Annotated in this window: 46 protein-coding genes, 1 tRNA gene and 1 riboswitch (2 of these 48 running past the window's edge); of the genes, 35 read left to right on the forward strand and 12 right to left on the reverse strand. The window is 71.0% G+C overall.

Features of this window, described 5'->3' with window-relative positions; all coding sequences use genetic code 11:
* The 3 genes from ACY34M_RS26180 to def form a co-directional block, all read left to right on the forward strand.
* Window positions 1-245 carry the final stretch of an LCP family protein gene (locus ACY34M_RS26180; protein ID WP_462720962.1) on the forward strand. It extends 754 nt beyond the left edge of the window, so 245 of the gene's 999 nt are visible here — the last part of the coding sequence; its start codon lies off the left edge, out of view; the stop codon is at window positions 243-245.
* Window positions 246-367: 122 nt separating this feature from the next.
* Window positions 368-1,273, forward strand: coding sequence for a cellulose-binding protein (locus tag ACY34M_RS26185; protein ID WP_462720963.1), 906 nt, complete (start codon window positions 368-370; stop codon window positions 1,271-1,273).
* A gap of 159 nt (window positions 1,274-1,432) precedes the next feature.
* A complete protein-coding gene (def, locus tag ACY34M_RS26190; RefSeq protein ID WP_462720964.1) occupies window positions 1,433-2,020 on the forward strand; it encodes a peptide deformylase in 588 nt (195 codons plus the stop codon).
* A gap of 15 nt (window positions 2,021-2,035) precedes the next feature.
* On the opposite strand, the gene ACY34M_RS26195 is transcribed toward def, so the two are convergent.
* The 3 genes from ACY34M_RS26195 to ACY34M_RS26205 form a co-directional block, all read right to left on the reverse strand.
* Window positions 2,036-3,673, reverse strand: coding sequence for a sodium/solute symporter (locus ACY34M_RS26195; RefSeq protein ID WP_462720965.1), 1,638 nt, complete (start codon window positions 3,671-3,673; stop codon window positions 2,036-2,038).
* On the reverse strand, window positions 3,670-4,011 hold the full coding sequence (locus ACY34M_RS26200) for a DUF485 domain-containing protein (protein ID WP_462720966.1): 342 nt from the start codon (window positions 4,009-4,011) through the stop codon (window positions 3,670-3,672). Before ACY34M_RS26200 ends, ACY34M_RS26195 begins: the two co-directional genes overlap by 4 nt.
* Before the next feature lie 116 nt (window positions 4,012-4,127).
* On the reverse strand, window positions 4,128-5,690 hold the full coding sequence (locus tag ACY34M_RS26205; protein WP_462720967.1) for an MDR family MFS transporter: 1,563 nt from the start codon (window positions 5,688-5,690) through the stop codon (window positions 4,128-4,130).
* Window positions 5,691-5,984: 294 nt separating this feature from the next.
* Between ACY34M_RS26205 and ACY34M_RS26210 the strand changes: the two genes are divergently transcribed.
* The 8 genes from ACY34M_RS26210 to ACY34M_RS26245 all read left to right on the forward strand — a co-directional run bounded on the left by ACY34M_RS26210 (window position 5,985) and on the right by ACY34M_RS26245 (window position 19,832).
* Entirely contained in the window at window positions 5,985-6,773 is a 789-nt protein-coding gene (locus ACY34M_RS26210) for an ABC transporter ATP-binding protein (protein ID WP_462720968.1), read from the forward strand.
* On the forward strand, window positions 6,770-9,355 hold the full coding sequence (locus ACY34M_RS26215; protein ID WP_462720969.1) for an ABC transporter permease: 2,586 nt from the start codon (window positions 6,770-6,772) through the stop codon (window positions 9,353-9,355). The genes ACY34M_RS26210 and ACY34M_RS26215 overlap by 4 nt, the downstream gene beginning before the upstream one ends.
* Before the next feature lie 568 nt (window positions 9,356-9,923).
* Entirely contained in the window at window positions 9,924-10,808 is an 885-nt protein-coding gene (locus ACY34M_RS26220; protein ID WP_462720970.1) for a 2-dehydropantoate 2-reductase N-terminal domain-containing protein, read from the forward strand.
* 25 nt (window positions 10,809-10,833) lie between these two features.
* A complete protein-coding gene (locus ACY34M_RS26225; protein WP_462720971.1) occupies window positions 10,834-12,093 on the forward strand; it encodes a glycosyltransferase in 1,260 nt (419 codons plus the stop codon).
* 536 nt (window positions 12,094-12,629) lie between these two features.
* Entirely contained in the window at window positions 12,630-14,393 is a 1,764-nt protein-coding gene (locus ACY34M_RS26230) for a right-handed parallel beta-helix repeat-containing protein (RefSeq protein ID WP_462720972.1), read from the forward strand.
* A 15-nt stretch (window positions 14,394-14,408) separates the two neighbouring features.
* Complete coding sequence (locus tag ACY34M_RS26235; RefSeq protein ID WP_462720973.1) at window positions 14,409-15,299, forward strand: polysaccharide lyase; 891 nt, start codon at window positions 14,409-14,411, stop codon at window positions 15,297-15,299.
* A 150-nt stretch (window positions 15,300-15,449) separates the two neighbouring features.
* Window positions 15,450-18,992, forward strand: coding sequence for a transcription-repair coupling factor (gene mfd, locus ACY34M_RS26240; protein ID WP_462720974.1), 3,543 nt, complete (start codon window positions 15,450-15,452; stop codon window positions 18,990-18,992).
* Window positions 18,993-19,061: 69 nt separating this feature from the next.
* Window positions 19,062-19,832 carry an N-acetyltransferase gene (locus ACY34M_RS26245; protein WP_462720975.1) on the forward strand — a complete coding sequence of 257 codons (771 nt, stop codon included), beginning with the start codon at window positions 19,062-19,064 and terminating at the stop codon, window positions 19,830-19,832.
* Between the two features lie 94 nt (window positions 19,833-19,926).
* Here the strand turns inward: ACY34M_RS26245 and ACY34M_RS26250 are convergent, their stop codons facing one another.
* Window positions 19,927-20,760, reverse strand: a complete 834-nt coding sequence (locus ACY34M_RS26250; protein ID WP_462720976.1) for a DUF4190 domain-containing protein — start codon at window positions 20,758-20,760, stop codon at window positions 19,927-19,929.
* A 196-nt stretch (window positions 20,761-20,956) separates the two neighbouring features.
* Between ACY34M_RS26250 and ACY34M_RS26255 the strand changes: the two genes are divergently transcribed.
* The 14 genes from ACY34M_RS26255 (at window position 20,957) to ACY34M_RS26320 (ending at window position 38,493) form a co-directional block, all read left to right on the forward strand.
* A complete protein-coding gene (locus ACY34M_RS26255; RefSeq protein WP_462720977.1) occupies window positions 20,957-23,026 on the forward strand; it encodes an N-6 DNA methylase in 2,070 nt (689 codons plus the stop codon).
* Window positions 23,027-23,317: 291 nt separating this feature from the next.
* A complete protein-coding gene (locus ACY34M_RS26260; RefSeq protein WP_462720978.1) occupies window positions 23,318-23,923 on the forward strand; it encodes a hypothetical protein in 606 nt (201 codons plus the stop codon).
* Window positions 23,920-25,455: a serine/threonine-protein kinase gene (locus ACY34M_RS26265; RefSeq protein ID WP_462720979.1), complete on the forward strand. Its 1,536-nt coding sequence runs from the start codon at window positions 23,920-23,922 to the stop codon at window positions 25,453-25,455. Before ACY34M_RS26260 ends, ACY34M_RS26265 begins: the two co-directional genes overlap by 4 nt.
* A 194-nt stretch (window positions 25,456-25,649) precedes the next feature.
* Window positions 25,650-26,321 (forward strand): SurA N-terminal domain-containing protein, encoded by a 672-nt coding sequence (locus ACY34M_RS26270; RefSeq protein WP_462720980.1) that lies wholly within the window; start codon window positions 25,650-25,652, stop codon window positions 26,319-26,321.
* A 46-nt stretch (window positions 26,322-26,367) separates the two neighbouring features.
* Complete coding sequence (locus ACY34M_RS26275; RefSeq protein WP_462720981.1) at window positions 26,368-27,375, forward strand: nucleoside triphosphate pyrophosphohydrolase; 1,008 nt, start codon at window positions 26,368-26,370, stop codon at window positions 27,373-27,375.
* Window positions 27,376-27,438: 63 nt separating this feature from the next.
* Window positions 27,439-28,734 carry a cytochrome P450 family protein gene (locus ACY34M_RS26280; protein ID WP_462720982.1) on the forward strand — a complete coding sequence of 432 codons (1,296 nt, stop codon included), beginning with the start codon at window positions 27,439-27,441 and terminating at the stop codon, window positions 28,732-28,734.
* Between the two features lie 480 nt (window positions 28,735-29,214).
* Complete coding sequence (locus tag ACY34M_RS26285) at window positions 29,215-30,222, forward strand: LysM peptidoglycan-binding domain-containing protein (RefSeq protein ID WP_462720983.1); 1,008 nt, start codon at window positions 29,215-29,217, stop codon at window positions 30,220-30,222.
* Between the two features lie 180 nt (window positions 30,223-30,402).
* A riboswitch (cyclic di-AMP (ydaO/yuaA leader) is annotated at window positions 30,403-30,560 on the forward strand.
* Between the two features lie 4 nt (window positions 30,561-30,564).
* A complete protein-coding gene (locus tag ACY34M_RS26290) occupies window positions 30,565-31,284 on the forward strand; it encodes a transglycosylase family protein (RefSeq protein ID WP_462720984.1) in 720 nt (239 codons plus the stop codon).
* Between the two features lie 320 nt (window positions 31,285-31,604).
* Complete coding sequence (gene eno, locus ACY34M_RS26295; protein ID WP_399237548.1) at window positions 31,605-32,885, forward strand: phosphopyruvate hydratase; 1,281 nt, start codon at window positions 31,605-31,607, stop codon at window positions 32,883-32,885.
* Between the two features lie 113 nt (window positions 32,886-32,998).
* Complete coding sequence (locus tag ACY34M_RS26300; protein WP_462721070.1) at window positions 32,999-33,490, forward strand: FtsB family cell division protein; 492 nt, start codon at window positions 32,999-33,001, stop codon at window positions 33,488-33,490.
* A 26-nt stretch (window positions 33,491-33,516) separates the two neighbouring features.
* The gene (locus ACY34M_RS26305; RefSeq protein ID WP_462720985.1) at window positions 33,517-34,050 is read left to right on the forward strand and encodes a DUF501 domain-containing protein; all 534 of its coding nucleotides are present in this window, start codon (window positions 33,517-33,519) and stop codon (window positions 34,048-34,050) included.
* Complete coding sequence (locus ACY34M_RS26310; RefSeq protein ID WP_462720986.1) at window positions 34,047-34,991, forward strand: Ppx/GppA phosphatase family protein; 945 nt, start codon at window positions 34,047-34,049, stop codon at window positions 34,989-34,991. The genes ACY34M_RS26305 and ACY34M_RS26310 overlap by 4 nt, the downstream gene beginning before the upstream one ends.
* Window positions 34,992-35,519: 528 nt before the next feature.
* The gene (locus ACY34M_RS26315; RefSeq protein WP_462720987.1) at window positions 35,520-36,932 is read left to right on the forward strand and encodes an NAD(P)/FAD-dependent oxidoreductase; all 1,413 of its coding nucleotides are present in this window, start codon (window positions 35,520-35,522) and stop codon (window positions 36,930-36,932) included.
* Window positions 36,933-37,188: 256 nt separating this feature from the next.
* Window positions 37,189-38,493 carry a class I SAM-dependent methyltransferase gene (locus ACY34M_RS26320; protein WP_462720988.1) on the forward strand — a complete coding sequence of 435 codons (1,305 nt, stop codon included), beginning with the start codon at window positions 37,189-37,191 and terminating at the stop codon, window positions 38,491-38,493.
* 72 nt (window positions 38,494-38,565) lie between these two features.
* Here ACY34M_RS26320 and ACY34M_RS26325 read toward each other — a convergent pair whose 3' ends face one another.
* Both ACY34M_RS26325 and ACY34M_RS26330 read right to left on the reverse strand, forming a co-directional pair.
* Window positions 38,566-41,100, reverse strand: a complete 2,535-nt coding sequence (locus ACY34M_RS26325; protein ID WP_462720989.1) for an ABC transporter permease — start codon at window positions 41,098-41,100, stop codon at window positions 38,566-38,568.
* A 91-nt stretch (window positions 41,101-41,191) separates the two neighbouring features.
* Window positions 41,192-41,962, reverse strand: a complete 771-nt coding sequence (locus tag ACY34M_RS26330) for an ABC transporter ATP-binding protein (protein ID WP_462720990.1) — start codon at window positions 41,960-41,962, stop codon at window positions 41,192-41,194.
* 382 nt (window positions 41,963-42,344) lie between these two features.
* On the opposite strand from ACY34M_RS26330, the gene ACY34M_RS26335 reads away from it, so the two are divergent.
* The 3 genes from ACY34M_RS26335 to ACY34M_RS26345 all read left to right on the forward strand — a co-directional run bounded on the left by ACY34M_RS26335 (window position 42,345) and on the right by ACY34M_RS26345 (window position 44,891).
* Window positions 42,345-42,427 (forward strand) — tRNA-Leu (locus ACY34M_RS26335).
* Between the two features lie 236 nt (window positions 42,428-42,663).
* Entirely contained in the window at window positions 42,664-43,839 is a 1,176-nt protein-coding gene (locus ACY34M_RS26340) for a 4-hydroxybenzoate 3-monooxygenase (RefSeq protein WP_462720991.1), read from the forward strand.
* A 146-nt stretch (window positions 43,840-43,985) separates the two neighbouring features.
* Entirely contained in the window at window positions 43,986-44,891 is a 906-nt protein-coding gene (locus tag ACY34M_RS26345) for a Bax inhibitor-1/YccA family protein (protein ID WP_462720992.1), read from the forward strand.
* A gap of 77 nt (window positions 44,892-44,968) precedes the next feature.
* Here the strand turns inward: ACY34M_RS26345 and ACY34M_RS26350 are convergent, their stop codons facing one another.
* Window positions 44,969-45,199 (reverse strand): DUF4287 domain-containing protein, encoded by a 231-nt coding sequence (locus ACY34M_RS26350; RefSeq protein WP_462720993.1) that lies wholly within the window; start codon window positions 45,197-45,199, stop codon window positions 44,969-44,971.
* 87 nt (window positions 45,200-45,286) lie between these two features.
* On the opposite strand from ACY34M_RS26350, the gene ACY34M_RS26355 reads away from it, so the two are divergent.
* On the forward strand, window positions 45,287-45,598 hold the full coding sequence (locus ACY34M_RS26355; protein ID WP_462720994.1) for a hypothetical protein: 312 nt from the start codon (window positions 45,287-45,289) through the stop codon (window positions 45,596-45,598).
* Between the two features lie 166 nt (window positions 45,599-45,764).
* Here the strand turns inward: ACY34M_RS26355 and ACY34M_RS26360 are convergent, their stop codons facing one another.
* The 3 genes from ACY34M_RS26360 to ACY34M_RS26370 all read right to left on the reverse strand — a co-directional run bounded on the left by ACY34M_RS26360 (window position 45,765) and on the right by ACY34M_RS26370 (window position 49,271).
* Window positions 45,765-46,580 (reverse strand): hypothetical protein, encoded by an 816-nt coding sequence (locus ACY34M_RS26360; RefSeq protein ID WP_462720995.1) that lies wholly within the window; start codon window positions 46,578-46,580, stop codon window positions 45,765-45,767.
* A gap of 243 nt (window positions 46,581-46,823) precedes the next feature.
* Window positions 46,824-48,044, reverse strand: a complete 1,221-nt coding sequence (locus ACY34M_RS26365) for an acetyl-CoA C-acetyltransferase (RefSeq protein ID WP_462720996.1) — start codon at window positions 48,042-48,044, stop codon at window positions 46,824-46,826.
* Between the two features lie 192 nt (window positions 48,045-48,236).
* On the reverse strand, window positions 48,237-49,271 hold the full coding sequence (locus ACY34M_RS26370; protein WP_462720997.1) for an SGNH/GDSL hydrolase family protein: 1,035 nt from the start codon (window positions 49,269-49,271) through the stop codon (window positions 48,237-48,239).
* 158 nt (window positions 49,272-49,429) lie between these two features.
* Between ACY34M_RS26370 and ACY34M_RS26375 the strand changes: the two genes are divergently transcribed.
* Entirely contained in the window at window positions 49,430-50,821 is a 1,392-nt protein-coding gene (locus ACY34M_RS26375; RefSeq protein ID WP_462720998.1) for a cystathionine beta-synthase, read from the forward strand.
* Between the two features lie 292 nt (window positions 50,822-51,113).
* On the opposite strand, the gene ACY34M_RS26380 is transcribed toward ACY34M_RS26375, so the two are convergent.
* Together ACY34M_RS26380 and ACY34M_RS26385 are read right to left on the reverse strand one after the other, a co-directional pair.
* A complete protein-coding gene (locus ACY34M_RS26380; protein WP_462720999.1) occupies window positions 51,114-51,983 on the reverse strand; it encodes a MurR/RpiR family transcriptional regulator in 870 nt (289 codons plus the stop codon).
* A 74-nt stretch (window positions 51,984-52,057) separates the two neighbouring features.
* Window positions 52,058-53,521: an aromatic amino acid ammonia-lyase gene (locus ACY34M_RS26385; protein WP_462721000.1), complete on the reverse strand. Its 1,464-nt coding sequence runs from the start codon at window positions 53,519-53,521 to the stop codon at window positions 52,058-52,060.
* A gap of 179 nt (window positions 53,522-53,700) precedes the next feature.
* On the opposite strand from ACY34M_RS26385, the gene ACY34M_RS26390 reads away from it, so the two are divergent.
* The 5 genes in view from ACY34M_RS26390 to ACY34M_RS26410 are tightly spaced (at most 20 nt apart) and all read left to right on the forward strand, a layout consistent with a single transcriptional unit that may run on beyond the window.
* Window positions 53,701-54,822, forward strand: a complete 1,122-nt coding sequence (locus ACY34M_RS26390) for an ABC transporter ATP-binding protein (protein WP_462721001.1) — start codon at window positions 53,701-53,703, stop codon at window positions 54,820-54,822.
* On the forward strand, window positions 54,819-55,475 hold the full coding sequence (locus tag ACY34M_RS26395) for an ABC transporter permease (RefSeq protein ID WP_462721002.1): 657 nt from the start codon (window positions 54,819-54,821) through the stop codon (window positions 55,473-55,475). The genes ACY34M_RS26390 and ACY34M_RS26395 overlap by 4 nt, the downstream gene beginning before the upstream one ends.
* 7 nt (window positions 55,476-55,482) lie before the next feature.
* Complete coding sequence (locus ACY34M_RS26400) at window positions 55,483-56,160, forward strand: ABC transporter permease (protein WP_462721003.1); 678 nt, start codon at window positions 55,483-55,485, stop codon at window positions 56,158-56,160.
* Window positions 56,161-56,180: 20 nt separating this feature from the next.
* Entirely contained in the window at window positions 56,181-57,116 is a 936-nt protein-coding gene (locus ACY34M_RS26405; RefSeq protein ID WP_462721071.1) for an ABC transporter substrate-binding protein, read from the forward strand.
* A gap of 12 nt (window positions 57,117-57,128) precedes the next feature.
* Window positions 57,129-57,671: the 5' portion of a purine-cytosine permease family protein gene (locus ACY34M_RS26410; RefSeq protein ID WP_462721004.1), read on the forward strand. Its footprint extends 870 nt past the window's final position; only the first 543 of its 1,413 coding nucleotides appear in the window; the start codon lies at window positions 57,129-57,131; its stop codon lies beyond the right edge, outside the window.

Below are 57,671 nucleotides of genomic sequence, written 5' to 3' on the forward strand. Positions count from 1 at the left end.
AGCTCGTCCCGTTCCTGAGCGCCTCGCTCGACGCGCTGACCGTCGACCGGGACACCGGGGTCGCCGCGCTGGCCACCATGGGTGTGAAAATGTCCGACCCGGCCTCCACGACGACGGTTCCCGTCGGCAGCGAGCCCAACGTTTCGGGGGCCGGGGACGTGGTGATGTGGAACGAGAACGAGGCCGAACAGCTCTTCTCCGCTCTGCGCGAGGACAAGGCGATTCCGACTTTCGACGGCAATTGACGCATCCTGGACTGAGTGGGTCGACCTGAGTGCCACGTGTGTCGGAATGTGGACACCTCGGGTTGTTCCATCAAGATGTGCGCCAATCGCGCAAAATGTCCTTGCCGAAGAGGGGAATCCAGATGAGCGCTGCGGGTGGAGCGGAGTCGTCCCAGTACGGCTTCGTCGTCGTACGGGGCCGGGGCTACCGCCCCGAGCAGGTGGAGGCGGCCGCCGAGGCGCTCTTCGGGGAACGGGACGAGGCCTGGGAGCGGGCCGCGCGCCTGACCGTCCTCGCCAAGGAGATGGAGGAGGAGGCCGAGCGGCTGCGCGAGGTCGTCGCGAACCTCGCCCCGCAGACCTACGAGTCGCTCGGCAAGCGCGCCCAGTACCTCCTGGAGCTGGCCGAGGAGGAGAGCACCGCCGTGCGCGGCGCCGGTCTCGCCGACGCGCAGGCCGAGGCCGACGCCGCGCGGGCCGCGGGCGACGAGGCGCGCGACGACGCGCGGGCCCACTCCGACGAGGTGCGCGGCAAGGCCGAGGAGTACGCCCAGCGGCGCATCGCGGCCGGGCAGGCCGAGGCCGACGACATCCGGGTGTCCGCGCGGCGCGACGTGAAGGAGACGCGGGGCGAGGCCCTCACGGCGCTCCGCGAGATGCGCGAGCGCACGGACGCGAACCTCGCCGACCAGGCCAAGGAGCACGCCGACCGGCTCGAGGAGTGCGACCGGGAGGCGGCCGACCAGGTGGCCGCGTCCGAGGCGTGGGAGGCGGGCGCCGTCGCCGAGGCCGAGGAGCGCCTGTCGGAGGCGAAGCGGACGCTCGGCGAGGCCGAGGAGGAGGCGCGGCACGGCCAGGAGGACGCGGACGCCGCGGCGGCGGAGCTGCTCGCGCAGGCACGCGCGCGTGCGGAGCGGATCGAGCGGGAGACGGAGTCGATCCTCGAGGGGCACGAGGAGGAGCGCGAGGAGATGCGCACCCACATGGAACATGTCCGCGCCTCCCTCGCGGGGCTCACGGGGAAGGCCGCCGCGGCCGACGCGGAGTGACGCCCGACCGGTCCTACGCCACGGGGCTCAGCCCCGGACCCCGCCCCTCAATCGCCGGCGGGGCTTGAAATGACGCACCTCGAGCCCCGCGACGTAAGGTTGGCGCTCGTCAATGCGTGTGCGGACGTGAGGGGTTGAGTCGGGATGGGGGAGCGGCGGATGTTGGCCGAGGTGGAGCGTGGGGCGGTGCGGCGCATCACGGTCGTGGGTGAGGACGTGCTGCGGCGCCGCTGCGAGCCGGTCACCGACGCGCTCTTCGGCACCCCCGAACTCGACCGTCTGATCGACGACATGTTCGCGACGAACCACGTGGCACACGGCGCGGCCATCGCCGCCAACCAGGTCGACGTCGATCTCCAGCTGTTCGTCTACGACATGGAGGACGACTGGGGCGTGCGGCACACCGGTCACATCGCCAATCCGGTGCTCGACGAGCAGCCGCCGGCCGAGCGCAGGCTCGTCGACGGGATGGAGGGCTGCCTCTCGGTGCCGGGCCCCTACAAGTCGGTGTCGCGCGCCGACCACGCCGTCGTACGCGGCCACGACAAGGACGGCAGGCCGGTCGTCGTCGAGGGCCGCGGCTACTTCGCCCGCTGCCTTCAGCACGAGACGGACCATCTGTACGGCCGCCTCTACCTCGACCGCCTCGCCAAGCGCGATCGGCGGGACGCGCTGCGGGAGATGGAGGAGCTGAAGGACGGCGTGCTCGCCCGGCGGGCCCAGCTGGCGGAGCGGCTCGGCAAGTAGCGCCCGGTTCCGTCGTCAGCGTCGGGTGCCCCCGCCCGGTGCCGTCGGCGCGCCCGCCAGGATCCACGCCTCCACGGCCTCGTACTGCTGTCGCTGGGCGTCGGCCCTGCGCCGGTCCGTGAGGACCGTGCCGAGCCAGCCGAACAGGAAGCCCAGCGGGATGGACACGACACCGGTCGTCGTGAACGGGAACCAGTTGAAGTCCATGCCGGGGAACGCCGAGGTCGGCGAGCCCGACACCAGGTTCGTGCCGGTCATCAGGACGACGCAGGCCGCCGTGCCGCCGAGCAGCGTCCACAGCAGTCCCGCGCGCGTGTAGCGGCGCCAGAAGAGGCTGTAGACGAGGGCCGGGGCGATGGCGGACGCACCGAGGCAGAACGAGAGCGTGACCAGCGGCTGGAGATTGCGGTGCTGGAACACGCAGGCGAGCGCGATGGCGAAGGCGCCGACGCCGAGGGCCGAGATCCGGGCGGTGGACAGCTCCTGCCGCTCCGTCAACTCCCCTCTGCCGTACGTGATCACGTCGTGCGCGAGGGAGTTCGCGCAGGCCAGGATCATGCCCGCCACGGAGGCGAGCAGCGTGAGGAACAGCGCGGTGGTGACGGTGGTGAACAGCAGGGACTCCGCGGTGGTCGTCGTCGCGCCGAAGACCGCCCGCGCCCCGAGCAGGTACGCGGTGTTGCCCTGCCGGTCCGCGCGGGCGATCGCGGCGCCGCCGAGCATCGCCGTCGCGCCGATGGCGACCACGGAGACGACCAGGACGAAGAGGCCGACCGCGGACACCGCCCAGGTCATCGAGCGGCGCACCTCGCGTGCGTGCCGGGCGGTGTACATGCGCATCGTGACGTGCGGCAGCGCGGCCCCGCCGACGACCACCGTCAGCTCCGAAGTGATCATGTCGAGGCGCGGCGACGCGCTGTTGGCGAACTGCAGGCCCGAGGTCAGATAGGCGTTGCCCGCGCCGCTGCCGCGCGCGGCGGCCGTGAGCAGGGCTCCGGGGTCCCAGTCGAAGCGGCGCAGGACGAGCACGGCGATGAGCACGCCCGAACCGAGCAGCATCACGATCTTGAAGATCTGGATGACGGCGGTGCCCTTCATGCCGCCGATCGCCGCGTAGCTGATCATGAGGCCGCCGAGCGCGATCACGCAGGCCGTCTTGAAGCCCTCGTTGGTGAACCCGAGCAGGAACGCCAGCAGATCGCCCGCGCCCGCCAGTTGGACCAGCATCATCGGCATCAGGGCCGCGATCGTCGCTGCGCAGGCCGCCATCCGCACGGACCGCCCCGGCATCCGCCGCGCCAGGGTGTCGCCCATGGTGAACCGGCCCGCGTTGCGCAGCGGTTCGGCCAGCAGGAACATCAGCAGCATCAGGGAGAGCGCGGTGCTCAGGGCCAGCACCACGCCGTCGTAGCCGACCAGTGCGATGATGCCGCCGGTGCCGAGGACGGTGGCCGCGGAGATGTAGTCGCCCGCGATGGCCAGGCCGTTGCGGATCGGGCCGAGGCGGCCGAAGCCCGTGTAGAACTCCTCCAGGCCGTCGCGGTCGGGGCCGGTCATGATGCACAGCAGGAGCGTGGTCGTCGCCACCGCGGTGAACGCGACCAGGGACATGGCGTCGGTGGACGCGGCGGCGACGGCCGGGCCCGTGGTCATCGCGCGTAGCTCCCGCCGCCTCGGCCCTGGCGGCGGATCCGGTGGACGAGCGGGTCCACGCGGCGCCGGGCCGTGTACTCGTACAGGAGCAACGCCAGGCAGGTGACCGGGAGTTGGCACAGGCCGATGAGCAGTCCTGTGGAGAGCCCGCCGGTGGCCGAGCGGTTCATGAGACCCGGTGCGAACGCGGAGAGCAGCAGGAAGAGCGTGAAGTAGCCGAGGGCCGTGAGGGTGGCGACGCGGCGCTGCCAGCGGTAGGCGGTGCGCAGCAGGCGCAGTTCGGTGGTGGGGGCGCTGCGCAGATCCGCGTGGCGGGGGAGGCGGTGCGTGTGGGACATCCCTGTTCTCCTTGCATGCCTCGGGACCGCCGGGGACTGGGCGGACCGCAGGGAGTGCGTGGGGAGCCGGAACGTTACTCGTAGGTAGACCAGTTGGGGAGCGTTTGGATGAACGATCAGTCCGTGCGACGCGACTTTTCTTGTACGTGAGGTGAGTGTTGCTGGTGGGGGACTTGTGCGACGGATGACTTTTCCTGCCCGGCCCCGTCCGCTATGAGGTCGGCAGGCTCCGATTCCAGGACGGGGAAGCGTCGCGGGGCCAGTGTCAGGAGGACCACGAGGGCGAGCCCCGCGGCGCAGGCGGCGCCGACGTACACCGAGTCGACGGCCGCGTCGATCGCCCGCCGCACCCCGTCGGCGCCGGGGTCGCGGGCCACCGAGTCGAGGTCGGAGCCGGAGCCGAGGCGGGCCGAGATCACGCCATTGGCGACCGCGCCGAAGACGGCGGCGCCGACCGTCTGCCCGATCTGCCGGTAGAAGAGGACCGAAGCGGTGGCGGTGCCGCGCTCCGCCCAGCCGACGGTGGACTGCACGCCCACGATGAGCGGGAGCTGGAACAGGCCGAGGGACGCGCCGAGCAGCAGGCTGATCAGCGTGGGCTGCCAGACCGCGCCGGGGAAGGGCAGCAGCAGCGGGAACGCGGCGAGCAGCACCAGCGCCCCCGCCATGCCGAGCGCGGCCGTGTCGCGGAAGCCGATCCTGCGGTACACGTGCTGGCTCAGGGCCGCCGAGACCGGCCAGCTCAGCGTCATCACGGAGAGCACGAAGCCGGCGGACGTCGGGGACAGGCCGAGGACGGACTGCGCGTACGTCGGCAGGAACGTCGTCGGCGCCACCATCAGCAGGCCCATCGCGCCGAGCGCCAGATTGACCGCGGCGATGGTGCGCCGCCGCCACACCCACCCCGGCAGAATCGGCTCGGCCACATGCCGTTCGATCACGAACACAGCGCCGATGAGGACAACCCCCGTACAGAGCAGGGCGATCGAGGGCGCCGAGTCCCACGCCCACGCGACCCCGCCCTGCACCAGCCAGGTCAGCAGCACACCGCCCGCCGCGAACACCCCGAGCGCGCCCGCCCAGTCGATCCGCACCCGCGCCGCCCGCTCCCGGCTCGGCTCGTGCAGATGCCGTACGAGGAGCAGGAGCGCGACGGCGCCGATCGGCAGGTTGATCAGGAAGATCCACCGCCAGCCCGCGTACGACGCGAGCAGCCCGCCGAGCGCCGGGCCGAGGACCGACGAAGTGGCCCACACGGTCGACAGCTTGGCCTGGATCTTGGGGCGTTCCTTGAGCGGGTAGAGGTCGGCCGCCAGGGTCTGCACCGTGCCCTGGATCGCGCCACCGCCCAGGCCCTGCACCACCCGGAAGGCGATCAAGGCGGTCATGTTCCACGCGGACGCGCACAGCAGCGAGCCGACCAGGAACAGCACGCTGCCCGCGATCAGTACGGGCTTGCGGCCGAAGGTGTCCGACAGCTTCCCGTACACGGGGAGGGTGACGGTGACCGCGAGCAGATAGCCCGAGAACAGCCAGGAGAAGAGGGAGAAGCCGCCGAGGTCACCGACGATCTGCGGCACCGCGGTCGAGACGATGGTCGAGTCGAGCGCGGCGAGCGCCATGCTCAGCATCAGCGCGGCGACGACCGCCGCGCGGCGCCGGTCGGTGGTTCCCTGCATGCGTTCCCCCTGCACGTATCTACCTCAGGAGCTTATGCGGGGGAGTCGACCCTGAGTAGAGGTCCTCCGAGGGGTGGACCTCCCCTAAGGGGACCTCTGTAGAAGGGGGCAGGGTCGGTTCGTCCCGCCGGAGGACGAGCGGGCACGGGGCCCTTCGTAGCGTGTGGTGGTGGGGTTTTCCCCCGGAGAAGACGGGGCCTTTCCGCACCGCGCCGGGGCACCCCGCTCCACCAGACTGAGCCGCACAGGCGCTGATTCACGCATCCCACGCGTGACCGACTTAGGAGACTTACCGTGACTACGGCTGCGACCATCCCCAGGCACGGGGGCACTGGACAGAGTTCGGCCGTCGCCGCGCGTGCGCGGCAACTGGTGAAGGCGTACGGGGCGGGGGAGACCCGCGTCGTCGCGCTCGACCACGTCGACGTGGACATCGCGCGCGGCCGGTTCACCGCGATCATGGGTCCCTCGGGCTCCGGAAAGTCGACGCTGATGCACTGCCTGGCCGGCCTCGACACGGTCACGTCCGGGCAGATCTTCCTGGACGAGACCGAGATCACCGGCCTGAAGGACAAGAAGCTCACGAAGCTGCGCCGCGACCGGATCGGCTTCATCTTCCAGGCGTTCAACCTGCTGCCGACGCTGAACGCGATCGAGAACATCACGCTCCCGATGGACATAGCCGGCCGCAAACCGGACCGCGCCTGGCTCGACCAGGTCGTGGAGACGGTGGGCCTGGCCGAACGCCTGAAGCACCGGCCCACGCAGCTCTCCGGCGGACAGCAGCAACGCGTCGCCGTCGCACGGGCGTTGGCCTCCCGGCCGTCGATCATCTTCGGTGACGAGCCCACCGGAAACCTCGACTCGCGTGCGGGCGCCGAGGTCCTCGGCTTCCTGCGCCGCTCCGTCGACGAACTCGGCCAGACGATCGTGATGGTCACGCACGACCCGGTCGCGGCGTCGTACGCGGACCGCGTCCTGTACCTGGCGGACGGCCGCATCGTCGACGAGATGCACCGCCCGACCGCGGAGGCGGTCCTGGACCGCATGAAGGACTTCGACGCGCGGGGCCGCACGTCATGAGTGCCAACACGGTCATGAAGACCTCGCTGCGCAACTTCTTCGCGCACAAGGGCCGGATGGCCCTCTCCGCGGTCGCCGTCCTGCTGTCCGTGGCCTTCGTCAGCGGCACCCTCGTGTTCACCGACACGATGGACAAGACCTTCGACAAGCTCTTCACCGCCACCGCGTCCGACGTCACCGTCAGCCCCAAGGACGCCGAGGCCGAGGGGAGCGCCACCGGGCGGCCCGAGGCGCTGCCCGCGTCCGCGCTCGCCGCGGTGAAGCAGGCCGAGGGCGTCAAGTCCGCCGAGGGCGCGGTCAGTTCGATGAACGTGACCGTGGTGAACTCCGACAACAAGAACATGGGGTCCACCACCGGCGCCCCCACCATCGCGGGCAACTGGACGCACAACGACCTGCGTTCCATGGAGATCACCTCCGGGCACTCCCCGCGCGGCCCCACCGAGGTCATGGTCGACGCCGACACGGCGAAGAAGCACCACCTCACGATGGGCGACGAACTGCGCACCATCACCGCCACCGGCGACATCAGGGCCAGGATCACCGGCATCGCCTCCTTCACGGTGACCAACCCCGGCGCGGCCGTCGTCTACTTCGACACCGCGACCGCCCAGCGCGAACTCCTCGGCAAGACAGGGCAGTTCACACAGATCAACGTCGCCGCCGACAGCGGCGTCAGCGACGCGCGCCTCAAGAAGGACGTCGCCGCGGCCCTCGGCACCGGCGGCACGTACAAGATCCAGACCCAGCAGGAGGCCGCGGACGCCAACGCCGCGGACGTCGGCTCCTTCATGGACGTCATCAAGTACGCCCTGCTCGGCTTCGCCGGCATCGCCTTCCTCGTCGGCATCTTCCTGATCATCAACACGTTCTCGATGCTGGTCGCCCAGCGCACCCGCGAGATCGGCCTGATGCGGGCCATCGGCTCCTCGCGCAAGCAGGTCAACCGGTCGGTGCTCGTCGAGGCGCTGCTGCTCGGCGTCGTCGGCTCGGTGCTCGGCGTCGGCGCGGGCATGGGCCTCGCCGTGGGCCTGATGAAGATCATGTCGTCCATGGGCATGGACCTGTCCACCGACGACCTCACCGTGAAGTGGACGACCCCGGCGATCGGCCTGCTGCTCGGCATCGTCGTCACCGTCCTCGCCGCGTATCTCCCGGCCCGCCGCGCCGGCAAGGTCTCCCCGATGGCCGCGCTGCGCGACGCGGGCACCCCGGCCGACGTCAAGGCGGGCGTCGTACGCGGAGTCGTCGGCGTCGTCCTCACGGGCGGCGGCGGGTTCGCGCTGTACCTCGCCGCGCAGGCCGACAAGGCGAGCGAGGGCGCGCTGTGGCTCGGCGTCGGCATCGTCGCCTCGCTCATCGGGTTCGTCGTCGTGGGGCCGCTGCTCGCGGGCGTCGTGGTCCGCGTCGTCAGCGCCGTGCTGCTGCGGATGTTCGGCCCGGTGGGACGCATGGCCGAGCGCAACGCGCTGCGCAATCCGCGCCGTACCGGTGCCACCGGCGCCGCCCTGATGATCGGCCTCGCGCTCGTCGCGTGCCTGTCCGTGGTCGGCTCCTCGATGGTGGCCTCGGCGACCAGTGAGCTCGACAAGTCGGTCGGCGCGGACTTCATCGTGGAGGGCCAGGGCGGCATCAAGCCGCAGGCGGCGAGGGACCTGAAGCAGGTGCAGAAGGACGGGTACGTCTCCCACGTCACGGAGGTCAAGTACGTCGAGGCCCGGCTGACCACGCCGAACGGCGCGACGAAGTCGGAGGAGCTGGTCGCGGCCACCCCGACCTACGCGCAGGACCTGCGCCGCGAGACGACCTCCGGCGAGCTGTCGGCGGCGTACGGGAAGAACGCGATGTCGGTCGGCTCCGGCTTCGCCGAGAAGCACGGGGTGAAGGTCGGCGACACCATGACCGTCGCCTTCGACCACGGGCGCACCGCGCAACTGAAGATCGCGGCGATCACGTCGGACGACACCACGTTCGACAAGGGCGCGATGTACACGAACCTGACGACGGCCGCGCGCTATCTCCCGGCGGACCGGATGCCGCTCAACGGGATGATGTTCGCGAAGGCGGAGTCCGGCAGGACGGACCAGGCGTACAAGGCGCTCAAGACCTCGGTCGCCGCCGACCCGACGGTCCACGTCAAGGACCAGACCGACTACAAGCAGACGCTGAAGGACCAGATCGGCCAGCTCCTGAACATGATCTACGGGCTGCTCGCGCTCGCGATCATCGTGGCGGTGCTCGGTGTCGTGAACACGCTGGCCCTCTCGGTCGTCGAGCGGACCCGCGAGATCGGCCTGATGCGCGCCATCGGCCTCTCCCGCCGCCAGCTGCGCCGCATGATCCGCCTGGAATCGGTGGTCATCGCCGTCTTCGGTGCCTTCCTCGGCCTGGGCCTCGGCATGGGCTGGGGTGCGACGGCCCAGCAGCTCCTGGCCCTGGAGGGACTCGGCGTTCTGGAGATCCCCTGGCCGACGATCGTGGCGGTCTTCATCGGCTCGGCCTTCGTGGGCCTGTTCGCGGCGCTGGTTCCGGCGTTCCGGGCGGGGCGGATGAACGTGCTGGGGGCGATCGCGACAGAATGACGCATTCCTTTCCGGGGAGAACGGCTCCCGGCGCACCCACGGTGCGCCGGGAGCCGTTCTTCTGTCCCGGAAGGTTCACCTCGGCGGAGAAAAGCCCTGCTGGCACGAAACCTCTCCTTTTTCGGACATGCGCAATTAGTAGCCATATCTCAATCCTTCTGGCCTCGCGGGGTGTTCAGGACCTAATGTCTGTCCCGGAGGGGCGAACGCCGAAAGGTGTTCAGCATTCATGCAATTCAGGGGGGTTGAGGGGCGAGTGCTCTCGTCTACGACCGCGGTCACCCGCGCCGCCGAGACAATCGGCCATGAGCTGCGGGAATCCGGGGGCCCGAGAGCGCAGGCGGCGGAGAGGCCGAGAGCGAACCGGTGTTGAGCCGGCGCTCCGGCGTCCGCATCCGCATTTCTCTTTTCCGTGCCCGCATGCCGGTTCTCTCTTGAACTTCCCGGTCTCCACCGGTCCTTCCAGGCCCTTCCGGGGCCTTTTCAGGCCGGCCGTGGGCGCATTCCTGTGACGTTTCCGCATGCGCCGGCCCGAGAGCCGCGCATCCGACCGGGAGACGAGCTCACCATGTCAAGGATCTTCATCGTCGGTTCCGGCGTCGTCGGTACCGCCACCGGCAAGGGCCTGCTTCGTGCCGAGCACGAGGTGACCTTCATCGACGTGGCACCCCAGCGCCTGGACCAGCTGCGTGCCCAGGGACTCGACGCACACGACTCGCTCGATCTGAAGGGGGCGCCCGACGCGTTCATCTTCCTCACCCTGCCGACCCCGAGCACCGGCCACGGCTACGACCTGACCGCCTTCGAGGACGGCACCTCTTCGGTCGGCCGGGCCCTGGCCGACGCCACCGCCCCGCACGTCGTCGTGGTCCGCTCGACCGTGCCGCCCGGCACCGCCGACGGCCTGGTCAAACCGATCCTGGAGAAGTACTCCGGCCGGACCCTCGGCGAGGACTTCACCCTCGCCAGCAACCCGGAGTTCCTGCGCGCCGCCTCCGCCGTCGAGGACTTCCGCCATCCCTGGATGACGGTGATCGCCTCCCGCAGCGCGCGCACCCGGGAGCGGCTCGCCGCGCTGCTCGCCCCGTTCGGCGGCGAGACCCGCTTCTTCAACGACCCGGCCGAGGCCGAGTTCGTGAAGTGCGCCCACAACATCTACAACGCCACGAAGATCAGCTTCTGGAACGAGATGTGGCTCGTCAGCCGCACCCTGGGCCTCGATCTGGACCCCATCGCGCAGACCGTCGCCCGGTCCGCCGAGGCCTCGTACAACCCGTACTACGGCATCCGCGGCGGCAGCCCGTACGGCGGCGTCTGCCTGCCGAAGGACACCCGGGGATTCCTCGGGCTCGCCGACGCCCTCGGCGTGGACATGCCCCTGCTCACGGCGGTCGTCAAGGTCAACGACGTGCTCGCCACCGATGACGACGGCCCGGCCCTGAAGGGCCGCTGAGCAGGCGCGACCACGAGGACGGATCATGAGCAGATTCTTCGACTCCATCAACAGCGGGCTCACCGACCTCCGCTACTACCTCGTCTACCTGCCGCTGGGCATCATCGGCCTGGTCCGCTGGGCCTCCTGGCTGCTGCGGCGGGTGCCGGCGGCCCTGTACCGGCCGGCGCGCGGCGACTTCAAGGCCTCCCTCGGCGTCGTCGTCCCCGTCTACCAGGAGGACCCGGAGATCCTCCGCCTCGCCATCGAGTCCTGGCTGGCGAACGAGGTCGACGAGGTGGTCCTGGTCGTCGACGTCACGGACGACGTCTGCCGCCGGGTCGCGGAGGGCTACCCGGTCACCGTCGTCGTCACCGACGTCCCCGGCAAGCGCGACGCCCTGCGCCGGGGCTGGGAGGCGTGCAGATCGGAGTTGGTCGCGCTGGTCGACTCCGACACGATCTGGGCCGACGACGTCGCTGCCGAGGTCCGCAGGCCGTTCGCCGACCCTCGGGTCGGCGGCGTCGGCACCCGGCAGAACGTCTACAACCCCCGCGGTTTCCTCCAGCGGGTCAACGACATGTTCCTCGACTACCGGTACTTCGACGAGAACGCCGCGCAGACCGTCCTCGGCCGCGCCGTCTCCTGCCTGTCGGGGCGCACCGCCGTCTACCGGCGCGCCCTGCTCCTCGAGGTGGCCGACGACTTCATGAACGAGACGTTCATGGGGGTGCCGTGCATGTCCGGCGACGACAAGCGGCTGACCACGCTGATCCTGGAGCGCGGGCACCGCACGTACATGCAGCGCTCCGCACGGGTCTGGTCGACGTTCCCCGGCACCCTGCGCGTCTTCTGCAAGCAGCGGCTGCGCTGGGCCCGCAACACCTGGCGCTCCGATCTCAGAGCCCTGTCCCGGCGCTGGGTCTGGCGGCACCCGTTTCTCGTCTACAGCATGGTCGACAAGGGCGTCAGCAGCTTCACCCTGCTGCTGTCGCCGTTCTTCATGACGTACGCGATCATCCGCCAGGACTGGTTCTTCGTCGCCTGCCTGGGCGCCTGGTGGTGGGTCAGCCGGTCGATGAAGATGCTGCCGCACCTCGTGCGCCGGCCGACGTCCTTCTTCCTCGTGCCGGGGTTCGTGGTGATGTCGTTCCTGATGGCCGTGATCAAGATCTGCGCCCTGTTCACCGTGCGCCGGCAGCGCTGGCTCACCCGGCAGGTCTCGGTCGAGAACGGCGTCGTGGTCCGGACGGCTGCGACCTCCGGGCCGACCGCGCCCTCCTCCGGAGCGGGGGCGAGGGCATGAGGCCCGACACCGGCGCGCGGTCCCGTACCGACCGGGGCGGCGAGAAGGGCCGGGCGCCGGGGACGCGGGGAGCGGCTCTGCGCGGTGCTGGTGTGCGGGGTGCGGTCCTGCGCAGTGCGGCTCTGCGGGGTGCGGCGCTGCGCAGTGCGGCACTCGGGGTCGCGGCCGTCGCCCTGCTGACCGCTCCGGCGATGGCACCGGGCGCCGGGATGCCGGGGGCGACGGCGTCCGACGCGGCGCCGGGGGCTTCGGTGTCCGGGGGGCCGGGTGGCTCGGGTGGCCCAGGGGAGTTGGGTTCGGGTTCGGGGGCTCTGGCCTGGGGGCTGGGGCGTCCCGCTTCGGGCCCGGTGGCGCCGACGCGGGAACCAGGGGAACCGACCACGGCTCCGGGGGATCCGACGTCCTCCGCCCCTGGGCGGCCGACACAGGGGCCGACCTCCTCCGCCCCGGCTCGGCCGAGCAGGGCTCCGACGTCTTCCGCCCCGGCTCGGCCGACCCGGGTTCCCACGTCCTCGGCACCCGCGTCGCCGACGCGCGTGCCGACGACACCCACCCGGGCTCCCGAGGTTCCGGCCCCGGGCCGGACCGGGAAGCCCGCTGCCGGGGAGGGGCGGGGGCCGGATGTCGCGGCCTGGCGGCGCAACGGCAGGCCGGACCGGCTGATCGTGGTGCGGCCCGGCACCGTCACCCTGGTGCGGCGCGGCACCGTGAAGCGCCGGCTGTACCCGGGCCCGGGCGCGGTCACCCCGGGCTGGCTCTCCGCCCACGCGGGTCAGGGCTGGATCACGTACAAGCCGGGGCGGCACCCCACGATGCGGGTGCGCGCGGCGATCCTGCTCGCGCCGGGCAGCGCCCTGCAGATCAGGCCCGCCGACGGCACCGTCCTGCTGACCACGGGACGGACCGCCAGGTCCGGCACCTGGATCCGGGGTTCCCGCGCCCTCCTCGACCTGGAGGGCGCCACGCTCCGCGCGACCGAGCCCGCGCCGGGACCCGCCGCCGGGCGGCCGTACCTGGCGATGGGCAGGGGTGGCCGGATGGACATCGTCCGCTCGACCGTCACCGGGCTCGGCCGCCCCGGCACCGCCCCGACCGGGGAGTCCGGGGTCACCTGGGGCCGGGGCAGCACCGGACGCGCGGTCGCCTCGACGTTCCGCGGCAACCGGACCGGGCTGCGCCTCACCGGCTCCCGCGGGGTCCGGCTCGACCGGGTCACCGTGAGGGGGTCGGCCGAGGACGGCGTCGCCCTGAACGGGGACCGCGGCACCGCGGTGCGCCGGCTGTCCGTCGGGACCAGCGGGCGGCACGGCGTCGTCGTGGGCGGGACCGACGGCCGCTTCCTGGCCGGCGTCTCCACCACGGCCAACCGAGGCGTCGGCATCCGGGCCACGCCCCAGCGCGGCCTCACCCTGGCCGATCCCGTCTCGTACGGCGACGGGAGCGGCGGTGTCCGGCTGATGTCCTGCGCCTCCTGCACCGTGCGGCGGCCCGTGGTCCGCGTGACACCGACCGCGCTCGCCGTGCTCGGCGCGGGTTCCCGGGTGACCGTGAGCGAGCCGGACCTGGCCGGCGACGGCAGCGGTACGGGGATCTCGCTGGCCGCCGGCATCGGCGGCGCGACCGTCCGCGGCGGCGATGTGACCGCTTTCGAGCACGGCGTCGAGATCGCCGGAGCACACGTCGTCGTCGACGGCACCGTGCTCCGAGACTCCGGCACCGGGGTCGCCCTGCGCGGCCAGGCAGGGCAGGTCGCACTGCGCGACCTGGACGTACGGCCGAAGCGGTTCGGGATCACCGCGTCCGCGACCACCCGGGGGGTGTCCCTGTCCGGAGTGCGGATCGGCGGCACGGCGCTGAAGGGGCTGTCCTCCGCGTCGCCGGGGCTGCGGGTCAGCGGCGGCTCGGTCACCGGAGCCCGCACGGCCGTCGACCTGAGGGGCTCGGCCCGTCTGGACCGGCTCGTCGTCAGCGGGGCCCGCCGCGGTGTGCACCTCGCCGGGCGGACCCGGGTCACCGCCGTCGGCGTGGACGTACTGGCGCGGCGCAAGGGCGTCGACGCCGAGAAGGGCGCCCGGCTCGACCTGACCGACTCCCGGGTGCGGGCGGCCGTCGCGCTCTCCGGGGACGGTTCGGTGTACCGGCACGGTGACACGGAGATCAGCCTGCCGCCCTTCCCCTGGCTCGGCCTCGCCGCGCTGGTCGCGCTCGGGCTCGCGGTGCTGCTGCAGACCGTGCACCAGGTGAGGCACCGCAGAACCGCGTCACCGCGGGTCGCGGGCCATGTCCGCAACACGGCGTGACAAGGAGGGAATGCCATGCGCAGGCGGCAGTTCATGGTGGCCGGAGCCGCCGTGGCCGGAGCGGTACTCGTCGGGTGCTCGTCCGGCTCGAAGGACGACGACCACGGCACGCCCCCGCCCGGCACGCCGTCGCCGGGCACCCCGACGGGCCCGTCGCCGACCGGCGGCGCGCACGCCGTCGCCGGGTTCTTCGGCATGCGGGTCAGGGCCCGGCACGCGGGCTCGTTCGGGCTCGACCGTGCCGGGCTGCTGCCCGGCGGCGGGCCGGTGCGGGGCCCGGTCCTGCGGGTGCGGTACCCGGCCCGCTCGGCCAGCCCCAAGGTGGCCCGCACCTACGACCGGCCCGAGGGCGGCACCCAGCTCTACCTGCCGCTGCGCGCCGGGCCCGTCGACCGGCTGCACCTGCGGTACTGCCTGCGCTTCCCGCCCGGCTTCGACTTCGTCAAGGGCGGCAAGCTGCCCGGCCTCTATGGAGGGACGGCCACCAGCGGCGGGCACATCCCGGACGGCGACGACGGCCTGTCCACCCGCTACATGTGGCGCCGCGGCGGCCGCGGTGAGGTGTACGCGTACCTGCCCACCTCGAAGGTGCACGGCACCTCGCTGGGCCGCGGCTCCTGGTCCTGGCCGGTCGGCCGCTGGACCTGCGTCGAACAGTCCGTGGTCCTGAACCGGCCCGGGCGCCGCGACGGCTCGGTGACCGTGGAGCTCGACGGGCGCCGGGTGCTGCGCCGCTCCGGCCTGGAGTTCCGCACCACCGACGACCTGCGCATCGCGGGCGTCTTCTTCTCGACGTTCTTCGGCGGCGGCGACCCCAGCTGGGCCACCCCGCGCACGCAGTACGCGGACTTCACCGCGTTCGCCGTCGCCGACCACCACATCGGCCCACCGCCCGGTCTCACCTAGACCCCGACCAGATCCCGACCAGCCCCCACCGGCCCCGTCCGGCCCTGTCCGGCGGCTGTCCGCGCGGCGACGTACTCTGGAGAACCCCGGCCCGTGAGACGTGTCGGGCCCTTTGCGTTGCCCACCCCGGACGGGAAAGGCCAAGGCCCCATGAGCCTGCACGGACTGCTCGACGCCGTCGTCAAGGACGTCGCCCTCGCGGAAGCGATCACAGCCGCCGGCGACGGCAACCGGATGCACGTCGACCTGGTCGGCCCTCCGGCGTCGCGCCCCTTCGCCATCGCGGCCCTCGCCCGCGAGGCGAAACGTCCCGTGCTCGCGGTGACCGCCACCGGCCGGGAGGCCGAGGACCTGGCGGCGGCGCTGCGCTCGCTGCTGCCCGCCGACGGCGTCGTGGAGTACCCGTCGTGGGAGACGCTGCCGCACGAGCGCCTCAGCCCCCGCTCGGACACCGTCGGCCGCCGCCTCGCCGTGCTGCGCCGCCTCGCGCACCCGAGCACGGACGACCCGGAGACCGGCCCGGTCTCCGTCGTCGTCGCACCCATCCGTTCCGTGCTGCAACCGCAGGTCAAGGGCCTCGGCGACCTGGAGCCCGTGGCCCTGCGCACCGGGCAGAGCGCCGACCTGGAGGAGACGGTCCAGGCACTGGCCGCGGCGGCGTACGCCCGCGTCGAGCTCGTCGAGAAGCGCGGCGAGTTCGCGGTGCGCGGCGGCATCCTCGACGTCTTCCCGCCGACGGAGGAGCACCCGCTCCGCGTCGAGTTCTGGGGCGACGACATCGAGGAGATCCGCTACTTCAAGGTCGCCGACCAGCGCTCCCTGGAGATCGCCGAGCACGGCCTGTGGGCGCCGCCCTGCCGCGAGCTGCTCCTCACCGACGACGTGCGGGCGAGAGCGGCCGACCTCGCCGAGCAGCACCCGGAGCTGGGCGAGCTGCTCGGCAAGATCGCCGAAGGGATCGCCGTCGAGGGCATGGAGTCCCTCGCCCCCGCCCTCGTCGACGACATGGAACTGCTGCTCGACGTGCTGCCGGCCCGCTCCATGGCCGTGGTCTGCGACCCGGAGCGGGTGCGCACGCGCGCCGCCGACCTGGTGGCGACCTCGCAGGAGTTCCTCCAGGCGTCCTGGGCGGCCTCGGCCACCGGCGGCAAGGCCCCCATCGACGTGGGAGCCGCGTCCCTGTGGGCGATCGCGGACGTACGGGACCGGGCGCGCGAGCTCGGGATGATGTGGTGGTCGGTGTCCCCGTTCGCGGCGGACGCCGTGGACACCGACGCCGACACCCTTCAGCTCGGCATGCACGCCCCGGAGACGTACCGCGGCGACACCGCCCGCGCGCTCGCCGACACGAAGGGCTGGCTCGCCGACGGCTGGCGCGCGGTCTACGTCACCGAGGGGCACGGCCCCGCGAGCCGCACCGTCGAGGTGCTCGGCGGCGAGGGCATCGCGGCCCGCCTGGAGAAGGACCTGGGCGAACTCGCCCCGTCCGTCGTCCAGGTGTCCTGCGGAAGCCTCGAATTCGGCTTCGTGGACCCGGCGTTGAAGATCGCGGTCCTCACCGAGACCGACCTCACCGGGCAGAAGGCCGCCGGCAAGGACGGCGCCCGGATGCCCGCGCGGCGCCGCAAGACCATCGACCCGCTCACCCTCGAATCCGGCGACTACATCGTGCACGAGCAGCACGGCGTCGGCCGCTACATCGAGATGGTGCAGCGCACGGTGCAGGGCGCGACCCGCGAGTACCTCGTCGTCGAGTACGCGCCCGCCAAGCGCGGCCAGCCCGGCGACCGGCTCTACATCCCGACCGACCAGCTGGAGCAGATCACCAAGTACGTGGGTGGGGAAGCGCCCACCCTCCACCGCCTCGGCGGCGCCGACTGGACGAAGACGAAGGCGCGCGCCAAGAAGGCCGTCAAGGAGATCGCGGCCGACCTGATCAAGCTGTACTCGGCGCGCATGGCGGCACCCGGCCACGCCTTCGGCACGGACACGCCCTGGCAGCGCGAGCTGGAGGACGCGTTCCCGTACGCGGAGACGCCCGACCAGCTGACGACGATCGCCGAGGTCAAGGAGGACATGGAGAAGACGGTCCCGATGGACCGCCTGATCTGCGGCGACGTCGGCTACGGCAAGACGGAGATCGCGGTCCGCGCCGCGTTCAAGGCGGTCCAGGACGGCAAGCAGGTCGCGGTCCTCGTGCCGACGACCCTCCTCGTCCAGCAGCACTTCGGCACGTTCACCGAGCGGTACGGCCAGTTCCCCGTCAGTGTGAAGGCGCTCAGCCGCTTCCAGACGGAGACCGAGTCGAAGGCGACGCTCGAAGGGCTGCGGGACGGTTCGGTCGACATCGTCATCGGCACGCACCGCCTGTTCTCCTCCGAGACCAAGTTCAAGGACCTGGGCCTGGTCATCGTCGACGAGGAGCAGCGGTTCGGCGTCGAGCACAAGGAGCAGCTGAAGAAGCTGCGGGCCAACGTCGACGTCCTGACGATGTCCGCGACCCCCATTCCCCGTACGCTCGAAATGGCGGTCACCGGCATCCGCGAGATGTCGACGATCACGACGCCGCCGGAGGAGCGCCACCCGGTGCTGACCTTCGTCGGCCCGTACGAGGAGAAGCAGATCGGCGCCGCCATCCGCCGTGAACTGCTGCGCGAGGGCCAGGTCTTCTACATCCACAACCGGGTCGAGTCCATCGACAGGGCGGCGGCGCGGCTCCGGGCGATCGTGCCGGAGGCGCGGATCGCGACGGCGCACGGCCAGATGTCCGAACAGGCCCTGGAACAGGTCGTCGTGGACTTCTGGGAGAAGAAGTTCGACGTCCTCGTCTCGACGACGATCGTCGAGTCCGGCATCGACATCTCGAACGCGAACACGCTGATCGTGGAGCGCGGCGACAACTTCGGCCTCTCGCAGCTGCACCAGCTGCGCGGCCGCGTCGGCCGAGGCCGCGAGCGCGGCTACGCCTACTTCCTGTACCCGCCGGAGAAGCCCCTGACGGAGACCGCCCACGAGCGCCTCGCGACGATCGCCCAGCACACGGAGATGGGCGCGGGCATGTACGTCGCGATGAAGGACCTGGAGATCCGCGGCGCGGGCAACCTCCTCGGCGGCGAACAGTCGGGACACATCGCGGGCGTCGGCTTCGACCTGTACGTACGCATGGTGGGCGAGGCCGTCGCGGACTACCGCGCCTCCCTCGAAGGCGGTGACGGATCTTCGGACGAGCAGCCGCCGCTGGAGGTCAAGATCGAGCTCCCGGTCGACGCGCACGTCCCGCACGACTACGCGCCGGGGGAGCGGCTGCGCCTCCAGGCCTACCGGGCCATCGCGTCCGCGAACACGGAGGAGGACGTCAAGCACGTCCGCGAGGAACTCGTCGACCGCTACGGCAAGCTGCCGGAGCCGGTGGAGAACCTGCTCCTGGTGGCCGGCCTGCGGATGCTGGCGCGGGCCTGCGGCGTCGGCGAGATCGTCCTCCAGGGCAACAACGTCCGCTTCGCCCCGGTGGAGCTGCGCGAGTCCCAGGAGCTGCGCCTCAAGCGCCTCTACCCCGGCACGGTCATCAAGTCGGCCACGAACCAACTCCTCGTCCCCCGCCCCAAGCCCAAGAAGATGGGCGGCAAGCCGGTGGTCGGCCGCGAGCTGCTGGCGTGGGTGGGCGAGTTCCTCACGTCGATCGTGGGGGCGTAGCCCGTACCGGGCAGCGGACGGGGCGGAAAAGTGGCTGCGGTTTTGGGGTGGTCGCTGCACGATGTGCGGATGGAAACCGTCCCCGGCTCCCGCAGCGATCTGACGATCACCACTCTCGCCGAGCGCCCCGAACTGGCCCTTCCCCTGTGGACGATGGCGGACACCTGGCCCGTGTTCATCGGGCACGACGTGTGCGCCGGGGCCTTCCTGCGGCGCATCTGGGAGGAGCTGCCCGAGTACGCGTTCGTGGCGACCGACGCCGGAGGGCGTGTGGTCGCCAAGGCGTACAGCGTGCCGTTCGTGCTGCACGCCGAGGGGCGTGGGGAACTGCCGGACGGCGGCTGGGACCAGGTGTTGCAGTGGGCGTTCGCCGACCGGGCCGCCGGGCTCGCGCCCGACACCGTGAGCGCCGTCGAGATCGCCGTCACGCCGGGGTTCCAGGGGCGCGGGCTGTCGGGGCGGATGCTCGCGGCGATGCGGGAGAACGCGCGGGTGCGCGGCTTCCGTGAGGTCGTCGCGCCGGTGCGGCCGAGCGCCAAGCACCTCGAACCCGAAACGCCCATCAGTGAGTACGCGTTCCGGGTGCGGGAGTCGGACGGGCTGCCGCACGACCCGTGGCTGCGGGTGCACGTCCGGGCCGGCGGCGTCGTCGAGAAGGTCGCGCCCGCCTCGATGGTCGTGGCGGGCTCGCTGGAGCAGTGGCGGGAGTGGACCGGGCTGCCCTTCGAGAAGGAGGGGCCCGTCGAGGTGCCCGCCGCTCTGGTGCCGGTGCGCTGCGAGCCCGAGCACGGCTACGCCGTGTACGTCGAGCCGAACGTCTGGGTGCGGCACGCGCTGTGACCGTGCGGGCCCCGTGCTCGCTGTGAACATGCGGACGCGGCACGCGCGTTGAGCGCGTGCCGCGTCCACCCCCCCCATTTCTGAAGCCGATTGCTTACAGCTTCAGGTCCCATTGCGAGCCGTCGTACTCGAAGCCCGGGGTGACCTCGACGGTCAGGTTCTTCGCGTCCGCCGGGGCGTCGAAGCCGTAGACGACCGTGGCCTTCTTGCCGGGCAGGACCGTGCCGGTGAAGGCGTCGCCGACGTTGTCGTCGAAGATCTGCTCCGCCGTGGTGCCGTTCTTGCCGGCGCGGGCGTCCGCGGTCAGCAGGGTCGCGTCGAACTTCTCCTTGGAGTCGTTCGTGACGGTGACCGTGACCTTGTAGGCGTGATTGCCCTTCTTGTGGCCCGCCGCGAACTCGCTCGGGCTGAACGTCACCGCGTTGGAGACCGCGACGGTCAGGTCGTCGTCGTAGACCACGGAGTCACCCGCGGCGAGCGTCTTGCCGGCGGCCGGCTTCTCCCCGCCTTTGTCGTCCGCGGCGTCCTCGCCCTTCGCGTCGCCGGACGCCTTCGTGTCCTTGGCCTTCGTGTCCGACACCGACTTGTTGACCTCGTCGACCACGTCGTTCACCGCCTTGAACGTCGTGTACGCACCGAAGACCGCGAGGCCCATCGCCGCGAGGCCGAGGATCGTGCCGGCCAGGGCCACCCCCTTGTTCGTGGCCTCGCCGCGCTTGGCCCGGCCGCGCCCCGTCAGACCCAGGATCAGGGCGATCACGCCGAGGATTCCGGCCAGCCAGAACAGCAGCGGGATCAGCCCCGACAGGGCGCCGATGACGCCGAGGATCAGCGCGGCGGTCCCCAGCCCGTTGCGCGCGGCCTGCTGCTGCGGCTGCTGGAACGGCGGGTACTGAGGGTGCTGCTGAGGCGGCTGGGTGTGGGACATGACTGTTCCTCCGTGATGAGAGAAGCCAACCTCCCCCCGGCTCCCGATGTCCGGCGGTTGGCTGAGGCAATAACAGCACGGCCTGTGAACCGAGTCAACCGCGTACACAGAACTGAATGTGCTCACGACTGTGAATGCGGTTCTTACGCGGGAGTCTGTATGGTCGGTCGCACAGGTACGGAGAGGAGTCGGGCCGGTGCAGGACAACGCGACAGAGGTGACCGCCGCGGGGATCGCCCGGCTCGCCGGGGTGGGGCGCGCCGCCGTCAGCAACTGGCGCCGCAGGCACGCGGACTTCCCCAAACCGGTCGGCGGCACCGAGACCAGCCCGTCGTTCGCGCTCGCCGAGATCGAGGAGTGGCTGCGCGAGCAGGGAAAGCTCGCCGAGGTCCCGCTGCGGGAGCGCGTCTGGCAGCAGCTCGCGGGACACCCCGCGGGCCCGGTCACCGCCCTGCTGCACACCGGCTGCGCCCTGCTGCTCGTGCACGACCGGCCCACGGAATGGCTCGCGCTCGCCGCGACCGATGACGACCGGGGCCTGTCCCAGCGCCTGTCGGCCGCCCTCGAAGGCATCCTCACCCCGCGCTTCGGCCACGCCACCGAGCGGGCCGTCGACACCCCGTCGCCCGCCGCCCTGCTGCCCTCGGTACCGCTCCTGCGCGGCGCCGCCGAACTCGCCACGGAACTGGGCGCCCGCGGCACCTTCGCCTTCCTGCTCGGCCGGCACCTCGACGCCAACCCGCGCCAGTACACGCTCACCCCGCAGGGCCCCGCCGAGCTGATGGCCGCGCTCGCGGGCCCGGCCGTCACCGCCCTCGACCCGGCCTGCGGCACCGGCGCCCTCCTGGACGCCGTACGCACCCACGACCCGCGGCCCGGCCGCACCCTGTACGGCCAGGACGCCTCCGCCGAACTCGCCGCGCTCACCGCGCTCCGCCTCGCCCTCGACGGCAACGGCGGAGCGGACGCCCCCGCCGTGCGCACCGCCGCCGCCGACACCCTGCGCGCCGACGCCCTGAGCGACGTACGGGCCGACGTCGTGCTCGCCCACCCGCCGTTCAACGAGCGCGGCTGGGGGCACGACGAGCTGGCCTACGACCCGCGCTGGGAGTACGGCTTCCCGGCCCGCACCGAGTCCGAACTGGCATGGGTGCAGCACGCGTTGGCGCGCCTGAAGGACGGCGGCAGCGCCGTCCTCCTGATGCCGCCCACCGTCGCCTCGCGCCGCTCCGGGCGCCGGATCCGCGCCGACCTGCTGCGCCGCGGCGCCCTGCGCGCGGTGATCGCGCTGCCCGCCGGGGCCGTCCCGCCCAACAACATCCCGCTGCACCTGTGGGTGCTGCGCCGCCCCGGCGCGGGCGCGCCCGCCGCACCCGGACTGCTGCTCGTCGACACGACCTCGCTCGCCGAGTCCGGCGACGTACGGGAGCAGCCGGTGTGGGACGAGGTGCGCGAAGCCGTGCTCGACGCCTGGCGCGCCTTCGACCGGGACGGCTCCCTGGAGGAGCGGCCGGGCCTCGCCCGCTCGGTGCCCGTCATCGACCTGCTCGACGACGAGGTCGACCTCGCGCCCGCCCGCCGCCTGCCCCCGCCGGCCGCGGGCGGCGGCGGCGCCGAACTGACCGCCGTACGCGCGGAGCTCGCCGACACGCTGCGGCTGGCCACGAAGCTCACCCCGCCCGCCGTCCCCGACGTGACGTCCCCGGCCCGCTGGCCGCTGACCACGGTCGGCGAACTCGCGCGCGCGGGCGCCCTGTCGCTGCGTACGGCGGCGACCGGCGGGGGGCCTGGAGGGCACGCGCGCGTACCCGTGCTCACCGACCACGACGTGCTGACGGGCACCGCGCCCTCAGGGGGCCACGCCACCGACGACGATCCGGTGATCCTTCAGGTCGGGGACGTCGTCGTGCCCGTGGTCGGTGGCGCCGCGGCCGTCCGTGTCGTCGGCGAGGCGGACGCGGGCGCCGCGCTGGGCCGGGGCCTTGCCCTGCTGCGGCCCGAACCGGCCGCGCTCGACCCGTGGTTCCTCGCCGGTTTCCTGCGCTCCACCGCCAACAACCGGCAGGCCTCCAGCCACGCTTCCACCGCCACGCGCCTGGACGTCCGCCGCCTCCAACTGCCCCGCCTCCCGCTGTCGGAACAGTCCGCATACGCCGAGCGCTTCAAATCCCTGGCCACCTTCGAAGCCACCCTCCGCCGCGCGTCCCGCCTCGGCGACCACCTCGTCCAGTCCCTCCACGACACCCTGACCTCCGCCGCCGATTGAGACCCGGAGCGATCTTTTGAGCTCTTGCGGCGATTGAGGCTCGGGCTCCGGGGTGGAGCCCGACCTTTTGAGCCCCTGCGGCGATTGAGCAGCGGGGTCCGGGGCGGAGCCCCGTGGCGCAGGAACGGACCAGCAAAACCGGAGGACATCGCTCCGATAGAGCCGGGTGTGAGCGGAGCGACAACGGTTCGGTACAACCCCGGGCCCGTTGTCCGAGTCCGCCTATACGCTCAAAGGAGCCGGCATCGCATTGCCGTGCGTCCCATCCCGGACAACTGACCAGGAGCTGCCATGTACGGGCCCGGCGCGGCGCCGCCCCCACGCGAGAGCGAGGGCACGGTCATCACCCTGCGGGTGCTGTTCCCTGCGCTGTCCGTGCTCACCTGCGGCCTGCTTTCCTGCGCCCCGCTGTTCCGCATCGCGGCGCTGCGCCGCACGCCGCTCGACTGGTTCCTGGCCGTCGTCTCGCTGCCCGTCAGCATCGCGCTGTTCGCCGTCATCGGCTCCCTCCCGGAGGAAGACCCGCGCACGGACGTCGCCCTCGCCGTGCTGCTGCTCATCTCGCTGGGCAGCGCGGTGTACTTCCTCGTCTACGACATCCGCAGGCCGCGCGCCGCGCACCCGCTGAACCCGTACGCGCAGACCACCCCGTCCAGCGCCTACGGACACCCGCAGCCGCACCCGCAGCAGTCCTGGCCCGCGCCGCCCCCGCAGCAGCAGCCGCACACGATGCCCACGCAGACCCCGGGCACGCCCACGCCCATGCCCGGCCCGGCACCCACCGCGCCGCCCACCCCGCAGAACCAGACCCCGCCGCCCCACCACCGCATCGACCAGGTACGCGCCGAACTGGACGAGTTGAGCGACTATCTGCGCAAGCAGGACGGCGGCCAGTGACAGGAAACGCTCAGGCCGGCGGCCGCGTCGTCGCCGGACGCTACGAACTGTCCACGCTCATCGGCCAGGGCGGCATGGGCCAGGTCTGGACGGCGTACGACCAGCGACTCGACCGCCGCGTCGCCGTGAAGCTGGTCCGCCCCGACCGCGTCGCGGGCGCCGAGGCCGACGAACTGCGCCACCGCTTCCTGCGCGAGTGCCGGGTCACGGCCCAGGTCGACCACCCCGGCCTCGTCACCGTGCACGACGCGGGCGCCGAGGGCGACGAGCTCTACCTCGTCATGCAGTACATCGACGGCGCCGACCTCGCCGACCACCTTGCCGAGCACAGCCCTTTCCCGTGGCAGTGGGCCGTCGCGGTCGCCGCGCAACTGTGCGCCGTGCTCTCCGCCGTGCACGCCGTACCGATCGTGCACCGCGACCTCAAGCCGCGGAACGTGATGGTCAAGAAGGACGGCACGATCACCGTGCTCGACCTCGGCGTCGCCTCCGTCCTCGACACCGACACCACCCGCCTCACCCACACCGGCTCACCGATCGGCACACCCGCCTACATGGCGCCCGAGCAGGCGATGGGCGGCGCCGTCGGCCCGTACACCGACCTGTACGCGCTCGGCGTGCTGCTGCACGAACTGCTCAGCGGAGACGTGCCGTTCGCGGGCACCACCGCCCTCGGCATCCTCCACCGCCACCTCTACGAGGCCCCGGTCCCGGTCCGCCAACTGCGCCCCGAGGTGCCGCAGGCCCTGGAACACCTGGTGCTGCGGCTGCTCGCCAAGGACCCGCAGGACCGCCCCGCCTCCGCCCAGCAGACGTACCAGGAACTGCTCCCCCTGCTGCCCGCGCGCGGCGTGCCCACCGGCCACCCGCTCGACCCCACCCGCCCCTTCCTGCGCCCGCACGCCCCCTGGCCGGACCGCGCCGTCACCCCCGCACCCCGCCCCGCCGGGACCGACGTCCAGGGCGACCGCCCCGACGTGGCACGGGCCGTCGACGAAGTGAAGGTGCTCCTCGGCGAGGGCCGCATCACGCAGGCCGTCGACATCCTCGGCGCGATCCTGCCCGCGGCGGCCGCCCAGCACGGCGAGCACTCACCCGTCGTCCGCACCCTGCGCAAGCAGTACGCGGCGACCCTCATGGACGACGGCCAGTACCGGCGCGCCCTGCCCGAACTGCGCCGCCTCGCCGACGAGCGCGCCGCCGAGGCAGGCCACGCCGACCCACAGTCCCTCCAGTTCCGCTACGAGTCCGCGCAGTGCCTCGAAGCGCTCGGCGAACCGGCCGCCGCCCTCGCCGAGTACCGCTCCCTGCTGCCGTACTACGAGAACCAGTACGCCACCACGGACCTCGGACTCGCCCTCGAAGTACGGCGCCGCATAGGACAGTTGCTGCTCGCCGTCGGAGACCGGGGCGCCGCCCACGAGACGCTCACCCGGCTGCTGCACGACGCCGAGCGGCTGCACGGGCCGGGGCATCCGTTCCCCGCGGAGGTGCGCCGCACCCTGCAGTGGCTCGGACAGGTCAGAGGCTGACCCGCGGCCGCTTCCCGCACCTCCGGTATCTCAACTCGCGGCGAATCGTTGTCGAAAAGGTGGCCGGGCAAGCGGTCACTGCCTAACATCGATCATCGCCGGACTTTGTGCGCCCGCCCGTCACCCGACCACCGCCCCTGGTGGACGCGCTTCGCGCGGCGGGATGCCCACAAACTCTTCGCAGGGAGGCCACCTTGCACCGCCGCAACAGCCGCCGCACCGCGCTCGTCCTGTCCGCCGCCGCCATCGCCGCGGTCCCCGCCCTGACCGCCTGCGGCAGCGAAGCGCACCCCGGTGCCGCGGCCGTCGTCGGCGGGCAGCGGATCACCGTCTCGCAACTGGAGAGCCGGGTGAACGAGGTGCGCGACGCGCAGCAGACCGCCACCAAGGACACCGCACAGTACGAGCAGGCCATCGCCAAGACCGGTGGCCTCACCCGCAACACGCTGCACACGATGGTCCTCGACCGGGTCCTGCACCGCGCCGCCACCGACGCGGGCATCTCCGTCTCCCGCAAGGAGATGCAGAGCATGCGGGCCGGCCTCGAACAACAGGCCGGCGGAGCCAGGCAGTTGGAGGTCACCTGGCTGCAGCAGTACAACGTCCCGCCGAAGCGGCTCACCGAGAGCCTGCGCACCGAGATCGAGGCGCAGAAGCTGTCGAGCGCACTCGGCGCCGACATGCGGACCCCACAGGGCAAGGCCGTCTTCTGGAAGGCGCTCTCCAGCGCCTCCAAGGAGCTGAACGTCGACCTCAACCCCCGCTACGGCTCCTGGGACGTCACCAAGAACAGCCGGGTCGACGCCAAGACGCCCTGGCTGAGGCAGGTCTCGAAGGAACCCGCCGCGCAGCAGCAGACCATGTAGTCCCGCGGGAGGCGGGGCTGTCAGTGGCGTGGGTTACGTTCGAGGGGTGAACGAACCCGAGGCGCACGAGCCCCACGCCACCGCCGACGCCGGCACCGCCGCCGGCCGCGTCGTCCTGCTCACCACCAGCCACCGGGTCGCCCCCGGCCTCCTGTCCTGGCAGGCGTGGCAGGAACTGCGCGCCGCCGACGAGGTGCTGTGCGCCGACGCCGCGCACCCGCAGCTGCCGTACCTGAAGGAGGCGGGCGTCCAGGTCACGGTCGCCTCGCCGACGGCGCGCGAGCTCGTCGACCGCTGCGCAGACGGCGGGCGCACCCTCGTCGTCATCGCCACGGCGGAGGGAGACCAGCGGCTCACGGACGGGCTGGCCCGCCTCGCCGGATCCGGGCGCGAGCAGATGCCGTCCCTGGAGCTGCTCCCCGGCTCCTACGACCTGCCGGGCGCCCGCCTCCTCGACCTCGTCCAGGTCATGGACCGCATCCGCCGCGCATGCCCCTGGTCGCGACTGCGCACCCACGAGGACCTCGCGAAGTACGCCATCGAGGAGTCGTACGAGCTGGTGGAGGCCATCGAGACGGCCGACAGGGACGAACTGCGCGAGGAGCTCGGCGACGTACTGCTCCAGGTCGTCTTCCACGCGCGCATCGCCGAGGAGGACGCCGACGAGCCGTTCTCGGTGGACGACGTCGCGGGCGGCATCGTCGAAAAGCTCATCCACCGCCACCCGCACGTCTTCGGCGACGAGACGGCCGCCACCCCGGAGGAGGTCCGCGAGATCTGGCTCCGCAAGAAGGGCGAGTCCAAGCGCCGCGACTCCGTCACCGACGGCGTCCCCCTCGGCCAGCCGGGCCTCGCCCTCGCCGCCAAGCTCGGCTCGCGGGTGCGCACGGCGGACCTCGACGTGCCGGTGCCCACGGGAGACGACATCGGCTACGAACTCCTGGCCCTCGCCCTGCGCGCGGAGACCGAGGGCGTGGACCCGGAGGCAGCACTGCGCGCGGCGGCCCGCGCCTACCGCGACGCGGTCCGCGCCGCCGAGGGGCTGGGGGAGTAGCACCGCCGCGGCGGAGCGGGAGACCGGGAAGCCCGCCCCGCCCGCTCCGGATACCGTCGGGGAGTGACCGAGAGCCCCACCCCCTCCAGCGCCCCCGAACTCTTCAGCTGGGAGTTCGCCAGCAACCCCTACCCCGCCTACGCCTGGTTGCGCGAGCACGCCCCCGTGCACCGCACCACGCTCCCCAGCGGCGTCGAGGCCTGGCTGGTCACCCGGTACGCGGACGCCCGCCAGGCGCTCGCCGACCAGCGCCTGAGCAAGAACGCGGACCACCACGACGAGCCGTCCCACGCCAAGGGCAAGACGGGCATCCCCGGCGAACGCAAGGCCGAGCTGACGACCCACCTCCTCAACATCGACCCGCCGGACCACACCCGCCTGCGCCGCCTGGTCTCCAAGGCGTTCACCCCGCGTCGCGTCGCCGAGTTCGCGCCGCGCGTCCAGCAGTTGACGGACGATCTGATCGCCGCCTTCGCGACCAAGGGCGAGGCGGACCTCATCCACGACTTCGCCTTCCCGCTCCCCATCTACGCCATCTGCGACCTGCTCGGCGTCCCCCGCGAGGACCAGGACGACTTCCGCGACTGGGCGGGCATGATGATCCGCCACGGCGGCGGTCCGCGCGGCGGCGTGGGCCGGGCGGTAAAGAGGATCCGCGCGTACCTGGTGGAACTCATCCACCGCAAGCGAGGCGACCTCACCGACGACCTGATCTCCGACTTGATCCGCGCCTCCGACCATGGCGAACACCTCACGGAGAACGAGGTGGCGGCCATGTGTTTCGTGCTCCTGTTTGCCGGGTTCGAGACCACCATCAACTTGATTGGTACAGGCACCTATTCGCTTCTTGGGAATCCGGGCCAGAGAAGCGGACTGCAGGAAGCCATTGAGCGGGAAGAGTGGGGCCTCCTCGATTCAGGCATTGAGGAGATGTTGCGTTACGACGGGCCGGTGGAAATGGCCACCTGGCGCTTTGCGACACAGCCATTGGAGATCGGCGGCCAGTTGATCTCCGTGGGCGACCCGGTTCTGGTCGTCCTTGCCGCCGCCAACCGGGACCCGGCGCGCTTCTCGGATCCGGATGCATTGGATCTCGCACGCAGAGAGAACCCACATCTGGGATTCGGCCACGGCATCCACTACTGCCTGGGCGCCCCGCTCGCACGCTTGGAGGGCCGTACAGCATTCGCGACCTTGTTCCGCCGCATTCCGGACCTGGCCCTGGCGGTGGATCCGACCGAGCTCAGGTGGCGTGGCGGCCTGATCATGCGTGGCCTCCGGAGCCTGCCGGTGGTCTTCACTCCGCAAGCCGAGTCCCAGCGGCCGTCCGGGCCCGCCGACACGGCCAGTCGAGCGTGACCACCCGGCTCGGCGCCGACAAGTCCGCACGGCTCTGGGATTTGTCCGTTGCGACTACAGGGAAAGCTCCAGTGCTCCGGCAACAGCCGAGGAGAGTCGGCGCATCAGCGTTCGACCTTGCCGCCCTTCCGGATCGTCGCCGGATTTGTGTCCGACACCGCCCCGGACACCGGCGTCGTCGCCCGGCGAACCGGGGGCGATGACGGGCGCGCCGCCTGATCGGACGCGTCACGAGGGTGGCGTGAGCAGTCAGCCCGCCACCCTCATATGTCCGGATTGCACTCGCTCCCCGTGGAGTTCACCCCCGAGCGGAAGTGACGGCTCGTCAAGACTGTGACTTTCACGTGATCTACGCTGCATCGACTTGTGACAGGCGTTCGAGTGCCGCTACGTTCACGGATCATCGCGACACATGCACAACCCGCACCACTTGCACCACCCGTCGCGCGTAGCAGCATCAGTCTCGCGAAAGGCAACCGCATGCTCTCCGGGAACGGTCGTCACCGTCGCCCCCGTCAGGCCCCTGCTCTGGTCGTCGCGGCCGGAGTCGCCGGCAGCGCCATCGCGATCCCGCTGTTCGCCGCGAGCGGCGCGAGTGCCGCGACCACGCAGGCGTGGGACAAGCTCGCCGAGTGCGAGAGCGGCGGGCAGTGGAGCCTGGACGCCGGCAACGGCTACTACGGCGGTCTCCAGTTCACGCAGGAGAGATGGGAGCAGTACGGCGGGCTCGACTACGCCCCGCGTGCCGACCAGGCCAGCCGCTCCCAGCAGATAGCCGTCGCCGAGAAGGTGCTCGACGACGAGGGTGTGAGCGCCTGGCCGATGTGCTCGCTCACCGCGGACCTCACGAAGGACGACGGCTCGGCGGACGTCGACCCGGGCGTCTCCGCGTCCCCGCAGCCCTCCGAGTCGTCCGACGCCGACGCGGACGCGAGCGCCGATACCGGCAAGGAGTCGGCCGACGGCGCCACCGGCAAGGCGGATTCCGGCGACTCCGCAGACGCGACGGACGACGAGGCCGATGCCGAGGCCTCGGACAGTCCCTCCGCGGACGCGTCGGGCGATACCTCCGGTAATAAGGCGGAGGACTCCCCGGGCGCCTCAAGTGACAAGTCCCACGCACCCTCTGACGCCGACGACGAAGAGGCCTCCGGGTCGGCCGCGCCCTCCGCCTCGCCGTCCGGTGAGACGTCCGACACGGAGTCCGACGAGGCGTCCGCCGGCCGGCACCGCGGCGACCGCGCCACCGACGACGGCTCCGACTCCCGTACGGGTGAGGGTCGTCACGCCTCCCGTGAGCAGAAGCGCGACGGCGACGCCTACACGGTGCGCGCCGGCGACAACTTGTGGGACATCGCGGAGGCCCGGGACGTGACCGGCGGCTGGGACGCGCTCTACGAGCGGAACAAGGACACGGTCGGTACCGACCCAGACCTCATCCTTCCTGGTCAGAGCCTGGACCTTGGGGATGGAACGGACAAAAAGTAGCTCGGGTTCGGGTTGGTTGAAGGGGCTTTGTCCGTTGTAGGTCGAGTGAGACATGGGTCTCAAAGCCCCTGATCAACTTTGAAATCGGGCGGATCGACTGCTTACGGTCGTCACCGCTCGCCTCAGCGGGCCCCGAAGGACGTCACGCCGAATCCTGCCAACGTCCTTACGGGAACAGTCGACGCGTAAGCGCCGTAGGCAGGAGCGGGGGACCCAGGTAAGCGCCCTTCCGGGAGACCGGACGGGCTTGGGGTGAAGCAGCGCACAAGGATGCGGCTGCCGGGCACTCACTGGCCCGAACCCGACAGCTCACCTCGCAGGCGTCGGTGAGGAGATTTCTCCATGCTGTTTTCCGGCAAGAACAAGCACCGCCGCCCGTCCAAGGCCGTCCGCGTCGCCACGCTCGGCGGTGTCGCCGCTGCCGCCGTCGCCGTGCCGCTGATGGGTGCGACCTCCGCCTCCGCCGCCACCTCGTCCGAGTGGGACCAGGTCGCGCAGTGCGAGTCCGGCGGCAACTGGTCCACCAACACCGGCAACGGTTTCTACGGTGGCCTGCAGTTCTCGTCCTCCACCTGGTCCGCCTACGGCGGCGACCAGTACGCCTCCACCGCCGACCAGGCCTCCAAGGCCCAGCAGATAGCCGTCGGCGAGAAGGTTCTCGCCTCGCAGGGCAAGGGCGCCTGGCCGAACTGCGGCACGGGCCTGTCCTCCGCCTCGTACGACGGCGGCTCGGCCGACTCGTCCTCGCAGCAGCAGGACACCCAGCAGCGCGCCGACCGCTCCGAGCAGCGCCAGCAGCCGCAGCAGCAGGAGGCCCCCAAGCAGGAGGCCCCGAAGCAGGAGGCCCCGAAGCAGGCCGCTCCGAAGCAGGACACCGTCACCACCCCGACCGGCAACAAGGTCGAGAAGGGCGACGGCGAGTACAAGGTGAAGTCCGGTGACACCCTCAGCAAGATCGCCGAGGCGCACGGCACCACCTGGCAGCAGGTGTTCGAGAAGAACAAGGACATCGTCAAGGACGCCAACCTGATCTACCCGGGTCAGCAGCTGCACCTCAGCTAAGAAGCGTTCGGTCCCTAGAAGGACCACAGGTCCGCACAGGACCACCAGGCACGGACTCGGCATCGGCGGACGCCGAGTCCCGCCGCCCCCCGTCCCCACGGGCCGCTCACTTCGGCGACCTTCGCCCCGGCACAGCCGGGACGAAGGTCGCTGTTTTTGTTCCGTTAGGAAACATTTCGCTCACGGCGTTGTCCATGAGACGGGCGTTCGGATGGCCGATGCCCGCGAGCCGGTTACGCTCAGGGGGCGGGCCCACGGATCCGACACGGATCCGAGCAGCCGCCCGCATAGCCTGCGTCACATTCCAGAAGGAGATGCTCGTGCCGTCCATCGACGTCGTCGTAGCCCGGGAAATCCTGGACTCCCGAGGCAACCCCACGGTCGAGGTCGAGGTCGGCCTCGACGACGGGAGCACCGGCCGTGCCGCCGTCCCGTCGGGTGCCTCCACCGGTGCCTTCGAGGCCATCGAACTCCGCGACGGTGACCCCAACCGTTACCAGGGCAAGGGCGTCGAGAAGGCCGTCCTCGCCGTCATCGAGCAGATCGGCCCGGAGCTGGTCGGCTACGACGCCACCGAGCAGCGCCTGATCGACCAGGCGATGTTCGACCTGGACGCGACCGACAACAAGGGCTCGCTCGGCGCCAACGCCATCCTCGGCGTCTCCCTCGCCGTCGCCCACGCCGCCTCCGAGGCCTCCGACCTGCCGCTGTTCCGCTACCTCGGTGGTCCGAACGCGCACCTGCTGCCGGTCCCGATGATGAACATCCTGAACGGTGGATCCCACGCGGACTCCAACGTCGACATCCAGGAGTTCATGATCGCCCCGATCGGCGCGGAGTCCTTCTCCGAGGCCCTGCGCTGGGGCGCCGAGGTCTACCACACGCTGAAGAAGGTCCTGAAGAGCAAGGGCCTGGCCACCGGCCTCGGCGACGAGGGCGGCTTCGCCCCGAACCTGGGCTCGAACCGTGAGGCCCTCGACCTCATCCTCGAGGCCATCAAGGAAGCCGGTTACGTTCCCGGCCAGCAGATCGCCCTCGCGCTCGACGTCGCCGCCTCCGAGTTCTACAAGGACGGCAAGTACCAGTTCGAGGGCAAGGAGCGCTCCGCCGCCGAGATGACGGAGTACTACGAGGAGCTCGTCTCCGCGTACCCGCTCGTCTCCATCGAGGACCCGCTGTACGAGGACGACTGGGCCGGCTGGAACGTCATCACCGAGAAGCTGGGCGACAAGGTCCAGCTCGTCGGCGACGACCTCTTCGTCACCAACCCGGAGCGCCTGGCCCGCGGCATCGAGGAGAACTCGGCGAACGCCCTGCTCGTGAAGGTGAACCAGATCGGTTCGCTGACCGAGACCCTGGACGCCGTCGAGCTCGCCCAGCGCAACGGCTTCAAGTGCATGATGTCGCACCGCTCGGGCGAGACCGAGGACGTGACGATCGCGGACCTCGCCGTCGCCACGAACTGCGGCCAGATCAAGACCGGCGCCCCGGCCCGCTCCGAGCGCGTCGCCAAGTACAACCAGCTGCTGCGCATCGAGGAGATCCTGGACGACGCGGCGGTCTACGCCGGTCGCTCGGCCTTCCCGCGCTTCAAGGGCTGACGGCTTGCCCTGAGGCAGTAGGCAGTTACGTACGTCCCCGCACTCGGTCCCGTACCGTGTGCGGGGACGTACGTACGTGAGCCGTGAGCGGCGACGGGGAGGCGGAGCAGGCGATGCCCGGAAAGGTCCGAGACAGGGACTCCAAAGATCGCTTCTCCACGGCCACCCGCCTGCGGATCCTGGGCGAGCAGACCGCCGAGCGCGTCTACCGCTCGCAGAGCAAGCGGCAGGCCCGCCGCTCCCGGCTCACCGGCCGCGCGGCCCTGCTCGCCCTGGTCCTGTGCACCCTCGTCGTCGCGCTCGCGTACCCGATAAGGCAGTACGTCTCCCAGCGCGGCGAGATCGAGGACCTGCAGCGCCAGCAGCAGGAGGCCAAGGAGCGGGTCGACAAGCTGCGCGACCAGAAGGCCCGCTGGCAGGACGACGCGTACGCCGAGCAGCGCATCCGCGAGCGCCTGCACATGGTGATGCCTGGCGAGACCGGGTACGTGGTGCCGAACGAGCGCACCGCCGCCGCCGAGCGCGCCGAGCAGGGCGCGGAGGACCGCCCCTGGTACTCCAACGTCTGGGACGGCGTCGACAAGGCCGACCAGGCGGACAACTGACGAAGACTGAAGGAAACACCCGAGCGATGGAAACTCCCCCGCCGCAGACCGAGCCCACCGCGCCCACGGACGCCGACATCCAGGCGTTCAAGGAGCAGCTGGGGCGCCCGCCGCGCGGCCTGCGCGCCATCGCGCACCGTTGCCCCTGCGGCAACCCGGACGTGGTCGAGACGGCCCCGCGTCTGGAGGACGGCACCCCGTTCCCGACGACGTACTACCTCACGTGCCCGCGTGCGGCGTCGGCGATCGGCACGCTCGAGGCCAACGGCGTGATGAAGGAGATGACGGAGCGCCTCAAGACGGACCCGGAGCTGGCCCGCCAGTACCGCGCGGCCCACGAGGACTACATCGCCCGTCGCGACGCCATCGAGGTCCTGGAGAACTTCCCGAGCGCCGGCGGCATGCCCGACCGGGTGAAGTGCCTGCACGTCCTGGTCGGCCACTCGCTGGCCGCGGGCCCCGGCGTGAACCCGCTGGGCGACGAGGCGATCGCGATGCTGCCGGAGTGGTGGAAGAAGGGCCCGTGCGTGTCCGCGTCCGTGGCGGAGGGGGCCGAATGACCCGCGTGGCGGCGATCGACTGCGGTACGAACTCCATCCGTCTCCTCGTCGCGGACGCGAACCCGGAGACGGGTGAACTGGTCGACCTGGACCGTCGGATGACGATCGTCCGGCTCGGGCAGGGCGTCGACAAGACGGGGCGCCTGGCGCCCGAGGCGCTGGAGCGCACCTTCGCGGCGTGCCGCGAGTACGCCGAGGTGATCAAGGAGCACGGCGCCGAGAAGCTCCGCTTCGTGGCGACGTCGGCCTCCCGGGACGCCGAGAACCGCGACGACTTCGTGCGCGGCGTCCTCGACATCCTGGGCGTGGAGCCGGAGGTCATCACGGGTGACCAGGAGGCCGAGTTCTCCTTCACGGGTGCGACGAAGGAGCTGGCGGGGCGGGCCGATCTGGACAAGCCGTTCCTGGTCGTCGACATCGGGGGCGGCTCCACGGAGTTCGTCGTCGGCGAGGACACCGTGCGGGCCGCGCGTTCCGTGGACATCGGCTGCGTGCGGATGACGGAGCGGCATCTCGTCGCCGAGGACGGCACGGTCACCGACCCGCCCACCCCGGCCCAGATCGAGGCCGTCCGCGAGGACGTCGACGCGGCCCTGGACCTGGCCGCGCAGACGGTGCCGCTGGCCTCGGCCCGCACGCTGGTGGGCCTGGCCGGCTCGGTCACCACGGTGTCCGCGCTCGCCCTCGGCCTGACCGAGTACGACTCGGCGGCGATCCACCACTCCCGGATCCCCTACGACAAGGTCGCCGAACTGACGGACTGGCTCCTGACGTCGACGCACGACCAGCGTGCCCTGAAGCCGGTCATCCACCCCGGCCGGGTGGACGTCATCGCGTCGGGCGCGCTGGTGCTCCGCTTGATCATGGACCGGATCGAGGCGCAGGAGGTCATCGTGAGCGAACACGACATCCTGGACGGCATCGCCTGGTCCATCGCCTGACCACCCCCGCCAGACGGCGGCCCCGCCGCCCCCGGGCCCGGCCCCTCGCCGGGGGGGCGACGGGCCAGTCGGTGGCGCCTCGGCGCCCTCTCCGACAGCCCCGAAACAGCCCCGAAATGCTCTCCTCTGAGCGCGCCGTATGGCGTCTGAGCACCCTTTTGGGGCCCTTGGAGGGTGCGGCGCGACAGGCTGTCGGGAAAGTTCGTGAAGTTCTTCACAAGGAAATCGGCCCACTTGGAGGCTGTTACGCGGTCGCGAGGCCGTTCGTGGGGGGTTGGAGCGTGTGGTGGGGCTCACTCCGGAGATTGCCGGGGTGTTGCGGGGCGGTTGCGGACGGAAGTGGTTCAGTGCCGTCAAAACGTCGCCGTGGCTGCTCAGAGAGGGTGGGCAACGTCTGGGGTGGTGCCGTGGTTCCCCTACCGCTTCATGACATGGGTCACGTGGGCGGCGCAGTGTAGCAGAGGCCCCCAACAAGCTTGTGAAGGGGCGCACGAGCGACCCCCGCCAGTCGGGTGGATACTCGATGGCATGAGCACCACGGAGCGTCCCAGGATCCTCATTGTCGGGGGTGGGTACGTAGGCCTGTACGCGGCGCGGCGCATTCTCAAGAAGATGCGCTACGGCGAAGCGACCGTCACGGTCGTGGACCCGCGCTCGTACATGACGTACCAGCCCTTCCTCCCCGAGACCGCCGCCGGCAGCATCTCGCCGCGCAACGTCGTCGTCCCCATGCGACGCGCTGTGCCGGGCGCCGAGATTCTCACCGGCCGCGTCACCTCCATCGACCAGGACCGCAAGGTCGCCTCCGTCGCGCCGATCGTCGGCGAGGCGTACGAGGTTCCCTTCGACTACCTGGTGATCGCGCTCGGCGCGGTCTCCCGCACCTTCCCGACGCCGGGCCTCGCCGAGGCCGGTATCGGTATGAAGGGTGTCGAGGAGGCCGTCGGCCTGCGCAACCACGTGCTTGAGCAGCTCGACAAGGCCGAGTCGACCACGGACGAGGAGATCCGCCGCAAGGCGCTCACCTTCGTCTTCGTCGGCGGCGGCTTCGCGGGTGCCGAGACCATCGGTGAGGTCGAGGACCTGGCGCGCGACGCGGCCAAGTTCTACAAGAACGTGAAGCGCGAGGACATGCGCTTCGTGCTGGTCGACGCCGCCGACAAGGTGCTGCCCGAGGTCGGTCCCGACCTGGGTCTGTACGGCAAGAAGCACCTGGAGTCCCGCGGTATCGAGGTCTACCTCGGCACCACGATGCCGTCCTGCGTCGACGGCCACGTCGTCCTCAGCAACGGCCTCGAGGTCGACTCCAACACCATCGTGTGGACCGCCGGCGTCAAGCCGAACCCGGCCCTGTCCCGCTTCGGTCTGCCGCTCGGCCCGCGCGGTCACGTCGACGTCGGCGCCGACCTCCAGGTCGCCGGTACGGACTACATCTGGGCCGCGGGCGACAACGCCCAGGTCCCGGACCTGGTCGGCCGCGCCAACGGCAACCCGAACGCCTGGTGCCCGCCGAACGCCCAGCACGCCATGCGCCAGGCCAAGGTCCTCGGCGACAACGTGGTGTCGGGCATGCGGGGCTTCCCGCAGGGCGACTACAAGCACGCCAACAAGGGTGCGGTGGCCGGTCTCGGCCTGCACAAGGGCGTCGCGATGATCGTCATGGGCAAGATGAAGATCAAGCTCAAGGGCCGTCTCGCCTGGTACATGCACCGCGGCTACCACGGTCTGGCCATGCCGACCTGGAACCGCAAGGTCCGTGTGATCGCCGAGTGGACGATCAACATGTTCCAGAAGCGCGACATCACCGCGCTCGGTGCCCTGGAGACTCCGCGCGAGGAGTTCTACGAGGCCGCCAAGCCGGCACCGAAGCCCGCGGCGGAGGCGCCGAAGGCGGAGGAGAAGAAGGACGAGAAGGTCGAGGAGAAGGCCAAGGCCTCCTGACCTGCGCATAGTTCCATCCCCGAAGGGGTCGCCCGCCATCCGTGGTGCGGGCGGCCCCTTCGGTGTTTCCGCGCCCCTCCGCGGCGTTCCCGCCCGGGCCCCGCGCGCCGCCTCCCGCCGATATACATGGTGGCTACAGGTATTTTGCCTTTCCGTGACTCGGTAACGGGACTGCGCAGGCGCCCTGTCGGTGTTTACGTGGTGTTGAACCGTTCCGGGATTTCCGAGAATTCGTCTCGTCACGGAGGTGTCCGCCATGCAGAACGCCGCACAGCGGCTGAAGAATCTCGCCGAGCAGTTGTTCGGCGTCGAACTCCCGGTGCGCCTGCGCGCCTGGGACGGCTCGGAGGCCGGCCCTCCGGACGCCCCCGTGCTCATCGTCCGCCACCGCCGCGCCCTGCGCCGGCTGCTCTGGAAACCGGGCGAGCTGGGCCTCGCCAGGGCCTGGGTCGCCGGTGACCTGGACGTCGAGGGCGACCTGTACGCGGCGCTCGACCGGATGGCCGGCCTCATATGGGAGCGCGACCCCGACGAGGAGTCCAAGAGCCTCGCACAGGCCCTGAAGGACCCCAAGGTGCGCTCCGCCGCCAAGGAGCTGGTGAAGCTCGCGGGACCCGCGCTGCCGCCCGCCCCGCCCCCCGAGGAAATGCGCAGGGGTGGCCGTCTCCACCTGCACACCAAGGGCAGCGACAAGCAGGCCATCAGCCACCACTACGACGTCGGCAACGACTTCTACGAGCTGGTCCTCGGCCCGTCGATGGTCTACTCGTGCGCCTACTGGGAGTCTCCGGAGGCGGGCCTCGAATCGGCCCAGCGCGACAAGCTGGAGCTGATCTCCCGGAAGCTGGAGCTGAAGCCCGGCATGCGGCTGCTCGACGTGGGCTGCGGCTGGGGCTCCATGGCCATCCACGCCGCCCGTGAGCACGGCGTGAGCGTCGTCGGCGTCACGCTCTCCCAGGAGCAGGCCGCGTACGCCAGGAAGCGGGTCGCCGACGAAGGTCTGACCGACCGCGTCGAGATCCGCGTACAGGACTACCGCGACGTGCGCGACGGCCCGTACGACGCCATCTCGTCCATCGGCATGGCCGAACACGTCGGCGCCGAAAGGTACTTGGAGTACGCATCCGACGTCTACGCCCTCCTCAAGCCCGGCGGGCGGCTGCTCAACCACCAGATCGCGCGGCGGCCGCAGAAGGACGAGGAGGCCTACGAGGTCGACGAGTTCATCGACGCGTACGTGTTCCCCGACGGGGAGCTCGCGCCCGTCGGCCGCACCACGGATCTGCTGGAGCGGGCCGGGTTCGAGGTGCGCGACCTGGAGGCGATCCGTGAGCACTACGCCCTCACGCTGCGCCAGTGGGTCAGGAACCTGGAGGAGCGCTGGCCGGAGGCCCTGAGGCTGGTCAGCCCCGGCCGGGCCCGCATCTGGCGGCTCTACATGGCCGCGTCCGCGCTCAGCTTCGAGCGCAACCACATCGGGGTCAACCAGATCCTCGCGGTGAAGACCCCGGAGAGCGGGGCCTCGGGGATGCCGCTGCGGGCGCGGACCTGGAACGACTAGTCGCCCGCCCGTGCACGCAGTGGGGCGCATCCGCAGCCGCGGATGCGCCCCATCGTCGTAGGTCCCCTGTCGTTACTCGGACTTGATCGCCGCGAGCATGTTCAGCCGGGCCGCGCGGCGGGCCGGCCACAGGGCCGCCAGGATGCCGACGACCGCGGCGAGCGCGAGGAAGATCCCCATCCGGCCCCAGGGCAGGATCAGCTCGTACGTCGACATGGAGTCGCCGATGAGCTGACCGGCCGCCCAGCCGAAGAACACGCCGAGTCCGATGCCGAGCACGCCGCCGAACAGGGAGATCACCAGGGACTCCAGGCGGACCATCCGCTTGATGCCCTTGCGGTCGACGCCGATCGCGCGGAGCATGCCGATCTCCTGCTGGCGCTCGAAGACCGACATCGCCAGGGTGTTGATGACACCGAGCACGGCGACGATGACCGCCATGGCGAGCAGGCCGTAGAGCATGTTCAGCATCAGCGTGAACATCTGGGCGATCTCGTTGGAGATGTCCTGGCGGTCCTGGATCTTGACCGCCGGGTTCTCGCCGAGGGCCTTGGTGAGCTTGTCCTTGGTGGCGTCGGAGGCGCCGCCGTCCATCTTCACCATGACCTTCATGTCGGTCACGTTCTTGGTGTGCGGGTCGAGGGTGGGGGAGTCGACCATGATGCCGTTCATCATGTCGTTGGACTCGTAGACGCCCGCGACGGTCAGCCGCTGCTTCTTGTCGTCCTCGTAGGTGGTGGTGAAGTGTGAACCGGCCGTCCAGTCGTGGGCCTTCGCGGTCTTGTCGTCGACGACGACGTTCGTGCCGCCGACCTTGAAATCGCCGCTCTTCATGGTGAGGTCGGAGAGCTTGCCGATCGTCCTGCCGTTGACGCCGGTCAGGTTCTCGTAGTCGCCGCCGACCATCGAAGGCGCGTTGGACATCCCGCTGACGGCGGTGACGCCCGAGGTCTTGTCGAGGGTGCCGCGGACGTCGGAGGAGAGCCCGCTCCCGTTCGCCATGGAGACGACGTAGTCGGCCTTGATCGAGTCGGCCGCCATCTTGTTGATCGCCGACTGGACGCTGCCCGCGATGACGGTCATGCCGGTGATCAGCGTGAGGCCGATCATCAGGGCCGACGCGGTGGCCGCGGTGCGGCGCGGGTTGCGCACCGAGTTGAGGCGGGCCAGCTTTCCGGAGATGCCGAAGGCGCGCAGGACCGCCGCGAGGGCGATCAGCGGGCGGGACAGCAGGGGCGTCAGGATGAAGACGCCGATGACGAGGAGCGCGGCGCCGAGGCCCATCGGGGCCTGTCCGGCATCGCCGCTCATCGTGGTCGCGGCGAGCACGGCGGCGATGCCGGCGGCCGAGACGAGCGAGCCGAGCGTGTTGCGCAGGATCAGGGACTTGGCCGTCGGGGCGGCGTGCACCGCGTTCATCGCGGCGACCGGCGGGATCTTCGCGGCCCGGCGGCCCGGCAGCCAGGCGGCCAGCATCGTGATGAGGACACCGACGACCAGTGCGGAGACGATCGTGCTGCCGGAGACGACGAGCGGTCCGTCCGGGAATTGCGCGCCCGTCGCGCCGATCAGGGCGCGCATGCCCGCGCCGATCCCGATGCCGACGGCCAGACCGGCGACGGCGGCGACGGCGCCCACGACGAACGCTTCGAGCAGCACCGAGCGGGTGACCTGGCGGCGCGTGGCGCCGACGGCGCGCATCAGGGCCAGTTCCTTGGTGCGCTGGGCGACCAGCATGGTGAAGGTGTTCGCGATGATGAAGATGCCGACGAAGAGCGCGATGCCGGCGAAGCCGAGGAGCAGCTTCTGCATGGAGCTCATCGACTCGGAGATCATCTTGGCCTGCTCGTCGGCGAGCTGCTGACCCGTCTTCATCTCGACGGTGTCCTTGGCGAACGCCTTGTCGAGCCCGGCCCGCAGCTGGTCCTGGCTGGTCCCCGCGGCGGCCCGCACGTCGATCTCGTCGTACGCGCCCGGCTTGTGGAAGAGCGCCTGCGCGCTCGCCGTGTCGAAGAGGGCGAGGGAGCCACCGGCCGAGACGTTCCCGTCGTCGGTGGTGAAGATCCCGGTGACGGTCGGGGTCAGGACCGGCCCGTCGATGGACATGCGCACCTGGTCGCCGACCTTGTAGCCGGCGCGCTTGGCGGTTTCCGCGTCGAGGGCGACCTGGTTCTTGCCGTGCGGGGCCGTGCCGTCCTTGAGGGGATAGCGCGAGTCCGGGTTCTGCGCGGTGCCCGCGTAGTTGCCGCCCTTGGTCGAGAAGCCGTCGCCGACGGCCTTGCCGTTCTGGTCGGCGATGGCGGCGTATCCGCTGAGCACGCCGTACGCGGAGGCCGCGCCCGGCACGCTCCGTGCCTTGTCCAGGGTGGACTCGGTCAGCTTGGCCTCCTCGCCGACCTTGTCGCGCCCGCCGTCGATGTAGCCGGGTGTGAGAGCCACGTCGACGTGGTCGTAGCCCTTGGACGAGGACTTCTCCAGGGCGGAGGAGATGGTGTTGGTGAAGACGAGGGTGCCGCTGACGAAGGCGACGCCGAGCATGACGGCGAGCACGGTCATCAGGAGGCGGGCCTTGTGCGCGAGTACGTTGCGCAGAGCTGTTCGGAACATGGTCAGTCCTGGGTGAGAGCGGTCATGTCGAGCCCCTGTGGCGATGGGGCACAGGGGTCCGGGGCCGGAGCCCCGCGAGCGGGGAGGACGCTCAGCTCGTCCGCCCCTTCGCGTCGAACCGCTTCATCCGGTCGAGGACCGAGTCGGCCGTCGGGTCGCGCAGTTCGTCGACGATGCGGCCGTCGGCCAGGAAGATCACGCGGTCGGCGTACGCGGCGGCGACCGGGTCGTGGGTGACCATGACGACGGTCTGCCCCAGCTCGCGCACGGAGTTGCGCAGGAAGCCCAGGACCTCCGCGCCGGAGCGCGAGTCGAGGTTTCCGGTGGGCTCGTCACCGAAGATGATCTCGGGCTTGGAGGCGAGCGCGCGGGCCACCGCCACGCGCTGCTGCTGTCCGCCGGAGAGCTGCGCGGGCCGGTGCCCGAGCCGCCCGGAGAGGCCCACCATGTGGATCACGTTCTCCAGCCACTGCTTGTCGGCCTTGCGGCCCGCGATGTCCATGGGGAGCGTGATGTTCTCCAGGGCGGTCAGCGTCGGCAGCAGGTTGAACGCCTGGAAGATGAAGCCGATCTTGTCCCGGCGGAGCTTGGTGAGCTGCTTGTCCTTCAGGGAGCCCAGTTCGGTGTCGCCGATCCGCACGGAGCCGGAGGAGAACGTGTCGAGTCCGGCGACGCAGTGCATCAGCGTCGACTTGCCGGAGCCGGACGGGCCCATGATCGCGGTGAACTCGGCCTGCCGGAATTCGACGGAGACCTGGTCGAGCGCGACCACCCGGGTCTCGCCCTGTCCGTAGATCTTGGACAGATCCGTGGCGCGGGCGGCGGCCGTGGTGGTGCGGCCCACGAGCGGGGTGGTGGTCACGGGAGGGGCTCCTGTCGGTCGGTGTGCTGCTTTCGGGGACCTTTCCATCGTGGCGGCGGATCGGGCCGGAAAGGTCAGCCGCAGCTCTCGTTCCGATGGGCGACCTCGGAGGGACCGGGGACAGCGGGTGTCATACCTGGGGATGACCCCGGCCCCTGAGAGGTGTGGGGCCGCGGTGCGCGGTCCGGGCAGGTGAAATTCCGTCAATCCGTGGGAGGCCTCCCCCGGAGGCGGCAGGGCCCCCGGCAGGCGCTGATGGGCTCGGACGTGTGCTGATGCACCCTCAGGCGTCAATAAAATAAGACAACGTGGGGTCGTACTTCCGCTGATCGGGGGACACCGACGGATAGGCTCGGAACGTCGACGCGGAGCCCCACAGCCTGCCCGGATGGTGGAATGCAGACACGGCGAGCTTAAACCTCGCTGCCCTTAGCGGGCGTACCGGTTCAAGTCCGGTTCCGGGCACCTCCGAACCTTCCCCTCCGCTTCGCGTCACGGCCTCCGACTCCTTCCTTCTGCAGGTGAGTTGGCGCCGTACGAGCCGACGTCCGCGCATCCGCCCCGGCTCCTCCATGTCCCGAAACCATTGACACGCGTCCTGCGTGGGGCGAGGATCCGCAACAGAACTTGATGAACGAAAGTTCACCAGGCGAACACGGCACCACAGGCGAACGAACGCAATGAAGCGAGAGGGATCCCGTATGCGCACCACCGTCGGCATCATCGGAGCGGGCCCCGCCGGGCTGCTCCTGGCCAGGCTCCTGCACAACGCCGGCATCGAATCGGTCGTCCTGGAGGGCCGCGACCGCGCCTACGTGGAGCAGCGCCAGCGCGCCGGGATCCTGGAGCAGGGCACCGTCGACGTGCTGCGCGAGGCCGGGGTCGGCGCCCGCATGGACCGCGAGGGCCTGCCGCACGACGGCATCGAGCTGCGCTTCGACCGGCGCCGCCACCGCGTCGACTTCCCGGCCCTGACCGGCGGAAAGCGCGTGATGGTGTACGCACAGACCGAGGTCTGCAAGGACCTCATCGCGGCCCAACTGGCGGACGGCGGGCCCCTGTTGTTCGAGGCTGAGGCGCTGGCGGTCGAGGACGCCGACACCGCGGGCCCCCGGATCCGCTTCCGGCACGAGGGCCGCGAGCAGACCCTGGAGTGCGACTACGTGGTCGGCTGCGACGGCTTCTGGGGCGTGGCCCGCAAGGCGGTCCCCGAGGAGCTCGTGCGGACGTACGAGCGGAACTACCCGTACGCCTGGCTCGGCATCCTCGCCGACGTGGCGCCCTCCCACGACGAGCTGATCTACAACCGCAGCGACCGCGGCTTCGCCCTGATGTCCATGCGCTCACCGCACGTCACGCGCGCGTACCTCCAGGTACCGGCCGGGACCGACGCCGAGTCCTGGTCCGACGACGAGATCTGGGCCGAGCTCGACCGCCGCCTGGAGGTCGACGACCCGCGGTGGCGCCTGGAGCGCGGCCCCATCACCTCGAAGTCCGTCACCCCCATGCGCTCCTACGTCCACGAGCCCATGCGGCACGGCCGGCTCTTCCTCGCCGGGGACGCGGCCCACATCGTCCCGCCGACCGGCGCCAAGGGCCTCAACCTCGCCGTCGGCGACGTCGTCACCTTCGCGCGCGCCCTCGTCGCCCACGTGGAGAAGGGCGACGCCGGGCTGCTCGACGCGTACTCGGAGACCTGCCTGCGGCGCGTCTGGCAGGCCGAGCGGTTCAGCTACGCGATGACGACCATGCTGCACCGCGCCCCCGGGGCCACCGCCTTCGACGACAAGATCCAGCTGGCCCAGCTGGACCGCGTGACCACGTCGAAGGCGGCCGAGACCGACCTCGCGGAGGCGTACACGGGGTTTCCCGTCTGAGGTGTCCGAATGACGGAACACAGAGCGTGCACGAGACGTTCCTCGTAACAGGATGGGAAAGATCCTCCCTGAGCACTAGGGTCGGATCTTTGCCAGACCATTACTCTTGATGGCAAGGCCATACAGGGTGGCCATGGAGGAGTGAAATGAGGAGCAGCAACCCGGTCTTCTCGCGACGGGGGTTCAGCCGCGACAACGGCTACGCGCAGTTCAACGCGAACGCGCAGGCGCCGCAGGCCGGGGGCCCCGCTGTCGGCACGGCGCACGGGAACCCGTACGGCCAGGCCCCCGCCGACAACCCGTACGCGCAGAACCCCTACGCGCAGCAGGACGTCCAGTACGGGGCTCCGCAGGCGCCCGCAAGCACCGGCCGCATGACGATCGACGACGTCGTCACGCGGACCGCCACGACTCTCGGTCTGCTGATCGTCACCGCGGCGCTCGCCTGGGCGTTCCTGCCGGTCGACGAGGCCAACATGGGCAAGTCGTACGGCATCGCCATCGGCTGTGCCCTCGTCGCGATGGTCCTCGGCTTCGTCCAGGCCTTCAAGCGCAAGGCGTCCCCGCCGCTCATCCTGGCGTACGCCGCTCTCGAGGGTGTCTTCCTCGGAGTGCTGTCGAACATCGTCGACACGTTCATCGCCCCCGGTGCGGCCATGCAGGCCGTGCTCGGCACGATGGCCGTCTTCACCGCGGTCCTCGTGGCGTACAAGGCGGGCTGGATCCGCGTCAACCGCCGGTTCTACGGCTTCGTGATGGCCGCGGCGCTCGGCTTCGTCCTGCTGATGGGCGTCAACCTGCTGTTCGCCGTCTTCGGCGGCGGTGACGGCCTCGGATTCCGCAGCGGCTGGCTCGGCGTCGTCTTCGGCATCGCCGGCATCCTGCTCGGCGCCTGCTTCCTGGCCCTCGACTTCAAGCAGGTCGAGGACGGGGTCGCCTACGGCGCCCCGAAGAACGAGGCGTGGCTCGCCGCGTTCGGTCTGACCATGACGCTGGTCTGGATCTACCTGGAGTTCCTGCGGCTCATCGCGATCCTGCAGGGCAACGACTAGGCGTAGCGCCCGACCGTCAGGGGCCCGCGCACCTTCCGGTGCGCGGGCCCTTTGCCGTTGCCGGGGGAGCTGCGGCGCTAACCGAAGCGCCGTGCGGCGCGCCTCAGGTCGTACTCGTGGATGATCGCTTTCGCGTGGCCGTACGCCAGGTCGTGCTCGCCGCGCAGCCAACTGACCTTCTCTTCGAAGCGAAGGAAACAGGGGCCTTCTTCGACGGTGCGCATCCAGTCGGAAAGATCACGACCAGTGCAGTGGGGGATGCGAGCCAGCAGATTGCGGTGGGTCTCCTGGGAGAAGACTTGGGACATCGGCGCCTCCGGAACGCTTCGATGTGGCCGGTCCTTCACGCCACCGTGCCTGAGCGTTGGGGCCTTGTAAACAGCTACAGTCGGCGCGTGCTTGATACGACGCCTTTGACCGCAGCAGTGGATCAGTTCGCCGATCGGCTCAGGGCCGCGCCGCAGAGCAGACTGCAGCGGGGCGCCGCCGCGGAGGCGCTGGCGCTGGCCAGGGAACTTTCGGCGCGGGCCCAGAAGTTGGATGCCCCCGGCGCGGCCGTGCGGGAGATGCCGGATGCGGGGATGTTCGCCGCGGCCGATCAAGTGACGGTCGCGGGTCGCGACTTGGCGGTTTCCCTCCGGGAGGCCGGGGGGCTCGCGGAAGCCGTGGAGCTGGTCGAGCTGGCGATGAAGCGAGCCGGGGTCTAGCCCTCGGGGCTCCGCCCCGGACCCCGCGCCTCAATCGCCGGCGGGGCTGGAATTGCGCACCCTCGCGCCCGGAATGGCTCAAGCGCCGCGGGGCTTGGTTTTTCAAGCCCCTGCGGCGCTTGAGCAGCGGGGTCCGGGGCGGAGCCCCGAGGGGTGCAACGCCGGTTCAGGCTGAGGCTATGACCCGGTCGGCCAATATGTAGACGTTGTCCTTGGCGCACTCGAAGGTCAGGGCGTACGCGCCGGAGACACCCGAGCCACCGAGAAGCACCGGCGTCTCGCCCTCGCGCAGCGCGGAGGCCAGCTGCTCGGCGGTCTCCCGGTGACCGGGGGTCATGCACAGCGTCGTCCCGTCGACGAACACGTACACGTCGAGCGTGCCGAGCGGGCCGGGGCGGACGTCGGCCAGGGCGGTGCGGGTCTGCGCCAGCTCCTCCAGGCACTGCACCGTGCGCTCGTGGTCGCCCACGACGGGCGACTGGACCGGGACGAAGTCCGGGTGCGAGGGGTGCCGGCGGCGGGCGGCGGCCAGCTCGGGCGACTCCTCGACGACCTCTTCGAGGGCGGTGCCCGCGAACTCGTCCTCCGGCTCCAGGGCCGGCTCCCCGAAGGACTCGAGGCCCGCGAGGTCCGCCTGGCGCGGCAGGAACATGTCGTCGCCGAGGGCGCCGCCGGTCAGGAACGGCGGCAGCTCCGAGCTGTCGCGCGCCTCCTGGGCGGCCCAGAACGCCCGCGCCTCCGCCAGCTCCCGCTCCCGCTCCTCGGCGAGGGCGTCGGCGACGGCGTTGCGGATCGCCTCGGCGTCCGGCGTGGTGCGTGCGGCGGGTACGGCGGGCAGCGCCTCGAAGGCGCGCCCCCTGCTCAGCTCCTCCCGCAGCTCCGACACCTGTCGACGCAGTCCCCTGACGTGCTGCAGGGTGACGGCCCCGACGGCCGTGGCAGCGGCCGTAGCGAGCACAAGGACACTGATGGCTGCGGGCATGGCGCTCACTGACGTACTCCCGGTTTCAAGTCGACCCCCGACTTCCTACATCAGCTTGAAGCCTGGACGAACCAGCTGTCAGTGCATTACGTCACGAAACGGACAGGTCTTTTGGCGGGTGTTTAGCCCCGGTATGGGGTGGGAACGGGGTTGACCTGCGAAAATGAATCTCCCCCGAGATGCACGTCACATCCTGGGGGAGATTGGATCACGAACGGGTAGACCGTACCGGTCCGGCCGGGGTCAGCTCAGGCGCTCGATGACCATCGCCATGCCCTGTCCACCGCCCACACACATGGTCTCCAGACCGAACTGCTTGTCGTGGAACTGGAGCGAGTTGATCAGCGTGCCGGTGATCCGGGCGCCGGTCATGCCGAAGGGGTGGCCGACGGCGATGGCGCCGCCGTTCACGTTCAGCTTGTCCTCGTCGATGCCCAGGTCACGGGCGGACGGGATGACCTGCGCGGCGAAGGCCTCGTTGATCTCGAACAGGTCGATGTCGTCGACGCCCAGGCCCGCGCGCTTCAGCGCCTGCTTGCTGGCCTCGACCGGGCCGAGGCCCATGATCTCGGGGGAGAGGCCCGAGACGCCGGTGGAGACGACGCGGGCGAGCGGGGTCAGGCCCAGCTCGCGCGCCTTGGTGTCCGACATGACCACGAGGGCGGCGGCGCCGTCGTTCAGCGGGCAGCAGTTGGCGGCCGTGACGAGGCCGTCGGGGCGGAAGACGGGCTTGAGGCCCGAGACGCCCTCCAGCGTGACGCCGGCGCGCGGGCCGTCGTCCTTCGACACGACCGTGCCGTCGGGGGTCGTGACGGGCGTGATCTCGCGCTCCCAGAAGCCGTTCTTGATGGCTTCCTCGGCGCGGTTCTGCGAGCGGACGCCGAAGGCGTCCATGTCCTCGCGGGTGATGCCCTTCAGACGGGCCAGGTTCTCGGCGGTCTGCCCCATCGCGATGTACGCGTCCGGGACCAGGCCGTCCTCGCGCGGGTCGTGCCACGTGGTGTTCTCCTGCGTGGCGACCTCGGCGGTGCGGGCCTCGGCCTCGGCGAAGAACGGGTTGTGGGTGTCCGGGAGGGAGTCCGAGTTCCCCTTCGCGAAACGGGACACCATCTCGACACCGGCCGAGATGAAGACGTCGCCCTCGCCGGCCTTGATGGCGTGCAGCGCCATGCGGGTCGTCTGCAGGGAGGACGAGCAGTAGCGGGTGACGGTGCAGCCCGGCAGGTGGTCCATGCCCATCTGCACGGACACGATGCGGCCCAGGTTGTTGCCCTGCTCGCCGCCGGGGAGGCCGCAGCCGAGCATCAGGTCGTCGATCTCGCGCGGGTCGAGCTCGGGGACCTTGGCGAGGGCGGCCTGGATGATCGTGGCGGTCAGGTCGTCCGGGCGCAGGTCCTTCAGTGAGCCCTTGAAGGCGCGGCCGATGGGGGAGCGGGCGGCTGAGACGATCACTGCTTCGGGCATCACGGCTCCAGAGGGTTCGTTGCGGCTGACCGTGAGGGAAGTTACCTGTACGTACCGCTCAGGTCACCGGGGTCGGGGTGTGACCCCTGCCGCACTTTACTAAGCGCTTGCTCAGGGCGCCGCCGGTTTGCGGGTTTCTGTTTGCGGCCACCCGGCGTTGCGGCCTCGGGGCTCTGCCCCGGACCCCGCGCCTCAATCGCCGGCGGGGCTCGAATGGGCCGGTACCGGGTCCTCCGTCGTGACGCGCCTGCGGCGGCGGCGCTTCAGCAGGGCCCAGGGGCCCCGGGGGCCGGTCGGCATGGCGGCCGTGACCTCCGTGCCGCCCTCCTGCGCGGCCTGTGCCGCCGCGCGGGCGACCGGGAGGAAGCCCTCGGCGCGGGAGACGTCCGGGCGCTCCTCCTCCGGCCACAGGCCGAGCGAGGCGCAGAGGGTCGGGAGGACGGCCATGGCCGCCGTCGCGTAACCCTCCACGGAGGGGTGGTAGTTGTCGGGGCCGAAGAGTTCGCGGGGGTTCGCCGAGAACTCGGGGCCCAGCAGATCGCCCAGCGACACCGTGCGCCCGCCCTGCTCCACCGTGCCGATGGTCTGTGCCGCCGCGAGCTGCCGCGAGGCACGCCGGGCCAGCCACCGCAGCGGCTGCTGGACCGGTTCCACCGAGCCCAGGTCCGGGCAGGTGCCGACGACCACCTCGGCCCCGGCCGTGCGCAGGCGGCGGACGGCCGCCGAGAGGTGTCGTACGGACTTCGTCGCCGGGATGCGGTGCGTGACGTCGTTCGCGCCGATCATGATCACGCAGACGTCGGGCTGCCAGTCCGGATCGGCGAGACCGAGCGGCACCTGGCGGTCCAGGTCGTCGGACTGCGCGCCCGGCAGCGCCACATTGCGCAGCTCCACCCGCCGCTCCGCCACCGCCGCGAGCCCCGACGCCAGCAGCGCGCCCGGCGTCTGCCCCGCCCGGTGCACGCCCTGCCCCGCGGCCGTGGAGTCGCCGAGCATGAGAAAGCGCAACGGTTCGCCGTCGCGGGGGCCGTACATCCGCCGGCCGTACACCCCGTCCGCGGCCGGCACGTGCACCGGCTCCGGTCCGTGGTTGCCGACCTGGCGCCTGGCGATCTGCACCTCGGCGAGTACGACGCCGACCGTGGCCGCGCCAAGCAGCCCGATCCCGCCGCCGCCGTACGCGGCGCCCGCCGCGATCCGCCGTGCCACCCTCGCCCTGCTCGACATGTTCCGCGGCCACCTGCCTCTGCGAGTCCTATACGGCTACATGGTCTCCTTGCCCCGTAATCCCCGTCGGTCAATCGCAACGCCGGATGAAGGAACACGGTCCGCCGTGCGCGCCTTACCCTGGCGGCACCATTACGGAGGAGAACCCGGAGACCACGGTGCGCATCCACGAATCGATGATCGACCTCGTCGGCAACACCCCGCTGGTGAGGCTCAACAAGGTGACCGAAGGGCTGAGGGCGACCGTCCTGGCCAAGGTCGAGTACTTCAATCCCGGCGGCAGCGTGAAGGACCGCATCGCGCTGCGCATGATCGAGGCGGCCGAGAAGAGCGGGGAGCTGCAGCCGGGCGGCACCATCGTCGAGCCGACCAGTGGCAACACTGGTGTCGGGCTTGCCATGGTGGCCCAGCAGAAGGGCTACAAATGCATCTTCGTCTGCCCGGACAAGGTCTCCACGGACAAGATCAATGTGCTGCGCGCGTACGGCGCGGAGGTCGTGGTCTGCCCCACGGCGGTGGACCCCGACCACCCGGACTCGTACTACAACGTCTCGGACCGCCTCGTCCGTGAGACGCCCGGCGCCTGGAAGCCGGACCAGTACAGCAATCCGCACAACCCCGAGTCGCACTATCACTCCACCGGCCCCGAGTTGTGGGAGCAGACGGACGGGCGGATCACCCACTTCGTCGCGGGCGTCGGCACCGGCGGCACCATTTCCGGGACCGGCCGCTATCTGAAGGACGCGAGCGACGGGCGGGTCAAGGTCGTCGGCGCCGACCCCGAGGGCTCGGTGTACTCCGGTGGGTCGGGGCGGCCGTATCTCGTCGAGGGCGTCGGCGAGGACTTCTGGCCGACGGCCTACGACCGGGAGATCGCCGACGAGATCGTCGCGGTGTCCGACAAGGACTCCTTCCAGATGACGCGGCGCCTCGCCAAGGAGGAGGGGCTGCTCGTGGGCGGCTCCTGCGGCATGGCGGTCGTGGCGGCGCTGCGGGTCGCGGAGCGGCTCGGGCCCGACGACATCGTGGTCGTCCTGCTGCCGGACAGCGGGCGCGGCTACCTCTCGAAGATCTTCAACGACGACTGGATGGCGGACTACGGCTTCCTGGAGGACTCAGGACCCAGCGCCCGCGTCGGCGACGTGCTGAAGGACAAGGAGGGCGGCGCGCTGCCCTCGCTCGTCCACATGCACCCGGACGAGACGGTCGGTCAGGCCATCGAGGTGCTGCGCGAGTACGGGGTCTCGCAGATGCCGATCGTGAAGCCGGGGGCGGGCCACCCGGACGTGATGGCAGCCGAGGTCATCGGGTCCGTGGTGGAGCGGGAGCTGCTCGACGCGCTGTTCGCCCAAAGGGCCTCCCTGCACGATCCGTTGGAGAAGCACATGTCGTCGCCGCTGCCGCAGGTCGGCTCCGGGGAGCCGGTGGGGGACCTGATGACCGTGCTCGGTGCGGCCGACGCGGCGATCGTGCTGGTCGAGGGCAGGCCGACGGGTGTGGTGAGCCGTCAGGACCTGTTGTCGTTCCTCGCCAGGGGCGGCGCGAAGTAGATCACTTCCCGGGTTCGGGAAATCGGTACGAGCGCGTCACGTGCGCGCAGCACCGGCTTAACACGGGTCCGGCAGATTGGAGGTGTCGGAAGGGGGCGGGAGCGGCTCCCCGCCCCAACCGGCAGCGAGCGGCGTCAGGAACTCCGGAGCGGCTCCCGGACCTCCAAGGACGCCCTGGGCGCGGCACCCGGCCCTGACCCGGTGCACGCCCGTCGCGGGGACCGCCGTCGTCCCGCCCCCCGTTCACGGGGGTGCGGCGGTCCCCGCGCTACTCGCTTTTCCCCTGCGGGTGTTACTCCACGAACAGTCCGCGCTCCGCCGCCCGTACGTCGAACTCCTCAAGACGTGCCTGGGCCTGCGGAAGCCCGTCGCACATCGCCTCCAGGAGCACCCGGCCGAGCAGCATCGGCGCGCACGCCGTGTCGAAGGCGAGGCCCGTGCCGACGGCGGCGGGCAGCAGCAGGTCGGAGTGGCGGGCGACCGGGGCGAAGGCGGAGTCGGCGACCGTGACGACCGTGAGGCCGGCCTCCTTCGCGTACGCGAGGGTGTCGACGACCTCGCGCGGGTGCCGGGGGAGCGCGAAGCAGAGCAGGGCCGTGGCGCCCGCGCGGACGGCCGCGTCGATGCGGTCGTCGAGCATCGTGCCGCCCTCGTCGAGCAGGCGTACGTCGGGGTGGACCTTCGCGGCGAAGTACGAGAAGCCGAAGGCCTGGGACGCGGCCGCGCGAAGGCCGAGCACGGGCAGTGTGGGGGACGCGGCGAGGAGCCGGCCCGCGCGCTCGACCGGCTCCGGGTCGGCGAGCAGTTCGGCGAGGTGCCGGAGGTTGGCGATCTCGGCCTCGACGGCCTGCTGGTACTCGTTGGCCTTGCTGGTGGCGGCCGGTTCGGAGGGGGCCGTCTCGCGCAGGTGCTTGCGCAGCGCCGGGTAGCCGTCGAAGCCGAGCGCCACCGCGAACCGGGTCACGGACGGCTGGCTGACCCCGGCCAGCTCGGCCAGCTCCACGGACGACAGGAACGGCACGTCGGCGGCGCGCCGCACCATGCAGTGCGCGATGCGGCGCTGGGTCGGGGTGAGGCGGTGCCCCTCGAAGAGGTGCTGGAGGCGGGTGGCGGGGCTGTGCGTCCCCGGTCCGCTCTGTGTGCTGTCCGTGCGCTCGCTCATGTCTCCCGCCACGTCTCCCGCCGGTCCGTTCAAGGACCTCATTTCAAGGGCCCCATTTTTGTGCATGATCCTGTTCAGGGCGCCACGAGGCGGTCCAGTACGCCCGCGGCCCGCTCCACGTCGACCGTCAGCGGCCGGTCCGCCACGTCCGACGGCAGCTCCTGCGAGGCGAGCGCGAAGGCCCGGCCCACCGGAAGCTCCGCGTCCGGGTGCAGGTCGCGCAGCCGCAACGCCCGTACCGCCGCGACCAGTTCGCATCCCACCACCTGGCGGAACGCCGCGCACGCGCGCAGCGTCTGACGGGCCGCCAGTGAGGCGAAGCTGGCCTGCTCCTCGACGCCGCGCGAGAGCACGGCGTGGCCGAGGGAGGCGGGGGCGGAGAAGGCGCGCAGGTCGGCGAGGGCGCCACCGGCCGCGTACTCCAGGATCATCACGCCGGACGAGGCCGGTTCGCCGTCCGCGAGGAACGGGCGCAGGCGGGTGAAGGCCGGTTCGTTGAGCGTGGAGAGCCGGGACGTGGACAGGCGGGCCACCTGGCTGATCGCGAGGCGGAAGTGGTCGAGCGCGAGGGCCAGTTGGGCCATGTAGAAGCCGCCGTGGTGGTAGGCCGCCATGTCCGTGTACGAGATCAGGGGGTTCTCCGCCGCCGCGTTGATCTCCACGGTGAGGACGTCCTCCAGGGCGTCCGCCGCGTCCTGCGCCGGTCCGTGGATCTGCGGCACGCAGCGGAAGCCGTACGGGTCCTGGATCCGGCCGAGCGGGGGCGTGGGGCGGTCGTCGGCGCCGAGGATCTCGCGCATCCGGGCCGCGACCTCGAAGGAGCCCTTGTGGGGGCGGGACTCGTGCACGGGCAGCGCGTACGCCTCGTAGGAGCCGTCGACGGCCAGCAGGCTCAGGGCCGTCACCAGGTTCGTCGCCGCCAGCAGATCGCGCAGCTCGTGCAGGGCGAGGGCCGCCTGGCCGAGCGTGAGGGCGTTGGAGGAGATCAGGGCGAGCGCGTCGTTGTTGTCGAGGGGCTGGGGCTCCGGCGGGGTGCCCTTGCCGCGCCACGGGTGCTCGCCGGCCAGGGCCAGGCCCATCTGGGACAGCGGCGCGATGTCGCCGGTGCCCACCGAGCCGTGCTCGTTGACCGCCGGGTACGCGCCCGCCTCAAGCGCCTCGCACAGCGCGGTGACGACCGTGGGGCGCAGGCCCGCGCCGCCCGCCAGGAGTTGGTTCGCGCGGACCGCGAGCATCGCCCGCACCTCGCGCTCCGGCAGTTCGTCGCCGATCGCGCCCGCGTGGCTGCGCAGCAGGCGCAGTCCGTGGTCGGCGGCGGCGTCGGTGGGCACGTCCTCGCTGCGGTTGGCGCCGACGCCGGTGGAGCGGCCGTAGACCCTGCCCCACGCGGCGATCTCACGCGCCGCGTTCCAGGACTCCTCCACGCGCTTCATGGCGTCCGTGCCGGGGACCGGGCGGGCGCTCGCACGGGCGAGGCGGACCACGTCGGCGACCGGGAGGCCGTGGCCGTCAAGCACGACGACCGGCTGTGACACCATGTGCTGTTTCCCCTTTGAACGATGTTCAAATGCCCCAAATGGGGCGCCCGCGTCTCACGCATCGGTCACCGACTCCGGATTTACCGATGATTTACGCGGAGGCATTGACAAGTTATTCACGTACCGAGAACTCTGCATGACGATATGCAGCACGGGCAAGAGGACTCCAGAGGCGCTCCATGATCCAGTTCGAAGCGGTCCACAAGCGGTTCCCGAACGGCACGACAGCGGTGCACGATCTCTCGCTCGACATGCCGGAAGGGGGCGTGACCGTCTTCGTCGGGTCGTCGGGCTGTGGCAAGACGACCAGCCTCCGGATGATCAACCGGATGGTCGAGCCCACCTCGGGCACCATCCGGGTCGGCGGGCGTGACGTCCTCGAACAGGACGCCGCCGAGCTGCGGCGTTCCATCGGGTACGTGATCCAGCAGGCGGGTCTCTTCCCGCACCGCACCGTCCTCGACAACGTCGCCACCGTGCCGCTGCTGCTCGGCTGGGGCCGGAAGAAGGCCCGGGCGGCGGCCGGTGAACTGCTGGAGCGGGTAGGGCTCTCCGCCGAGATGGGCAAGCGGTACCCGCACCAGCTGTCCGGCGGTCAGCAGCAGCGGGTGGGCGTGGCGCGGGCGCTTGCCGCCGATCCGCCGGTGCTGCTGATGGACGAGCCGTTCGGTGCGGTCGACCCGGTCGTGCGCACCCAGCTCCAGGACGAACTGCTACGACTTCAGACCGAGTTGAGCAAGACGATCGTGTTCGTCACGCACGACATCGACGAAGCGGTGCGGCTCGGGGACCGGATCGCCGTGTTCCGGGAGGGCGGGCACCTCGTGCAGTGTGCTCCGCCGGAGGAGCTGCTGGCCCGGCCCGCCGACGCGTTCGTGGCGGACTTCCTCGGCGCCGAGCGGGGACTCAAGCTGCTGTCGCTGACGACGCTGGGGGATGTGGCGCAGGGCGCCGCGCCGGAGGGCGGTTCGTGGGAGCTGGTGCTCGACGAGGGCCGTAAGCCGGTCGCTTGGCGGGAGCGGGACGGTGGGGCGTCCGCCCCTGTGCGGGCGCTTCGTGACGGTGACTCGTTGTTGTCGGCGTTGAACGAGTCGGTGGCGTCGCCCGTGGGGTTGGTCGTCCGGGTGGACGCGGATGGGGTGTTCACGGGGGTGTCGTCGCGGGACGACGTCCATGAGCGGTCCGGTCGGGCGCATCTTGACGCTCAGTCCGGCGAAACGTCTCGGGGCTCTGCCCCGGACCCCGCTGCTCAATCGCCGCAGGGGCTTGAAAATGCCGAAACGGCCGGAGGCGCCGCGTGAGCGTCGACTGGTCCTGGATCGGGGAGCATCAAGGCGATCTCGTCACCCTCTCCCTCTCCCACCTTCAAGCCGCCCTCAGCGCGGTGCTGTTCGGGCTGGTGATCTCGTTGCCGCTCGCCGTCGTCGCGCACCGGATACGGGCGCTGCGCGGGTTTCTGCTCGGGATGTCGAACGTCCTGTTCACGATTCCGTCCATCGCCGTCTTCGTGCTGCTGCTGCCCGTCTCCGGGCTCACCCGCACCACCACCGTCATCGGCCTGACGATCTACACGCTCGTCGTCCTCCTGCGGAACACCGTCGAAGGGCTCGACTCGGTGCCCGCGAAGACGAAGGAGGCCGCGAAGGCCATGGGGACGCGGCCCATGCGGACGCTGCTCACCGTCGAGCTGCCGCTCGCGCTGCCCGTGATCATGGCGGGCGTGCGGATCGCCACCGTGATGGCCATCTCGCTCGTGTCCGTGGCGACCTACATCGGCGACGGAGGCCTCGGGCAGCTGTTCACCGACGGGTTCCAGCGGAACTTCCCGACCCCCGTGATCGTCGGCGTCGTCCTGACCCTGCTGCTCGCGCTCGTCGCGGACGCAGCTCTCGTCGGTGTCCAGCGGCTGCTCACCCCGTGGGCCCGTACGCGCACTCGGACCCGGAAGGCCTGAACCCGCCATGTACGAACTGTTCAAGAACCTCGGGGCCTGGCTGGTCGGCGGGGAGCAGTGGAGCGGCGGCGACGGCATCGCCACGCGCATCGCCGAGCACCTCCAGTACTCGCTGCTCGCCACGCTCGTCGCCGCCGCGATTGCCCTGCCGGTCGGGCTGCTCATCGGGCACACCGGGCGCGGCGCCTTCATCGCCATCAACCTGTCGTCCTTCGGGCGGGCGCTGCCCACCGTGGGCCTGGTCGTGCTCGTGTTCCTCGCGAGCGGTCTTTCGATGTGGCCCGTCTACATCGCGCTTGTCGCGCTCGCGGTGCCGTCGATCGTCACCAATACGTACGCCGGGATGACCGCCGTCGATCCCGAGGTGCGGGACGCCGCGCGGGGGCAGGGCATGAAGGCCCATCAGGTGCTCTTCCAGGTCGAGTTGCCGCTCGCGCTGCCGCTGATCATGACCGGGCTGCGGCTCGCGCTCATCCAGGTCGTCGCCACCGCCACCATCGCCGCGTACGTGTCCTTCGGCGGGCTCGGCCGCTACGTCTTCGACGGGCTCGCCCAGCGGGACCTGGTGCAGGTGCTCGGCGGGGCCGTGCTCGTCGCGGTCGTCGCCATCGTGCTCGACCTCGCGCTGTCCGGGCTCCAGCGGCTCCTCTTCCGTCACCGCCCCACCACTCTCAAGTCCGCCTAGGAGCACGCCAGATGAGCAAGATGAACCGACGTACTCTCCTCGGCGGGCTCGCCGCCGCGGCCTCCGTCCCCGCGCTCGCCGCCTGCTCCAGCGGCATCACTTCCCTGGACCAGCAAGGGGGTTCGCTGTCCGGGGGCGGCTCCAGCAAGAAGGGGGTCACCATCGGCACCGCCAACTTCACCGAGAACCAGGTCCTCGGCTACCTGTACGCCGCCGCGCTCGACGCGGCCGGGGTGAAGACGAGCGTGCGGCCCAACCTCGGCACCCGCGAGATCCTCATCCCCGCCCTCAAGGGCGGCGACATCGACCTGCTGCCGGAGTACCAGGGCGCCCTCCTGCACTACCTCGACACCAAGGCGAAGGCCACCGAGGAGGGCGAGATGCAGAACGCCCTCGCCATGGTGCTCCCCGAGGGCCTGCAGATCCTGCCGTACGGGATGGCCGAGGACTCGGACGCGTTCGTGGTGACCCGGGAGACCGCGAAGAAGTACAAGCTCAAGTCGCTCGCCGACCTCGCGAAGCACAACGGGAAGCTCGTCATCGGCGCCGCTCCCGAGGTCAAGAAGCGGCAGGTCGGCGCCGTCGGGCTCAAGGACGTGTACGGCGTCGAGTTCAAGGAGTTCAAGTCCCTCGACTCGTCCGGGCCGCTGGTGAAGGGCGCCCTGAAGAAGGGCGACGTCGACGTGGCGAACCTCTTCACCACCGACACCGACATCGCCGCCAACGACTGGGTCGTCCTCACCGACCCCAAGAACCTGGTCCCCGGTCAGCACGTCGTCCCGCTGATCGCCGACCGCAAGGCCGACTCGACCGTCCGCAAGGCGCTCGCGCGCCTCGGCAACGTGCTGACGACCGAGGACCTCACCGAGCTGAACCGGCTCGTGGACAAGGACAAGAAGGACCCCGAGGACGTCGCGAACGACTACGCGCGCCGGCACGGGCTCAGCAAGAAGTAAGGAGGCCATCGCATGGCAGCGGTAGTGGAGAAGCACTCCATCGACGTCGTGCCGGACAGCGAGCGGCACGGCAGCGCGTTCAACCAGTTCACCCTCTGGCTCGGCGCGAACCTCCACATCACGGCCGTCGTCACCGGCGGGCTCGCCGTCGTCTTCGGCGGCGACGTGGTCTGGTCGCTGATCGGGCTCGTGCTCGGCAATCTGCTCGGCGGCGCCGTCATGGCGCTGCACTCGGCGCAGGGGCCGAAGCTCGGGCTGCCGCAGATGATCCAGTCCCGCGCCCAGTTCGGCGTGAAGGGGGCCGTGGTCCCGCTGCTCCTCGTCATCCTGATGTACGTCGGGTTCTTCGCGAGCGGCACCGTGCTCGCCGGACAGGCCACCGCGCAGCTGACGCACACCAACGACACGACCGGCATCATCGTCTTCGCGCTCGTCACGGGGATCGTGGCGACGGTCGGCTACCGGGTCATCCACGTCCTCGGGCGGGTCGCGAGCATCGTGTGTGCGCTCGCCTTCGTCTACCTGGCCGTGCGGCTCTTCGACCGGGTCGACGTC

The sequence above is a fragment of the Streptomyces sp. EDA2-14 genome (genome assembly GCF_054963755.1).

Excerpts from the sequence above, each read along its gene's own strand:
- ACY34M_RS26185 (WP_462720963.1), top strand. The coding sequence starts at position 368 with ATGAGCGCTGCGGGTGGAGCGGAGTCGTCCCAGTACGGCTTCGTCGTC.
- def (WP_462720964.1), top strand. The coding sequence starts at position 1,433 with ATGTTGGCCGAGGTGGAGCGTGGGGCGGTGCGGCGCATCACGGTCGTG.
- ACY34M_RS26195 (WP_462720965.1), bottom strand. The coding sequence starts at position 3,673 with ATGACCACGGGCCCGGCCGTCGCCGCCGCGTCCACCGACGCCATGTCC.
- ACY34M_RS26200 (WP_462720966.1), bottom strand. The coding sequence starts at position 4,011 with ATGTCCCACACGCACCGCCTCCCCCGCCACGCGGATCTGCGCAGCGCC.
- ACY34M_RS26205 (WP_462720967.1), bottom strand. The coding sequence starts at position 5,690 with ATGCAGGGAACCACCGACCGGCGCCGCGCGGCGGTCGTCGCCGCGCTG.
- ACY34M_RS26215 (WP_462720969.1), top strand. The coding sequence starts at position 6,770 with ATGAGTGCCAACACGGTCATGAAGACCTCGCTGCGCAACTTCTTCGCG.
- ACY34M_RS26220 (WP_462720970.1), top strand. The coding sequence starts at position 9,924 with ATGTCAAGGATCTTCATCGTCGGTTCCGGCGTCGTCGGTACCGCCACC.
- ACY34M_RS26225 (WP_462720971.1), top strand. The coding sequence starts at position 10,834 with ATGAGCAGATTCTTCGACTCCATCAACAGCGGGCTCACCGACCTCCGC.
- ACY34M_RS26235 (WP_462720973.1), top strand. The coding sequence starts at position 14,409 with ATGCGCAGGCGGCAGTTCATGGTGGCCGGAGCCGCCGTGGCCGGAGCG.
- mfd (WP_462720974.1), top strand. The coding sequence starts at position 15,450 with ATGAGCCTGCACGGACTGCTCGACGCCGTCGTCAAGGACGTCGCCCTC.
- ACY34M_RS26245 (WP_462720975.1), top strand. The coding sequence starts at position 19,062 with ATGGAAACCGTCCCCGGCTCCCGCAGCGATCTGACGATCACCACTCTC.
- ACY34M_RS26250 (WP_462720976.1), bottom strand. The coding sequence starts at position 20,760 with ATGTCCCACACCCAGCCGCCTCAGCAGCACCCTCAGTACCCGCCGTTC.
- ACY34M_RS26260 (WP_462720978.1), top strand. The coding sequence starts at position 23,318 with ATGTACGGGCCCGGCGCGGCGCCGCCCCCACGCGAGAGCGAGGGCACG.
- ACY34M_RS26285 (WP_462720983.1), top strand. The coding sequence starts at position 29,215 with ATGCTCTCCGGGAACGGTCGTCACCGTCGCCCCCGTCAGGCCCCTGCT.
- ACY34M_RS26290 (WP_462720984.1), top strand. The coding sequence starts at position 30,565 with ATGCTGTTTTCCGGCAAGAACAAGCACCGCCGCCCGTCCAAGGCCGTC.
- ACY34M_RS26300 (WP_462721070.1), top strand. The coding sequence starts at position 32,999 with ATGCCCGGAAAGGTCCGAGACAGGGACTCCAAAGATCGCTTCTCCACG.
- ACY34M_RS26305 (WP_462720985.1), top strand. The coding sequence starts at position 33,517 with ATGGAAACTCCCCCGCCGCAGACCGAGCCCACCGCGCCCACGGACGCC.
- ACY34M_RS26310 (WP_462720986.1), top strand. The coding sequence starts at position 34,047 with ATGACCCGCGTGGCGGCGATCGACTGCGGTACGAACTCCATCCGTCTC.
- ACY34M_RS26315 (WP_462720987.1), top strand. The coding sequence starts at position 35,520 with ATGAGCACCACGGAGCGTCCCAGGATCCTCATTGTCGGGGGTGGGTAC.
- ACY34M_RS26320 (WP_462720988.1), top strand. The coding sequence starts at position 37,189 with ATGCAGAACGCCGCACAGCGGCTGAAGAATCTCGCCGAGCAGTTGTTC.
- ACY34M_RS26325 (WP_462720989.1), bottom strand. The coding sequence starts at position 41,100 with ATGTTCCGAACAGCTCTGCGCAACGTACTCGCGCACAAGGCCCGCCTC.
- ACY34M_RS26340 (WP_462720991.1), top strand. The coding sequence starts at position 42,664 with ATGCGCACCACCGTCGGCATCATCGGAGCGGGCCCCGCCGGGCTGCTC.
- ACY34M_RS26345 (WP_462720992.1), top strand. The coding sequence starts at position 43,986 with ATGAGGAGCAGCAACCCGGTCTTCTCGCGACGGGGGTTCAGCCGCGAC.
- ACY34M_RS26350 (WP_462720993.1), bottom strand. The coding sequence starts at position 45,199 with ATGTCCCAAGTCTTCTCCCAGGAGACCCACCGCAATCTGCTGGCTCGC.
- ACY34M_RS26360 (WP_462720995.1), bottom strand. The coding sequence starts at position 46,580 with ATGCCCGCAGCCATCAGTGTCCTTGTGCTCGCTACGGCCGCTGCCACG.
- ACY34M_RS26365 (WP_462720996.1), bottom strand. The coding sequence starts at position 48,044 with ATGCCCGAAGCAGTGATCGTCTCAGCCGCCCGCTCCCCCATCGGCCGC.
- ACY34M_RS26370 (WP_462720997.1), bottom strand. The coding sequence starts at position 49,271 with ATGTCGAGCAGGGCGAGGGTGGCACGGCGGATCGCGGCGGGCGCCGCG.
- ACY34M_RS26380 (WP_462720999.1), bottom strand. The coding sequence starts at position 51,983 with ATGAGCGAGCGCACGGACAGCACACAGAGCGGACCGGGGACGCACAGC.
- ACY34M_RS26385 (WP_462721000.1), bottom strand. The coding sequence starts at position 53,521 with ATGGTGTCACAGCCGGTCGTCGTGCTTGACGGCCACGGCCTCCCGGTC.
- ACY34M_RS26390 (WP_462721001.1), top strand. The coding sequence starts at position 53,701 with ATGATCCAGTTCGAAGCGGTCCACAAGCGGTTCCCGAACGGCACGACA.
- ACY34M_RS26400 (WP_462721003.1), top strand. The coding sequence starts at position 55,483 with ATGTACGAACTGTTCAAGAACCTCGGGGCCTGGCTGGTCGGCGGGGAG.
- ACY34M_RS26405 (WP_462721071.1), top strand. The coding sequence starts at position 56,181 with ATGAACCGACGTACTCTCCTCGGCGGGCTCGCCGCCGCGGCCTCCGTC.